Source organism: Tabrizicola sp. T46, assembly GCF_057219895.1.
On record NZ_JBXVVV010000002.1, the window covers coordinates 876,610 to 934,280 of the forward strand.

General features: G+C 65.6%; 42 protein-coding genes (2 of these 42 only partly in view). 23 read left to right on the forward strand and 19 right to left on the reverse strand.

Translation table 11 applies throughout. The features are described 5' to 3' along the window. Together AC2D9V_RS11985 and der are read left to right on the forward strand one after the other, a co-directional pair. Positions 1–941, forward strand: the 3' portion of a protein-coding gene (locus tag AC2D9V_RS11985) for an outer membrane protein assembly factor BamB family protein (RefSeq protein ID WP_484714295.1). 421 nt of this gene lie to the left of the window's left edge; 941 of the gene's 1,362 nt are visible here — the last part of the coding sequence; its start codon lies beyond the left edge, outside the window; it ends in the stop codon at positions 939–941. Positions 942–990: 49 nt separating this feature from the next. Further along, positions 991–2,472, forward strand: a complete 1,482-nt coding sequence (gene der, locus AC2D9V_RS11990) for a ribosome biogenesis GTPase Der (RefSeq protein WP_484714296.1) — start codon at positions 991–993, stop codon at positions 2,470–2,472. Here der and AC2D9V_RS11995 read toward each other — a convergent pair. Together AC2D9V_RS11995 and serS are read right to left on the reverse strand one after the other, a co-directional pair. Next, positions 2,469–3,173 carry a hypothetical protein gene (locus AC2D9V_RS11995; RefSeq protein ID WP_484714297.1) on the reverse strand — a complete coding sequence of 235 codons (705 nt, stop codon included), beginning with the start codon at positions 3,171–3,173 and terminating at the stop codon, positions 2,469–2,471. The two genes, der and AC2D9V_RS11995, sit on opposite strands and share 4 nt — an antisense overlap. A 26-nt stretch (positions 3,174–3,199) precedes the next feature. After that, positions 3,200–4,489 (reverse strand): serine--tRNA ligase, encoded by a 1,290-nt coding sequence (serS, locus tag AC2D9V_RS12000; RefSeq protein WP_484714298.1) that lies wholly within the window; start codon positions 4,487–4,489, stop codon positions 3,200–3,202. A 207-nt stretch (positions 4,490–4,696) separates the two neighbouring features. Here serS and yajC point away from each other — a divergent pair, with 207 nt between their 5' ends. Genes yajC through AC2D9V_RS12020 form a run of 4 tightly spaced genes read left to right on the forward strand, consistent with a single transcriptional unit; the run spans position 4,697 to position 8,048 of the window. After that, positions 4,697–5,029 carry a preprotein translocase subunit YajC gene (gene yajC / locus AC2D9V_RS12005; RefSeq protein ID WP_484714299.1) on the forward strand — a complete coding sequence of 111 codons (333 nt, stop codon included), beginning with the start codon at positions 4,697–4,699 and terminating at the stop codon, positions 5,027–5,029. 9 nt (positions 5,030–5,038) lie between these two features. Then, positions 5,039–6,709 carry a protein translocase subunit SecD gene (gene secD / locus AC2D9V_RS12010; RefSeq protein ID WP_484714300.1) on the forward strand — a complete coding sequence of 557 codons (1,671 nt, stop codon included), beginning with the start codon at positions 5,039–5,041 and terminating at the stop codon, positions 6,707–6,709. An 11-nt stretch (positions 6,710–6,720) separates the two neighbouring features. Beyond that, entirely contained in the window at positions 6,721–7,692 is a 972-nt protein-coding gene (secF, locus tag AC2D9V_RS12015; RefSeq protein ID WP_484714301.1) for a protein translocase subunit SecF, read from the forward strand. Continuing rightward, positions 7,692–8,048 carry an Mth938-like domain-containing protein gene (locus AC2D9V_RS12020; protein WP_484714302.1) on the forward strand — a complete coding sequence of 119 codons (357 nt, stop codon included), beginning with the start codon at positions 7,692–7,694 and terminating at the stop codon, positions 8,046–8,048. The genes secF and AC2D9V_RS12020 overlap by 1 nt, the downstream gene beginning before the upstream one ends. A 73-nt stretch (positions 8,049–8,121) precedes the next feature. Here the strand turns inward: AC2D9V_RS12020 and AC2D9V_RS12025 are convergent, their stop codons facing one another. After that, positions 8,122–9,108, reverse strand: coding sequence for an aldo/keto reductase (locus tag AC2D9V_RS12025; protein ID WP_484714303.1), 987 nt, complete (start codon positions 9,106–9,108; stop codon positions 8,122–8,124). 95 nt (positions 9,109–9,203) lie between these two features. Between AC2D9V_RS12025 and ccmA the strand changes: the two genes are divergently transcribed. From ccmA to AC2D9V_RS12050, 5 genes are read left to right on the forward strand one after another with little or no spacing between them, the layout of a single operon-like run. Then, positions 9,204–9,821, forward strand: coding sequence for a heme ABC exporter ATP-binding protein CcmA (gene ccmA, locus AC2D9V_RS12030; RefSeq protein WP_484714304.1), 618 nt, complete (start codon positions 9,204–9,206; stop codon positions 9,819–9,821). Then, positions 9,818–10,474 (forward strand): heme exporter protein CcmB, encoded by a 657-nt coding sequence (gene ccmB, locus AC2D9V_RS12035; protein WP_484714305.1) that lies wholly within the window; start codon positions 9,818–9,820, stop codon positions 10,472–10,474. Before ccmA ends, ccmB begins: the two co-directional genes overlap by 4 nt. 55 nt (positions 10,475–10,529) lie before the next feature. Then, entirely contained in the window at positions 10,530–11,258 is a 729-nt protein-coding gene (locus tag AC2D9V_RS12040) for a heme ABC transporter permease (protein WP_484714306.1), read from the forward strand. After that, positions 11,258–11,416 (forward strand): heme exporter protein CcmD, encoded by a 159-nt coding sequence (ccmD, locus tag AC2D9V_RS12045; RefSeq protein ID WP_484714307.1) that lies wholly within the window; start codon positions 11,258–11,260, stop codon positions 11,414–11,416. The genes AC2D9V_RS12040 and ccmD overlap by 1 nt, the downstream gene beginning before the upstream one ends. Beyond that, on the forward strand, positions 11,409–11,948 hold the full coding sequence (locus AC2D9V_RS12050) for a DsbE family thiol:disulfide interchange protein (protein ID WP_484714308.1): 540 nt from the start codon (positions 11,409–11,411) through the stop codon (positions 11,946–11,948). Before ccmD ends, AC2D9V_RS12050 begins: the two co-directional genes overlap by 8 nt. A gap of 173 nt (positions 11,949–12,121) precedes the next feature. Here the strand turns inward: AC2D9V_RS12050 and acnA are convergent, their stop codons facing one another. Continuing rightward, positions 12,122–14,809 carry an aconitate hydratase AcnA gene (gene acnA / locus AC2D9V_RS12055; protein WP_484714309.1) on the reverse strand — a complete coding sequence of 896 codons (2,688 nt, stop codon included), beginning with the start codon at positions 14,807–14,809 and terminating at the stop codon, positions 12,122–12,124. A 194-nt stretch (positions 14,810–15,003) separates the two neighbouring features. On the opposite strand from acnA, the gene AC2D9V_RS12060 reads away from it, so the two are divergent. Then, entirely contained in the window at positions 15,004–15,699 is a 696-nt protein-coding gene (locus AC2D9V_RS12060; protein ID WP_484714310.1) for a DUF1223 domain-containing protein, read from the forward strand. Between the two features lie 4 nt (positions 15,700–15,703). On the opposite strand, the gene AC2D9V_RS12065 is transcribed toward AC2D9V_RS12060, so the two are convergent. The 7 genes from AC2D9V_RS12065 to purB form a co-directional block, all read right to left on the reverse strand. Next, the gene (locus tag AC2D9V_RS12065) at positions 15,704–16,585 is read right to left on the reverse strand and encodes a lysophospholipid acyltransferase family protein (RefSeq protein ID WP_484714311.1); all 882 of its coding nucleotides are present in this window, start codon (positions 16,583–16,585) and stop codon (positions 15,704–15,706) included. Between the two features lie 5 nt (positions 16,586–16,590). Next, positions 16,591–17,463 (reverse strand): DMT family transporter, encoded by an 873-nt coding sequence (locus AC2D9V_RS12070; RefSeq protein WP_484714312.1) that lies wholly within the window; start codon positions 17,461–17,463, stop codon positions 16,591–16,593. A gap of 235 nt (positions 17,464–17,698) precedes the next feature. After that, positions 17,699–18,775, reverse strand: coding sequence for a flagellar motor switch protein FliG (locus AC2D9V_RS12075; RefSeq protein WP_484714313.1), 1,077 nt, complete (start codon positions 18,773–18,775; stop codon positions 17,699–17,701). A 71-nt stretch (positions 18,776–18,846) separates the two neighbouring features. Next, positions 18,847–19,014, reverse strand: coding sequence for a hypothetical protein (locus AC2D9V_RS12080; RefSeq protein WP_484714314.1), 168 nt, complete (start codon positions 19,012–19,014; stop codon positions 18,847–18,849). 29 nt (positions 19,015–19,043) lie between these two features. Next, positions 19,044–19,577: a hypothetical protein gene (locus tag AC2D9V_RS12085; RefSeq protein ID WP_484714315.1), complete on the reverse strand. Its 534-nt coding sequence runs from the start codon at positions 19,575–19,577 to the stop codon at positions 19,044–19,046. Between the two features lie 177 nt (positions 19,578–19,754). After that, positions 19,755–20,039 (reverse strand): amphi-Trp domain-containing protein, encoded by a 285-nt coding sequence (locus AC2D9V_RS12090; RefSeq protein ID WP_484714316.1) that lies wholly within the window; start codon positions 20,037–20,039, stop codon positions 19,755–19,757. Positions 20,040–20,155: 116 nt separating this feature from the next. Continuing rightward, entirely contained in the window at positions 20,156–21,466 is a 1,311-nt protein-coding gene (gene purB / locus AC2D9V_RS12095) for an adenylosuccinate lyase (RefSeq protein WP_484714317.1), read from the reverse strand. A 73-nt stretch (positions 21,467–21,539) separates the two neighbouring features. Here purB and AC2D9V_RS12100 point away from each other — a divergent pair, with 73 nt between their 5' ends. Continuing rightward, entirely contained in the window at positions 21,540–21,881 is a 342-nt protein-coding gene (locus AC2D9V_RS12100; RefSeq protein WP_484714318.1) for a hypothetical protein, read from the forward strand. A 118-nt stretch (positions 21,882–21,999) separates the two neighbouring features. Further along, complete coding sequence (locus tag AC2D9V_RS12105; protein ID WP_484714319.1) at positions 22,000–22,917, forward strand: endonuclease/exonuclease/phosphatase family protein; 918 nt, start codon at positions 22,000–22,002, stop codon at positions 22,915–22,917. Positions 22,918–22,927: 10 nt separating this feature from the next. Here the strand turns inward: AC2D9V_RS12105 and dddP are convergent, their stop codons facing one another. Next, positions 22,928–24,265 (reverse strand): dimethylsulfonioproprionate lyase DddP, encoded by a 1,338-nt coding sequence (dddP, locus tag AC2D9V_RS12110; protein WP_484714320.1) that lies wholly within the window; start codon positions 24,263–24,265, stop codon positions 22,928–22,930. Between the two features lie 125 nt (positions 24,266–24,390). Here dddP and AC2D9V_RS12115 point away from each other — a divergent pair, with 125 nt between their 5' ends. After that, complete coding sequence (locus AC2D9V_RS12115; RefSeq protein ID WP_484714321.1) at positions 24,391–25,200, forward strand: heme-dependent oxidative N-demethylase family protein; 810 nt, start codon at positions 24,391–24,393, stop codon at positions 25,198–25,200. A gap of 8 nt (positions 25,201–25,208) precedes the next feature. Next, entirely contained in the window at positions 25,209–26,084 is an 876-nt protein-coding gene (locus AC2D9V_RS12120; protein ID WP_484714322.1) for an alpha/beta fold hydrolase, read from the forward strand. A gap of 2 nt (positions 26,085–26,086) precedes the next feature. On the opposite strand, the gene AC2D9V_RS12125 is transcribed toward AC2D9V_RS12120, so the two are convergent. The 3 genes from AC2D9V_RS12125 to AC2D9V_RS12135 form a co-directional block, all read right to left on the reverse strand. Further along, positions 26,087–26,827: a hypothetical protein gene (locus tag AC2D9V_RS12125; RefSeq protein ID WP_484714323.1), complete on the reverse strand. Its 741-nt coding sequence runs from the start codon at positions 26,825–26,827 to the stop codon at positions 26,087–26,089. Between the two features lie 116 nt (positions 26,828–26,943). Beyond that, positions 26,944–28,353 carry a type I glutamate--ammonia ligase gene (glnA, locus tag AC2D9V_RS12130; protein WP_484714324.1) on the reverse strand — a complete coding sequence of 470 codons (1,410 nt, stop codon included), beginning with the start codon at positions 28,351–28,353 and terminating at the stop codon, positions 26,944–26,946. A gap of 94 nt (positions 28,354–28,447) precedes the next feature. Further along, positions 28,448–28,786 (reverse strand): P-II family nitrogen regulator, encoded by a 339-nt coding sequence (locus tag AC2D9V_RS12135; protein WP_484714325.1) that lies wholly within the window; start codon positions 28,784–28,786, stop codon positions 28,448–28,450. Between the two features lie 167 nt (positions 28,787–28,953). Between AC2D9V_RS12135 and AC2D9V_RS12140 the strand changes: the two genes are divergently transcribed. Then, positions 28,954–30,561: an NAD(P)H-hydrate dehydratase gene (locus AC2D9V_RS12140; RefSeq protein ID WP_484714326.1), complete on the forward strand. Its 1,608-nt coding sequence runs from the start codon at positions 28,954–28,956 to the stop codon at positions 30,559–30,561. Positions 30,562–30,772: 211 nt separating this feature from the next. Here the strand turns inward: AC2D9V_RS12140 and AC2D9V_RS12145 are convergent, their stop codons facing one another. The 4 genes from AC2D9V_RS12145 to AC2D9V_RS12160 all read right to left on the reverse strand — a co-directional run bounded on the left by AC2D9V_RS12145 (position 30,773) and on the right by AC2D9V_RS12160 (position 36,780). Further along, complete coding sequence (locus AC2D9V_RS12145) at positions 30,773–31,882, reverse strand: serine/threonine-protein kinase (protein ID WP_484714327.1); 1,110 nt, start codon at positions 31,880–31,882, stop codon at positions 30,773–30,775. Positions 31,883–32,350: 468 nt separating this feature from the next. Continuing rightward, complete coding sequence (locus AC2D9V_RS12150) at positions 32,351–33,916, reverse strand: CRTAC1 family protein (protein WP_484714328.1); 1,566 nt, start codon at positions 33,914–33,916, stop codon at positions 32,351–32,353. After that, entirely contained in the window at positions 33,913–35,220 is a 1,308-nt protein-coding gene (locus AC2D9V_RS12155; protein WP_484714329.1) for a vanadium-dependent haloperoxidase, read from the reverse strand. Before AC2D9V_RS12155 ends, AC2D9V_RS12150 begins: the two co-directional genes overlap by 4 nt. A gap of 150 nt (positions 35,221–35,370) precedes the next feature. After that, positions 35,371–36,780 (reverse strand): NAD(P)/FAD-dependent oxidoreductase, encoded by a 1,410-nt coding sequence (locus AC2D9V_RS12160; protein WP_484714330.1) that lies wholly within the window; start codon positions 36,778–36,780, stop codon positions 35,371–35,373. 92 nt (positions 36,781–36,872) lie between these two features. On the opposite strand from AC2D9V_RS12160, the gene AC2D9V_RS12165 reads away from it, so the two are divergent. From AC2D9V_RS12165 to AC2D9V_RS12190, 6 genes are all read left to right on the forward strand, one after another. Then, positions 36,873–38,450 carry a N,N-dimethylformamidase beta subunit family domain-containing protein gene (locus AC2D9V_RS12165; protein ID WP_484714331.1) on the forward strand — a complete coding sequence of 526 codons (1,578 nt, stop codon included), beginning with the start codon at positions 36,873–36,875 and terminating at the stop codon, positions 38,448–38,450. Positions 38,451–38,533: 83 nt separating this feature from the next. Then, on the forward strand, positions 38,534–38,764 hold the full coding sequence (locus AC2D9V_RS12170; protein WP_484714332.1) for a hypothetical protein: 231 nt from the start codon (positions 38,534–38,536) through the stop codon (positions 38,762–38,764). Next, positions 38,722–39,231, forward strand: coding sequence for an invasion associated locus B family protein (locus AC2D9V_RS12175; RefSeq protein WP_484714333.1), 510 nt, complete (start codon positions 38,722–38,724; stop codon positions 39,229–39,231). The genes AC2D9V_RS12170 and AC2D9V_RS12175 overlap by 43 nt, the downstream gene beginning before the upstream one ends. Further along, positions 39,228–40,733: a ShlB/FhaC/HecB family hemolysin secretion/activation protein gene (locus AC2D9V_RS12180; RefSeq protein ID WP_484714334.1), complete on the forward strand. Its 1,506-nt coding sequence runs from the start codon at positions 39,228–39,230 to the stop codon at positions 40,731–40,733. The genes AC2D9V_RS12175 and AC2D9V_RS12180 overlap by 4 nt, the downstream gene beginning before the upstream one ends. Positions 40,734–40,753: 20 nt before the next feature. Beyond that, positions 40,754–41,320 (forward strand): invasion associated locus B family protein, encoded by a 567-nt coding sequence (locus AC2D9V_RS12185; RefSeq protein WP_484714335.1) that lies wholly within the window; start codon positions 40,754–40,756, stop codon positions 41,318–41,320. An 82-nt stretch (positions 41,321–41,402) separates the two neighbouring features. Then, on the forward strand, positions 41,403–57,671 hold the 5' portion of the coding sequence (locus AC2D9V_RS12190; RefSeq protein ID WP_484714336.1) for a leukotoxin LktA family filamentous adhesin. The gene runs 1,836 nt beyond the window's last position; the window shows 16,269 of its 18,105 coding nt (coding positions 1–16,269); the start codon lies at positions 41,403–41,405; the stop codon falls past the right edge of the window.

Sequence of the window (57,671 nt, forward strand, 5' to 3'; positions counted from 1 at the left end):
CTGCCGGCGCACCGCTTTGGGCGACGGACCTCACCGCCGACTTTGACCGCGGCGGCGGCCAGTCCAGCGGCGGCCTTGCAGTCGGCGGCGACCGGCTTTTCGCCACCACCGGCTATGGCGAACTGGTCGCACTGGACGTCTCAAGCGGTGCGGTCCTCTGGCGGCAGGAGCTTGACACGCTTGCCGGCGGCGCGCCTGCGACCGACGGCACCACAGTCTATGTCACGGGTCGCGACGGCTCAGCCTGGGCGCTTTCGGCCAAGGATGGCAAGGTCATCTGGCGGGTCGTGGGCACCGCCGGGACCACGGGCTACGTCGGCGCTGCCGCCCCGACGATTGGCGACCGCGTCGTGATCTTCCCCTCCAGCGGGGGCGAGCTTCTGGCAGTCCTAAAGATCGGCAACGGCACAACGGTGTGGCGCAGCTCGCTTGCCGGGCGCCGCCTTGGGCGGGCCTATGCCTTTTCCCCCGACATCACCGGGGATGCGGTGATCAGCGGCTCCACCCTCTTTGCCGGAACTGCGGCGGGGCGGACCGTCGCGCTTGACGCCTCTTCAGGCGAAGAGATCTGGTCAGCCAGCGAAGGTGCGCTGGGGCCGGTTGCCGTCGCCGGCGGGTCGATCTTCCTTATCAGCGACGAAGCCAATCTCGTGCGCCTGAACGCTTCGACCGGCGAGGTGATCTGGTCTGTGCCGATGCCCTATTTCGTCGATGAAAAGGTCAAGCGGCGGAAGGCGATCTTTGCCCATTATGGGCCTGTCGTCGCCGGTGGCAGGGTGATGGTCGTCTCGTCTGACGGCCTCTTGCGTGCCTTTGACCCGCAAGACGGCAGCCTGACCCACACCGCCGAAATCCCCGGCGGGGCCGCCACGCAACCGGCCATTGCTGGCGGAACACTGTTCGTCGTCGGCACCGAAGGCCAACTTCACGCTTTCCGCTGAGGCCAAGCCCGTGTATGGCAGGCGCTTCGCACCTCGCCGGACCTGAACCATGAGCTTTACCCTCGCCATCGTGGGCCGCCCGAATGTGGGCAAGTCGACCCTCTTCAACCGCCTCGTCGGGCGGAAGCTTGCGCTTGTCGATGACCAGCCCGGGGTGACCCGCGACCTGCGCGAAGGCGACGCAAAGCTCTTCGACCTCCGGTTCACCGTGATCGACACCGCCGGCCTGGAAGAGGTTACGGACGACAGCCTGCAGGGCCGGATGCGCCGCCTGACCGAACGCGCGGTCGAAATGGCGGACGCCTGCCTTTTCGTGATCGACGGCCGGGTCGGCGTGACCCCCACGGACGAAGTCTTCGCCGACATCCTGCGCAAGAAGAACGCCCGCGTTTTCCTTGCCGTGAACAAGGCTGAGGGCAAGGCCGGTGATGCCGGCGCGCTGGAAGCATACTCTCTTGGCCTGGGCGAGCCGATCCGCATCTCGGCCGAACATGGCGAGGGGATGGACGACCTTTACCGCGAGCTCAAACCCCTTGAGGGCGAGTTTGCCGAGCGCGAGGCCGAGAACGCCCCCGAGGTCGACCTCGATCTTTCCGAGGAAGACGCCGAACTTGACGCGGACGAAACCGCGCATCACCCCACGGTGAAAAAGCCCCTGCAGATCGCGGTCATCGGGCGGCCCAACGCCGGAAAGTCGACGCTGATCAACAAGATCCTCGGTTATGACCGCCTGCTGACGGGACCCGAGGCCGGGATCACCCGCGACGCCATCTCGGTCCGCGCCGACTGGCAGGGCACGCCGATCCGCATCTTCGACACCGCCGGGATGCGGAAACGCGCCCGCGTGACGGAAAAGCTGGAAAAGCTTTCCGTCTCCGACGGCATCCGGGCCGTGCGCTTTGCCGAGGTGGTGGTCGTCCTTCTTGACGTCGAAATCCCCTTTGAAACCCAGGACCTCCGCATCGCCGACTTTGCCGAGACGGAAGGCCGTGCCGTCGTGGTCGCCGTGAACAAGTGGGACCTCGAGGAAGGCAAGCAGGAAAAGCTCGCCGAGCTGAAAGAGATGTTCGACCGCCTGCTTCCCCAGCTGCGCGGCGCGCCCTTGGTCACCGTCAGCGCCAAGACGGGCCGCGGCCTCGACCGTCTGCATGACGCGATCCGCCGCGCGCATGACGTCTGGAATCGCCGCGTGCCGACCGCCCGGCTGAACACCTGGCTTGGTGCGATGACTGAGGCGCACCCCCCGCCGGCCCCCGGCGGCCACCGGATCAAGCTGCGCTACATGACGCAGGCCAAGACCCGGCCCCCGGGATTTGTCATCAAATGCTCGCGCCCCGATGAACTGCCGGAAAGCTACAAACGCTATCTGATCAACGGCTTGCGTGACCATTTCGACATGCCGGGCACGCCGATCCGCCTGTTCCTGCGGTCTCAGGGGAATGAAAACCCGTGGAAGGAACGCAAGTTCAACACGCCCAGCCGTTTGCGGAAGCACATGGATGGCAAGGCCGGGCAAAGCCCGAAGCGTTAGGCCTGTCGCGCGGCCCACATGGTTACGGCCATCACGGCAATCCCCGACCCGGCCATCACCGCCACGGTCAGGTTCCCGCCAGCATTGGCCACGATCACCCCGGCCAGCGCCCAGATCACCGTCAGCCCGTAAACCGGCATTGCCGGGCGGCGCATCTGCACGGTCACCGCGATCGCCAGCACCAGGGCCAGCATCGCGGCGGCAGAGCCTGTGTCGCTCAGCCAGCCGTAGCCCGCGATCAGAACCCCGGTCGACACGGCGGAGGCCGCTGACAGCCAGCCCGCGAAGATCGCTATCGGGCCGGACAGCATCCATCGGTCGGTCGCTGGATCGGCGAGCAGGAAGGCCAGGATCGCCGCCCCGGCCATGATCCAGATCGTGACCGTCCCCCAGATCGCACTCTGCCCCGCGATCCAAAGCCACACCGCCCCCACCGCGACTGCAATCGTCAGCGGCAGGCGAGTCTTCTGCCACGCCGCATCCGCGGGCCGTTTCCAGAACCCGAAGACGGCATGGGCGATCAGCCAAAGGTAGATCACGCTCCAGATCGCGAAGGAATAGCCCGCGGGCTGGATCGAGGGGCGGACGATATAGACCGGGAACATCGCCGGGTCATAGCCGGTGAAGGGCGGCGTGACGAAAGGCGCCACGCCGAAGGCCAGCGTGGCAACCAGAAGGATCAGGGCGCTTGCGTTCTGCATGACTGTCTTACGCGCGCCGACGCCGATCAGACCAGTTGCCCGTCCACCGCGATCCGCGTCTTGCCGCCCAGATAGGGCGCCAGAACCGCCGGCAGCGCCACCGAACCGTCCGCCTCCTGCCCGTTCTCCAGGACCGCAATCAGGCAGCGCCCGACAGCCAGACCGGATCCGTTAAGCGTCGCCACGAACTCGGGCTTCCCACCGGCCGGGCGATAACGCGCGTTCATCCGCCGCGCCTGGAACTGACCGCAGGTCGAGACCGAGCTGATCTCGCGATAGGTGTTCTGCCCGGGCAGCCAGACCTCAAGGTCATGCGTCTTCTGCGCGCCGAATCCCATGTCGCCGGTGCAAAGAACGATGGTGCGATAGGGCAGGCCAAGCCGCTCCAGCACGGCTTCGGCGCATTTCGTCATCCGCTCATGTTCCGCCAGCGCCGTCTCGGGCGTGCAGATCGTCACCATCTCGACCTTCTCGAACTGGTGCTGGCGCAGCATGCCGGTCGTGTCCTTGCCCGCCGACCCGGCCTCGGACCGGAAGCAATGGGTATGCGCCGTCAGGCGAATGGGCAGCGTGCCCTCGTCGAGGATGTCGCCCGCGACCGAGTTGGTCAGCGTCACTTCAGAGGTCGGGATCAGCCACCAGCCGTTCGTGGTCTGATAGCTGTCCTCGGCGAATTTCGGCAGCTGGTTGGTGCCGTACATCGCGTCTTCCTTGACGAGGACGGGGGTCCAGGTCTCGGCCAGACCGTGCTCGGTCGTGTGCATGTCCAGCATGAACTGCGCCAGCGCGCGGTGAACGCGGGCAACCGCGCCGCGCAGGACGACAAAGCGGCTGCCGGAAAGCTTGGCGGCGGTCGGAAAGTCCAACCCATCCTTCGCCGCCGGAATATCGAAATGTTCCAATGGCTTGAAATCCATCGCCCGGGGTGCGCCCCAGCGCCGGATTTCCACATTCGCGGTCTCGTCCGGACCTTCGGGCACTTCGTCGAGCGGCAGGTTCGGGATCCGCATCAGCGCATCCTTCAGCCGCGCATCCTCGGCCGCCGCCTCTTCGGTCAGCCGCGCCCCTTCGGCCTTCTTCTCGGCCACCAGCGCCCGCAGTCGCTCGAATTCCGCATGATCGCCGCGCGCCTTGGCGGCCCCCACCTCTTTCGAGGCGGCATTCTGCGCCGCTGCCGCCGTCTCGGCCGCAAGAATCCTTGCCCGCCGCGCCTCGTCGATCGCCAGAAGTTCGGCCGACATGCCCGCCAGCCCGCGCCGTGACATGGCCGCATCGAAAGCGGCCGGGTTTTCGCGGATGAAACGGATGTCGTGCATGGTCTTGCGCCTCTGCTGAGATACGCCGGCGCTTATGCCCCATATCGCCGAAGGGTGAAAGGTCCCGGCGATCGTCCAAACCGCTTCGCTCCCTCTGGCAATGCGGCGCGAAAGGGCTTACATCACCGCGCAATCGACCGGGGCGGCGCTGCTGTCCCATGCCCGCCCTGACCCGCCGGCCTGCCCGGCACGCCCGAAAGGATGCCCATGTTCTTCAGCCCCGCCTTCGCCCAGGCCGCCGGTGCCACGCCCTCTGCCGGTGCCGCCTTCGCCCAGTTCCTGCCGATCATCCTGATCTTCGTGATCTTCTACTTCCTGCTCATCCGTCCTCAGCAGAAGAAGATGAAGGAACACCGCGCGATGGTCGACGCCCTGCGCCGCGGTGACCAGGTGGTGACCTCTGGCGGGATCGTCGGCAAGGTCTCGAAGGTCCAGGAAGACAACATGGTCGAGGTCGAGATCGCCGAGGGCGTGAAGGTCAAGGTGATCAAGCACACGATCACCCAGGTCCTGAACAAGACCGAACCGGCCGCAAGCTAAGGCCCTGACATGCAACCGATGGCGCTGTGGAAGCGCACGCTTATCCTTCTGATCTGCGCCTGGGGCATCATCGGGGCGATCCCGAACCTTTTCTACGGCAATGTGGAGCGGCACAATGACGCCGCCGCCGCGATCGAGGCCGCGAATGGCGTCATGACGCCCGAGCAGGAGGCGGACCTTGCCCTCTGGCCGTCCTTCCTGCCCTCGGCGCTGATGAACCTAGGCCTCGACCTTCGGGGCGGGGCGCATCTTCTGGCCGAAGTCCAGGTCGATGATGTCTACAAGACCCGCATCGACGCGCTCTGGCCCGAGGTGCGCGACGCGCTGCGCGAGATCCGCGATCAGGTCGGCAACGTGCGCGAAATGCCCTCGGGCGACCCCGCGGTGCTGCGCGTCTCGATCACCAACCCCGAGGCGATGCCGGCCGCGCTCGAGGCCGTAAGCGCGCTGAATGACAGCGTCGTCAGCCTGACCGGGGTCGGGGAAAGCACGCTCGACATCACTTCGCAGGGCAACGAGATCACGATCCAGCTCTCCGAGGCTGAAAAGCAGGCGACCGACGGCCGCACCATGCAGCAGTCGCTGGAAATCATCCGCCGCCGGATCGACGAGGTCGGGACCCGCGAGCCCACGATCCAGCGCCAGGGCGCGGACCGCATCCTGATCCAGGTGCCCGGCATCGGCTCGGCTGCGGAACTGAAATCGCTCATCGGCACCACGGCGCAGCTGACCTTCAATGCCGTCGTCAGCCGCACCACCGATGCCGGCGCTCAACCGGGCCCGCGGCAGGTCATCCTGCCCTCGATGGACGAAAGCGGCGTCTACTACATCGTCGAACAGACCCCGGTCGTCTCGGGCGAGGAGCTTGTAGATGCCCAGCCCTCCTTCGACCAGAACGGCCAGCCTGCGGTCAGCTTCCGTTTCGATACCACCGGTGCGCGCAAGTTCGGCGATTACACCGCCGCCAACATCGGCGCACCCTTCGCGATCGTTCTCGACAACGAGGTGATCTCCGCCCCGGTGATCCAAAGCCATATTCCAGGCGGCTCGGGCATCATCACCGGCACCTTCACGGTCGAGGAATCGACCGAGCTTGCAGTCCTCCTTCGCGCGGGCGCCCTTCCGGCCGAGATGACCTTCCTCGAGGAACGCACCGTCGGCCCCGAACTCGGCGCCGACTCGATTGCGGCTGGCCGCATCGCCGCCCTTGTCGCAGGAGTGGCGGTGATGATCTACATGGTGGCGAGTTACGGCCTTTTCGGGGTTTTCGCCAATATCGCCCTTGCGATCAACGTGGCCCTGATCTTCGCGGCGCTCTCCGCCGTTGGCGGCACCCTGACCCTACCCGGCATCGCCGGGATCGTGCTGACCATCGGCATGGCCGTCGACGCGAACGTGCTTGTCTTCGAACGCATCCGTGAGGAATTGCGATCACAGAAGAACCCCGCCCGCGCCATCGAGCTTGGCTACGAACGCGCGCTCAGTGCCATCATCGACGCGAACATCACCACCTTCATCACCGCCGTGGTCCTGTTCCTTGTCGGCGCAGGCCCGGTGCGCGGCTTTGCCATCACGCTTGGCATCGGCATCATCACCTCGGTCTTCACGGCGATCTATGTGACGCGCGTGATCGTCGAAATCTGGTATCGCCGGCGCCGGCCGGCCACCGTCACGGTGTAGGGGGAAAGATCATGGCTTGGCGTTTCCGACTTGCCCCCGAAAAGACCAACATCGACTTCTTCAAGTTCCAGTGGCTGACCTTCGGCGGCTCGATGATGCTGACGGTCCTGTCCATCGTCCTCTGGGCGGTGATGGGCCTGAACTTCGGCATCGACTTCCGCGGCGGCACCACGATCCGCACCGAGGCGACCCAACCGGTCGACGTCGCCGCCTACCGCGAGGCGCTCTCGGGCATGGAACTCGGTGACGTTGCGATCACCCAGGTCTTCGACCCCTCGTTCCGCGAGGACCAGCATGTCGCGCAGGTCCGCATCGCACCCCTTGACGGGGTCGAGGCGGTGACACCCGAAACCATCGCCGAGGTCGAGGCGCGGCTGCAAGTGGTCGATCCCTCGATCACCTTTCCTTCGGTGGAATCGGTCGGCCCCAAGGTGTCGGGCGAGCTGATCTGGAAGGCGATCACCGCGATGGTCGCGGCCAGCCTCTGCATCGGCATCTACATCTGGATGCGGTTCGAATGGCAATTCGCCGTTGGCGGCATCGTGGCGCTGATCCATGACATCTTCATCGTCATCGGGGTCTTTGCCCTGTTCCAGCTCAAGTTCGACCTGACGATCATCGCCGCCCTCCTGACGGTGCTTGGTTATTCGATCAACGACACGGTGGTCGTCTTCGACCGGCTCAGGGAAAACCTGCAGAAATACAAGACGATGCCCCTTCGTGACGTGATGAACCTCTCGGTCAACGAAACCCTCAGCCGCACGCTCATGACCTCGGTCACCACGCTGGTCGCGCTGGGGGCCATGCTGATCTTCGGCGGCGACGTGATCCGCGGCTTTGCCTTCGCGATCTTCGTCGGCGTGGTGCTGGGCACCTATTCCTCGATCTTCGTGGCCAAGAACCTGGTGCTGTTCATCGGGCTTGACCGTTCGGACAAACCGAAGAAGGCCAGCAAGAACGAATTCGCCGACGTGGACGCCTGATGCGCCTGACCGAGGTCACCTATGGCGCGGCCAAGGCGATCGAGGGCTACGGGCCGGGCTTCTTCCGCGTGGCGGGCCACGTCCTGCGCGGCCCCTGCCTGATCACCCCCTGGGACGCCGGCCCCTGGGGCGGGTATGGCGATACGGGCGGGCCGCTTAGCCTTGTCGGTCAGATCGACGTCCTCTTCGTCGGCACCGGGTCCAGCATCGCCCATGTCCCGCCAGCCTTCCGCGAAGCACTGGAAGGGCAGGGGATCGGGGTCGAGGTCATGGCCTCGCCCACCGCCGCCCGCACCTACAACGTGCTTCTGGGCGAAGGGCGCAGGGTCGCCGTAGCGCTGCTGCCGGTGGCCTAGCACTCCGGAGTTTTCAAGAACTCCGGACCGGAGCCTTCAAAGGCTCCGATGCGATTTCTTCGAAGAAATCACTCTACCACGACCCGTGCACATGCGCCTTGATCCGGCGCGCATAGACCTCTCGTGCCGCCTCCATCACCGCCGGGGACAGGGGCGCCAGCCCAGCCGCCACCGCATTCGCCCGCGCCTGCGCCGGCGATTTCGCCCCGGGGATCACCACCGTCACCGCGTCTTCCATCAGGATCCAGCGCAAGGCAAAGGCCGCCATCGTCACCCCGGCCGGCACCAGCGCGCGCAGCTCTTCTACCGCCTCCAGCGCCACGTCGAATGGAACGCCCGAGAAGGTCTCACCCTTGTCGAAGGCCTCGCCGTTGCGGTTGAAGCTGCGGTGGTCATCCGCCGCGAACTGGCTCTCCTTCGTCATCTTGCCGGTCAGAAGACCCGAGGCCAGCGGCACCCGCGCGATGACCGCGACATTCGCGGCCCTGGCTTCGGGGAAGAACACCTCTGCCGGTTTCATCCGGAACATGTTGTAGATGATCTGCACCGACACCACGCCCGGTTGCCGGATCGCGGCGCGGGCTTCCTCTACCGTCTCCACCGAAACGCCATAGTCGGCGATCTTGCCCTTGGCCTTGATCGCCTCCAGCGCGGCAAAGACCGACGGGTCCGAGAATACCGGCGTCGGCGGACAGTGAAGCTGCACAAGGTCCAGCCGCTCCACCCCAAGGTTCACCAGTGACCGGTCGATGAAGGCTTCAAGGTTAACGGCATTGTAACCTTCCGCTACGTGCGGGCTCAGCCGCCGCCCGGCCTTGGTCGCAACGTAAGGCCGATCGCCGCCACGTTCGGCCAGCACCTCGCGGATGATCCGCTCGGACCGTCCGTCGCCATAGACATCGGCCGTGTCGATGAAGGTCATCCCCTCATCCAGCGCGGCGTGCAGCGTTGCCTTGGCGTCCTCCAGGGTGACCTCGCCCCAGGTGCCGCCGATGGCCCAGGCGCCGAAGCCCAGCCGTGTGGTCATGCGGCCGGTCCGGCCGAAGGGAATGCTCTGCATGGGTGTCTCCTCGTTCGCGGCCTTAGATAGGGCGGCGCGCCCGCATTGACCATTCCCCTTTTCGGCCTGCGGCGCATGCGCTAGGGCTTTCGGCGATGATCTTGCGCGCAGCCAATCTGTCCGTCGCCCGCGGCGGGGTGACCGTCCTCTCCGGCCTCGACCTTGCGGTCGGGGCGGGTCAGGCGCTGGTCCTGCGCGGGCCGAACGGATCGGGCAAGACCACGCTTCTCCGCACGCTCGCGGGGCTGCAACCCGCCGTCGCGGGCACGCTTGAGCTCAACCCCGACGCGGTCGCCTATGCCGCCCATGCCGACGGCCTGAAATCGACCCTCACGGTGGCCGAGAACCTTACCTTCTGGGCGCAGGTCTACGGCGGCCCCGCCATCGGCCATGCCATTGCAGCGATGGACCTTGCCGCGCTGATCCACCGCCGCGCGGGCGAGCTTTCCGCGGGCCAGAAGCGCCGCCTCGGCCTGGCGCGGCTTCTCGTCACCGGGCGCCCGCTCTGGCTCCTGGATGAACCGACCGTCAGCCTCGACATCGCCTCGGTCGCGCTTTTCGCCGGCGTCGTCCGTAGCCACCTGGCCAGCGGCGGGGCCGCGATCATCGCCACCCATGTCGACCTTGGCCTCCCCGAGGCGAAGGTGCTGGACCTCGACCCCTACCGCACCCGCACGCTGGCCAGCGACGGCTTCGACGAGGCCTTCCTGTGAGGGCGCTCCTCCTCCGCGACCTGCGCCTTGCCTTCCGCTCGGGCGGCGGCTTCGGGCTGGGGCTGGCCTTCTTCCTGATCCTCGCCGTCCTCGTCCCCCTTGGCGTCGGGGCCGAAGGCGGCACTCTCGGCCGCATCGCGCCCGGCATCCTCTGGGTCGGCGCACTCCTCGCCTGCCTCCTCTCGCTCGACCGCATCTTCGCGCTCGACCATGAGGACGGCTCGCTCGACCTTCTGGCCACCTCTCCCCTACCGCTGGAAGGGGTGGTCGCCATCAAGGCCCTGGCGCACTGGCTGGTCACCGGCCTGCCGCTGACCCTCCTCGCACCCGGCCTTGGCGTCCTTCTGAACCTTGCGCCCGGTGCCTATGGCTGGCTGGTCCTAAGCCTCCTCCTTGGCACGCCCACGCTTTCCATTGTCGGGGCCTTCGGGGCGGCGCTGACCGTGGGCCTCCGCCGTGGCGGGCTTCTCCTCAGCCTCCTCGTCCTGCCGCTTTACGTCCCCACCCTGATCTTCGGGGCCGAGGTGGTGCGTCGGGGCGCCGAAGGCATGGCCCTTGGCACCCCCCTTGCCCTCCTCGCCGCGATCAGCCTTGGGGCGGCCGCGCTCCTCCCCTTCGCGGCGGCGGCAGCACTCCGCGTCAATTTGCGCTAGGGTTTCGCGTGATGGTGAGTTGAGGACGCGCACAGGAAAGGATAGTCAGCGGCCCATGTCGATCTGGGAATACGCCAACCCGAAGAAGTTCATGCAGACCTCGGCCTGGGCGCTGCCCTGGGTGATCGGGCTGACCGTGGCCTGCCTTCTGGTCGGGCTGGCCTGGGGCTTCTTCTTCACGCCCGACGATTTCCGCCAGGGCTCGACGGTCAAGATCATCTACCTCCACGTCCCCGCCGCGATGATGGCGATCAACGCCTGGGTGATGATGCTGGTGACCTCGCTGATCTGGATCATCCGCCGCCACCATGTCTCGGCGCTGGCCGCCAAGGCCGCCGCCCCCGTGGGGCTGACCTTCACGCTGATCGCCCTTGTCACCGGGGCACTCTGGGGCCAGCCGATGTGGGGCACCTGGTGGGCCTGGGACCCGCGGCTGACCTCGTTTCTGATCCTGACGCTCTTCTACTTCGGCTACATCGCGCTTTGGGAGGCGATCGAGGATCCCGACACCGCCGCCGACCTGACCTCGATCCTCTGCCTTGTCGGATCGGTCTTCGCGCTTCTGTCCCGCTATGCGGTGAATTTCTGGAACCAGGGGCTGCATCAAGGGGCCTCGCTTTCCCTCGACAAGGAAGAGAACATCTCGGACGTCTTCTGGCTGCCGCTTCTGGTCTGCATCGCGGGCTTCGTCCTTCTCTTCGTCACCCTCGTCCTGATGCGGACACGGACGGAGATTCGCGCCCGCCGGCTGAAGGCGCTTCTGGCGCGGGAGCGGGTGGCGTGATGCCGGATCTTGGGGAATACGCGGGCTTTGTCCTCTGGTCCTATGCGGTCAGCTTCCTGCTGATCCTGGGGCTTCTGGTCCTCTCGTTCTGGCAGCGGGGCCGGGTCAAGCGGGCGCTGGAAGAGGTCGAGGCGCGGCAGGAGAAGACGGATGGCTAAGTGGCTCATGGTGCTGCCCCCGGTCCTTTTCGCGGGGCTGGCGGGGATGTTCTATTTCGGCATGTACCGCGAGGGGGCGGGGGAGCTGCCTTCGGTCTTCGTGGGCAAGGCTGCCCCGGTCCTGCCGGCCACGGGCCTGCCGGGCATTCCGACCCTCACCGACGCCGACCTTCGGACCGGCGAGGTCACCGTGGTGAACTTCTGGGCCACCTGGTGCCCGCCTTGCCGGGCCGAGCATCCTGTGCTTCTGGAAATGGCCGCGAACGGGGTGCGGGTCGCGGGGGTCAACATCATGGATGACGACGCGAAGGCGGTCGCCTACCTTGCCGAGGAAGGCAATCCCTTCATTGGCGTCGCGACCGATCCGAACGGGCGGAACCGGGTGGAATGGGGCGTGACGGCACCGCCCGAGACCTTCATCGTTGGCGGGGACGGGAGCGTCCTTTTCCGCTTCGTCGGGCCCCTGATCGGGACTGACTATGAAACCCGGTTCATCCCGGAACTGGAAAAGGCGCTGGCCGGCCAGAGCTGACCACAGTGGTCAAGTCACGAAAGTCACGCGATTTCAGACGCTTGTCCGTGGACGTTAGGATTCTGGTAACTTGTTGACCACGGGATCATCGGCGGCGCAGGGTCTCTGCGCCGCCCGATTCTTCTGCGAAAAATCGGTGACCTGATCCTTCGCAGAAGGATCGTATCCGCCGCTTACGAGGCCGCGAGGTTCCGCAGCACGTAGTGCAGCACGCCGCCGTTCTCGACATACTCGATCTCGATCGCGGTATCGATCCGGCACTTGATCTGGATCGTCTTCTCGCGGCCGTCGGCATAGCGGATGTGGCAGGGCACAAGGCTGAGCGGCTTCAGGTCGCCGTCGAGCCCCTCGATCGAGATCACCTCGTCGCCCTTGAGGCCAAGGGTCTTGCGGGTCTCGCCGGGCAGGAATTCGAAGGGGATGACGCCCATGCCGACGAGGTTCGACCGGTGGATGCGTTCGAAGGACTCGGCGATCACCGCCTTGACGCCCAGAAGGGCCGTGCCCTTGGCCGCCCAGTCGCGGCTGGAGCCGGCACCGTATTCGATGCCGCCGATCACGACCAGCGGTGTCCCCTGCGCCTGCCAGGCCATCGAGGCCTCGAAGATGCTCGTCTGCTGACCGTCCGGCCCCTTGGAAAAGCCGCCCTCCACCCCATCCAACATCTCGTTCTTGATGCGGATGTTGGCGAAAGTGCCGCGCATCATCACCTCGTGGTTGCCGCGCCGGGCGCCGTAGCTGTTGAACTCCGACACCGGCACGCCGCGCTCGGTCAGGTATTTCCCAGCCGGAGTCGTGGCCTTGAACGACCCTGCGGGGCTGATGTGGTCGGTCGTGATCATGTCGCCGAGTAGGGCGAGGATCCGCGCGCCAGTCACGTTCCTGATGACGCCCGGGGTCTTCGACATGCCCTGGAAATAGGGTGGGTTCTGGATGTAGGTCGAGGTGGGCGGCCAGTCATAGGTCTCGCTGTCTGTGACCTCGACACCCTGCCACTTCGCGTCGCCCTTGAAGACATCGGCATACTTCTTCTGGAAGGCGGCGCGGGTGACGGTGGCGTGCACGAGGTCCGCGATTTCCTTGTTCGTGGGCCAGATGTCTTTCAGGTAGACGGGCTTGCCGTCTTTCGACGTGCAGAGGGGCTCGGAGGTGAGGTCGATGTTCATGTCACCGGCCAGCGCATAGGCCACGACCAGGGGCGGCGAGGCGAGATAGTTGGCGCGGACGTCCGGGCTGATGCGGCCCTCGAAGTTGCGGTTGCCCGACAGGACGGCGGCGGCGACAAGATCACCTTCCGCGATTGCCGCCGAAATCTCGGGCTGCAGGGGGCCGGAGTTGCCGATGCAGGTGGTGCAGCCATAGCCGACAAGGTTGAAGCCCACGGCGTCAAGGTCTTCCTGCAACCCGGCGGCGTTCAGGTATTCGCTGACGACCTGCGATCCCGGCGCAAGCGAGGTCTTCACCCAGGGCTTGCGGTTCAGCCCCAGCGCGCGCGCCTTCCGCGCCACCAATCCCGCGCCGATCATGACGTAGGGGTTCGAGGTGTTGGTGCAGGAGGTGATGGAAGCGATCACCACCTTGCCCGAGGACATGGCGTAATCCTCGCCCTTCACCGGCACCGAGGTGCCCATCGGGCGCTTGAAGCTCGCGTCCATCTCCTTGGCGAAGCTCGATTTTGCATCCGTCAGCGGCAGGAAGTCCTGCGGGCGTTTCGGGCCCGAGATGGCCGGCACGATGGTCGACATGTCGAGGTGAAGGGTCGAGGTGTAGACCGGATCGTAGGCCTCATCCCGCCACATGCCGTTGGCCTTGGCATAGGCCTCCACCAGCGCGATCCGCGATTCCTCGCGGCCGGTCATGTGGAGGTAGCGGAGCGTTTCGGCGTCAATCGGGAAGAAGCCGCAGGTCGCACCATACTCCGGGGCCATGTTGGCGATCGTGGCGCGGTCGGCCAGCGGCAGGCGGTCGAGGCCGTCGCCGTAGAATTCGACGAACTTGTTCACCACGCCGTGCTTGCGCAGCATCTGCACGACCTTGAGGACAAGGTCGGTCGCGGTGGTGCCTTCCTTCATCTCGCCGGTCAGCTTGAAGCCGACGACTTCGGGAATCAGCATCGACACGGGCTGGCCCAGCATCGCCGCCTCGGCCTCGATCCCGCCGACGCCCCAGCCAAGGACGGCAAGGCCGTTGACCATGGTGGTGTGGCTGTCGGTGCCGACGAGGGTGTCAGGATAGGCCACGACCGCGCCGTTCTGGTCGGTGTCGGTCCAGACGGTCTGGGCGAGGTATTCGAGGTTCACCTGGTGGCAGATGCCGGTGCCGGGCGGCACGACGCGGAAGTTGCGGAAGGCCTTCTGGCCCCATTTCAGGAACACATAGCGTTCCATGTTCCGTTCATATTCGCGGTCGACGTTCAGCTGGAAGGCGCGGGGGTGGCCGAATTCGTCGATCATCACCGAATGGTCGATGACAAGGTCGACCGGGTTCAAGGGGTTGATCTTCTGCGCGTCGCCGCCCAGGCCCTTGATCCCGTCGCGCATCGCGGCAAGGTCGACCACGGCGGGAACGCCGGTGAAGTCCTGCATCAGGACGCGCGCCGGGCGATAGGCGATCTCGCGGGCGCTTTTCCCGCCCTGTTTGCCCCAGTCGGAAAAGGCGCGGATGTCGTCGACCGTCACCGTCTTGCCATCCTCGAACCGCAGCATGTTCTCCAGCACCACCTTCAGGCTGGCCGGAAGCTTCGAGAATTCGCCCAGACCCGCCGCTTCGGCAGCCGGAATCGAGTAGTAGCTGACGGTCTGGCCCCCCGCGGTCAGGGTCTTGCGGGTACGGGCTTGGTCATGTCCAACGGTGACGGTCATCGGGTGGCTCCTGAAGAAGGCGGCTGCTGGCGCGCATTGTATGCAATTGTATGCCGAATATCCAGCCCCATATCCTGTCCGATCCTCCGGTTTTTTTGACAGTTCATGTCACGGCTCTCGCAAAACCTTGATTGGCGGCTGGGGAATGGGCTCCCTATAACACGGAAGACGTTCAAGGGATCAGGAAACGGATCATGCGACACTTCGTCAGCGCCGCTTGCGGCCTCTGGCTGGCGGCAGCTGCTCCGGCACTGGCCGAGGACATTGTCGTCATCGAGCTTTACACTTCGCAGGGCTGTTCCTCCTGCCCGCCGGCGGATGAATTCGTCGCGATGCTGGCCGCGAACCCGCGGGTCCTGCCGCTGGCGCTTCATGTCGACTACTGGGACTACATCGGCTGGGCCGACCGCTTCGCGCACCCGAAGTTCTCGGAACGCCAGCGCGATTATGCCCGCGCGGTCGGCAGCCGGACGATCTATACCCCGCAACTGATCATCGGCGGCCAGGACCGGATCGAGGGGTTTGCCCCAGAGGAGACCGCTGCGCAGCTGCAAAAGCACCTGTCGGTCGTGCCCTCGGTCGACCTCAGCATCGAACGAATGGGCGATACGCTGGTCATCCGGGCCAGGGCGGACCGGCCCTTCGAGGCCCCGGCGCGGGTGCAGCTGGTGCGCTACAAGCCCGAGGAAACCGTGACGATCGAGCGCGGCGAGAATGCCGGGAAGACGATCACCTACCACAACATCGTGACCTCGTGGGAGGCGCTGGGCGCTTGGTCGGGGCAGGAGCCGATGGAGATTACCGTGCCCTATCCCGGGACCGAGCCCGGTGCGGTGCTTGTTCAGTCCGAAGGGCCGGCCGCGATTCTTGCCGCGGCGCGGATAGACTGAAGTCCTAACGCGGCGGCACCTTCCAGCGCCGGTGGATCCAGAACCACTGGTCCAGATGCTGGCGCACCAGCGCCTCGAGGCTGTCGTTCAGCGCCTGGGTCATCTCTTCCGGCGTGCCGGCCGGAATCGGCGGCTCGACGATGATGTCGAAGGACAGGCCGTCCGCCTTCCGCACCGCATAGGTCGGCACCAGGAGGGCATCGTACTTAAGTGCAAGTTCTGCGGCGGACAGCGCGGTCAGCGCCGGGCGGTCGAAGAAGGTCAGCTCCTCGCCGTGGCCCATGTGCTGGTCGACCAGCATCCCCAGCATCCCGCCCGACCGCAAATGGCGCACCATGTCCGCAAGCCCCGCCCGTCCGCGCGGGAAAAGCGGCGTGCCGATGCCCGAGATCGCCTTGACGTAGTGTTCGTTGAAATACCGGTTCGCCATCGGCATGTAGAGCGCCCCCACCCGGTAGCCCCGGGCGATGAGGGCGGCGCGGCTGGCGTCGTAATTGCCGAAATGGCCGGTCACCAGGATCACCGGGCGCCTCAAGCGATGCGCCTCTTCCAGTGCGGCGACGCCGCCGCCGGTCAGGGGCTGCGCCACGGCGCGGGCGATGAACTCGGGGCCGGAATAGATCTCGATCACCGTCCGTCCGACGTTGTCGGGCACCGCGCGGGCGATGCGGTCGACCTCATCCGCGGGCAGACCGGGCAGGACCAGCGCCAGGTTCTGCCGCACCCGCCGGCGATAGCCTGCGACCGGCGCGATCACCCGCGACATGACCCAGCCGCACAGCGGCACCCGCCACCGGTAGGGCAGGCACAGAAGCAGCCAGATCAGGCCGCGTAGCAGGCGGTCTTGCAGCCAGTGACGCAAGACGAAGGGCGGCGTGTCGGCCATGACTCTCAGCTCGGGCGGCTCGCCCTAGTTTCGCGGTGCCAGACATAAAGTCCCGCGCCCACGATCACAAGCGCACCGATCACGGTCCAGCGGTCAGGCCACTGGTCGAAAAGCAGGATGCCCCAGCCGGTGGCGAAGACGATCCCGAGATAGGCGAAGGGCGCCACGACCGAGGCTTCGGTGATCGAGAAACTGCGGATGATGCAAAGCTGCGCCCCGGTGCCGAGGCAGGCGATCAGCCCGAAAAGCCAGAGGTCCGCCGTTGCCACCGGCTGCCAGACGAAGGGCAGGGCCGCCCCCGCGACGATGGTCCCGAACAGCGCGGCATAGACCATCGAGGCCCAGACGCTTTCCTGAGCACCGATCTTGCGCGTCAGAAGCGCCGAGGTCGCGTAGGAAAGGGCGCAGAGCAGCGGCAAGAGCGCCCACCAGGTGAAGACCCCGGCCCCGGGCCGGATCACGATCAGGGCCCCGATGAGTGCCACGATGACGCCCGCCAGCCGCCGTGGCCCCAGCCTTTCGCCCAGGAAAAGTGCTGCGCCAAGCGTGATGAGCACAGGATTGATGTCGGCAATGGCGGTCGCCTCGGCCAGGCCGATATGCGAAAGCGACAGGAAGAAGAAGGTCGTCGCCCCGAACTGCGAGGCGGAGCGCCAGAAATGCAGCACCGGGAAGCGGGTCCGCAGGACCGGGCCGAGGTGATGGCGCAGGAGGATGAGGACGATCACGAGCTGCCCGGCAAAGCGCACCCAGATCACCTGCGGCGCAGGGTATCGCTGGATCAGCCCCTTCGCGGTGGCATCCATCGCGGTGAAGAGAAGGATCGCCGCGATCATCAGAAGGATGCCGCGCGTGGGGGAGTGGGCCGGGGTATGCATCGCGCCGGGAAGCTAGAGGGACCGGGGCAGGGCGGCAAGGGGCGGCGGCGTCCCCACGATCCTTCGACGAAGGATCGCAGACGATCTTTCTGCGAAAGATCGATCCGTCCTGTCAGGGCCAGCCGATTGCCCCGCACAGAATGGACGCATCCATCAGTCGGGCAGGCCTGCCGCCCGGGTCCCGGTTTTCGCAGAAAACCGGTGCGTCGCAGCGGTCCGGCGCTGACCGGGCGCCTCACTCCTCCTCGGGCTGGATCAGCGTCACCTCCCCGCTGGCCTCCAGTGTCCGGATCGCGGTGATGATCGCGGCCATCGCCTCTTCGCCGTCCTTTTCCTTCACCTTGCCGCGCGTCGCCATCTCTTCCCGCAAGCCCTGCGCCAGCCGCTGCGAGATGTTGGCCAGAAGGAACTCTGCCGCTTCCTCAAGCCCCGGCTTGCCCTGCGCGGCCGTCAGCGCCGTGACCAGCACCGGTTGTTCGACCAGCCGGGTGATCTTCGGCGCGTCGCGCGGGGCGAGACGCGCCGGGATATGGACGAAGGTGAAGATCGCGCGCCGCACCTCGGCGGCAAAGCCCGCATCCTCCGCCTCAAGCCCCTGCAGCACGTCCTCGCGCGTTGTCGCGGGCGAGACGTTCAGGATCGCCCCCACCCGTTCGACCGGACCTGCGTCGAAGGCGCGGGGCGGCTGGTTGTCGAGATCGGCGAGGAGGGCCGCCCCGATCCGCCGCACGGTTTCGGGATCGACATTGCCGGTCTGCGACACCGCATAGGCCAGCCGCCGCGCCCGGTCGCCGGGCAGCCGGCCCAGGATCTCGGCGGCCTTGGCCACCGGCAGTTTCGACAGCATCACTGCGCCTACCTCGGCCGCCTCGTCCTGCAGGATCGGCATCAGCCGGTCGACGGGCAGGGCGATGATCCGCTCCCACGGGTCGATCTTCGAGGAGGTGGAGGCCATGCGGCGCAGGCGCGAGGCGGCCGATTGCGAGATATGCCCGTCCATCATCGTCAGCGCCCCCTCGATCCCGCCGGGAAAGGAAAGGCCGACCGATTCAAGCTCGGCCATGAACTCGGCCACCACCTCGTCGAGCGTGGTCCGGTCGATCAGCCTCATCTGCCCCATCTGCTCGGCCAGGGCGGCCTGCATGTGTTCAGGGAGCGATGCGAGGGGAAGGGTGGTGCCTTCGGTCAGAAGATAGCGGACGATCACCGCAGCCTTCTGCCGGGGGGTCAGAACCCGCCGCACCGGGCCTATGGAGGTGACGGCGCGACGGTCAGGGAAAAGCCGCGCAAGCGGCACGATGTCTTTGGTCATGCGAAGCCTCAGCCGATTCCCCGACAGAAGCTTCGCGGTTCCGGGTTAACGCGGCCTTAGCCGCGCCCGCCTCAGCTCGACGGGTTTTCGACGCAGGCGCCCTTCGCCGCATCCCAGGTCGAGCCCGGCATGCAGGACGAGGCGGTTTCCGCCTTCACCTTGTCGCCGCTGCAGCCGGAATAGGCCATTGCCGGCATCACCGAGAGGGCAAGCGCGGAGAGGGTCAGTGCGATCTTCATGGGTGTCCTCCTTCTTTGGGTTACAGGGTTCAGTAGGTCGTCGTGACGCCGGTGGTGATGGCGTCGGAAAGGGCGCGTTCGGCCCAGGTGCCGCCACCGCCATTCATGCGGATCGCGGCAAGCTGAAGCTGTGCCAGCTCCATCTCGTTCATCTGTACCAGAAGCTGACCGTAGTAGCTGCGGGCAAGGATATTGGTCGTATCGAGCGCGATGGCGCGCTCATAGGCGGCGATGCCTTCCTCGACCCGGCCGGTCTGGCGCAGAAGGAAGCCCTGATAGGTCAGGACACGGGGCGTCTCACCCTCGGTCATCGTGGCAAGGATCGCCAGCGCCTCGTCGGGCCGCCCGGCATAGGCCAGTTCGCGCACCGCGCCATAGCGCTGGTCGTCGTTCAGGCTGCTGCTGTCCGCCTTGATGCAGGTCTTGGTCTTGTCATCCCAGACCTCGCCCTTGGCACATTCGGTGCTGGTCTCGGTCGGCTTCGGCGGCTCGCTGTCGTCGCTGCTGACCGCAAGCGCAAGCTGCGGGGTCAGGGCAAGGGCGGCGGCAAGGATCATGCGCATCGGACGACCTTTCGGCAATTTCACGAAAGGTAGCACAGTCGCCGCGCATTCAAGCGGCAATTGTTGCGGCAGGCCGCCGCAGCCGGATCACGCTTCCGTCAGATGCCCGAACTTTGTGCCCCCGCCCGACCTGCCCGGCCTGCCGGGAGCGGCGGGGGCGTCCGGATCGGCGCGGGATCAGGCAGGGACGGCCTCGGCCCTGTCATCTTCCGGCTCGTCATCCTCATCACCCTCGTCGTCCTCGTCGGTCATCGTCCAGGTGATCTGGAACTCCAGTTCCACTTCGCCGTCTTCCCGTTCATGGGCCACCGAGAACTGCGCGCCTTGCGGAATCGTGACGTCCTCGCCATCGACATGGATGGTGAAGGCCTCACCTTTCTCCAGCGCATCGGCAAGGCGGCGCAGTTCGGCGACGAAACCGGCAACCTCGTGGGGAACTTCAACGTCGCGATCTTCGGTCATGGGTCACTCCTTCCATGCATGAGAGGGAGCCTCAGGACAGCCGACAAGCACGACGCCCCGGTGACGCTTGGGTGTCGTTCGGATGTTATCCGCGCGACAGCACCCGCGCTGTGCGCTCAGGACGCAGTGCCGAAAACGCGGGCGAAGATCGTGTCGACGTGCTTGGTGTGATAGCCAAGGTCGAATTTCTCTTCGATCTCGGTGGGCGAAAGGGCCGCGGTAACCTCCGGGTCGGCCAGAAGCTCGGTCTTGAAGTCGGCGCCCTTCTCCCAGACCTTCATCGCGTTCCGTTGGACAAGGCGGTAGGCGTCCTCGCGGCTGACACCGGCTTGGGTCAGGGCAAGAAGCACGCGCTGGCTCATCACCAAGCCTTTGAACTTGTGCAGGTTCTTCAGCATGTTCTCGGGGTAGATCACCAGCTTCTCGACCACGCCCGCCAGCCGGTGCAGCGCGAAGTCCAGCGTGATCGTGGAATCCGGCCCGATCATCCGTTCGACGCTGGAATGACTGATGTCGCGTTCATGCCAAAGTGCCACGTTTTCCAGCGCCGGGACCACGGCCATGCGGACAAGGCGCGCAAGTCCGGTCAGGTTCTCGGTCAGCACGGGGTTGCGCTTGTGCGGCATGGCGGAACTGCCCTTTTGCCCCGGCGAGAAGAACTCTTCCGCTTCCAGCACCTCGGTCCGCTGCATGTGGCGGATCTCGATCGCGATGTTCTCAATGCTCGAGGCGATGACCCCCAGCGTGGCAAAGTACATCGCGTGTCGGTCGCGCGGGATGACCTGGGTCGAGATCGGCTCGGGGCGAAGGCCCAGCATTTTGCAGACATGCGCTTCGACGAGGGGGTCGATATTGGCAAAGGTGCCGACCGCGCCCGAGATCGCCCCTGTCGCCACTTCGGCGCGGGCGTTGACCAGCCGTTCGCGGTTGCGCTGCATTTCGGCGAAGAACCGGGCAAAGGTCAGGCCCATTGTCGTCGGCTCGGCATGGATACCGTGGCTGCGGCCGATGCGGAGGGTATCCTTGTGCTCGTAGGCGCGGGCCTTCAGGGCGGCAAGCACCCGGTCCAGCCCCTTGAGGAGGAGGTCCGAGGCGCGGACCAGCTGGATGTTCAGCGTCGTGTCAAGGACGTCCGAACTGGTCATCCCCTGATGGACGAACCGCGCCTCTTCGGCTCCGATATGCTCGGCGAGGTGCGTGAGGAAGGCGATCACGTCATGCTTGGTGACCGCCTCGATCTCGTCGATCCGGGCCACGTTGAATTCGACGTCCTTCGCCCGCCACACCGCCTCGGCATTTTCCTTCGGGATGATGCCCAAAGCGGCCTGTGCGTCGCAGGCATGGGCCTCGATCTCGAACCAGATCCGGAACCGGGTTTCGGGGGACCAGATCGCCACCATCTCGGGGCGGGAATAGCGCGGGATCATGGGCGGCCTCAGGCTGGACGGACACGGCACGCAGCGCTTACGCTGCAGAGGGATGGCGCGCAAGGAGGCTTCGATGCGGATCAGGGTGGCGCTTCTGGCCATCTGGGCCGGACTTGGCGTGGCACCCTCGCTGGCCGAGGGTTGGGAACGCCTTGACGGCCCCGCGATCGCGGCCGCCCTTGCCGCCCGCGTCCTTGGCTATCCCGACGGCACGCTCCAGGACTTCTTCGCCGATGGCCGCACGCTTTACGGCGAAAGCTTCGGCCGGTGGGAGGTGCGCGAGGACCGCTACTGTTCCCTCTGGCCGCCCTCCGACCGCTGGACCTGCTTTGACGTCGACCGCCAGCGTATCGACATCCGCTTCACCGCCGATGACGGGACTGTCACCATCGGGCGCTACGTCGACCTGCAATAGGGCTGTCCGGCAGGGCTGGCGCTGTACGGATACCTCATTTATGCCGCAGTGATTGGATTGAAGGTCCCGGAAGGGAACGTGTCGCGCCAGTCAGGCAAGGGCGCAAAGGGAGCAGGCCGTGGCGTCGATTGACGACGAGGACGACGAAGACATCAGCGTGGCGCCGTTTCTGGTGGGAACCGGGCTGACGCTGGCGATCCTTGCGGTTCTGGGCGGGTTCCTCGGCTGGCTGCACCCGATCGGCGATTCGCTGGCGGTCGGGCGCCCGCTTGCCGTTGGCGCGGTGCTTGTCCTGGCGATTGCCGCCTCGATGCTGGGCCTCAGGGTCGCGGCCTTTTGGTCGATCCTGTTCGCCTTTATCGCGGGTGGGCCGGTGTTTTTCGCGACCCTACTGCCGGGGCCGTCGGGAAGCCTGACGCTTTACCAGAAAAACATGCGCTTCGATAACGCCGAGCTTGCCGCGCTTGAGGCTGACATCCGCCAGACGGATGCCGTGGCCCTGACCCTGCAGGAGGTCTCGGTTTCGAACCGCGCCCTTCTTGCCGCCCTTGCTGACCGTTTTCCCCACCAGCAGGTCTGCGGCGACGAACCCGTTGGTGCGGTGGCGGTCGCCACCAGCCTGACGCCCGTGCCGGAGGCGGTCGTCTGCGCCCCTGGACTTGCGGCGATGCAGGCGATCCTGCCCACCACCCAAGGCGAAACCCCGGTCTGGATTGTGTCGGTCCACCTGCACTGGCCCTGGCCCCACAGTCAGCAGGATCAGGTCGCCGGACTCCTTCCGGCGCTGGCTGGTCTGGAAGGGCCGGTTGCCATGGCGGGCGACTTCAACATGGTGCGCTGGGGCCATTCGGTGCGCCAGATGGCCGCCGCCGCACGGGTGGTCCCGGCTGGCCCGTCGAACGGCACGTTCCTCGGCTTCGCCCCGGTGCTGACCCTTCCCATCGACCATGCCTTCGCAACGGTCGGCGGTCGGATCGACCTGCGCCCCGCCCATGGGTCGGATCACCTTGGTCTTCTGGCCCGCCTCGCCCCCTGAGGGGTGCGCCTTACCCCATCAGCCGCGGATCGAAGGGATAGCGCGTCAGCGTCTCGCAGCCGGTGTCGGTGATCAGCACCTGATCCTCCAGCTTGATCGAGAAATCCCCGCCCTCGGGGCTGACCAGCGCCTCGACACACAGCACCATCCCCGGCTCTAGCGCCGCGTCGAAGGCCCCCGGAGTCCAGCCGTCGGGGTAATTCACATAAGGCCATTCGTCGCAAAGCCCGACGCCATGCATCTTGCAGCTGTACTTCTGCGCCCAGTATTCCGGCGCCAGCTGGTGGCCGCCCATCACCAGTTCCTCGATCGTCACGCCCGGTTTCAGCCGCGCCTTGTGGTCGGCGATATGGTCAAGCGCATGGTGGAACGCCGAAACCATCGCGTTCGAGGGGCGCGCGTCGCCGACCCACCAGGTCCGGCTGATGTCGATGCAGAACCCGTAGGCGCCGATCAGGTCGGTATCGAAGGCCACGATCTCGTTCGGCTGCACCAGCCGCGGCCCGCATTCCTGAAACCACGGGTTCGTCCGGGGGCCGGAGGCGAGAAGCCGCGTCTCGATCCATTCGCCCCCCCGCCGGATGTTGGCGGCGTGAAGCTCGGCCCAGATCGCATCCTCGCTGACCGTCCCTGAAGGCACGTTCTCGCGGGTAAAGGCCTCCATCTCGGCAATTCCCGCCTCGCAGGCATGGTGGGCGCAGCGCATCGCCAGGATCTCATCCGGGGTCTTCACCGCGCGGACGCGTTCCGTCACCTCCTCGCCTTCCTCGACGGTGAACCCGATTGCCTCCAGCGCGCGGAGGCCATGGACCATGATCTTGTCCACCGCCAGTCGCCGGTTCGTCCCGGCATGTTCGCGCATCACCTCATCGACCTGCCGCGCGAAGCCTTCCGCCGCCTCGCGCCCCCGGTCGCCGGTGGAATTGTAGAAGAACGTCGCACCCGACCGCAGCTCCTTCACCAAGGGGTTAAAGGTCACGAGGAAGGGTGAGTTCTTGTATTCCCACATCACCATGTGCCCATCGGCGCAGAGAAGGCAGGCCCGGAACGGGTTGTGGGTGTTCCAAAGCTGCATGTTGGTGGTGTCGGTCGCATAGCGGATGTTCAGGGGGTCGAACATCAGGAGGCCGCCGTAATCCCGCGCGATCAGCCCGGCCACCAGCTTCTGCCAGCGCGCCTCGCGCATCCGGGCGAGGTTTGGAAGCTCAAGTCCCGCCGCCTCCCATTCGCGGAAGGCAAGCTGCGTCGGCCCGATCTCGACCCGGTCATTGTCATTGGGCGTGCCGTCCCCCAGTCGGTCCGGGCGCGTGGGGTCGATCTTCCGGCGGTCGCGGTGGAAGGTGTTCATGACTGGCCTCCGTATTGGGCGGAAAGCTTGCCCGGACCGCAGAGGACCGCTCAACCATCGCCGACCCGCGCCATGTCGCAAACGTGTTGGTTGCAGCCGCAGAGGATCGATGGTCAAAGATCGCCATGCTGACCCCGACGCAAGACGCCCTTCAGTCCGGACCGATCCTGCAGGACCGCCTGCCGCACCTTCCGTGGGTCGACCCGCGCACCCGCCGCCTGCCCGGTATCCTGCCGGTCGAGGGTGACGACTGGCTTCGTACGGATGAAGCCTACGCCCAGCAGATGGCGCTGCGCGACCGGCTGATCGCCGAGAGGCCCGGCGTGGTGCACGCCCTTCTGCCCGAAGGCGTCCCCGCCGCGGAAGAGCTTTACGCCCTGGTTCTCAATCGCCTGCGCCGGATGCCAGGCTTTGTGGTGGCCGACGGTGAAGTTACCCGGCCCGACAATGTCACTGTGCCGCTCGACCCCTCGGCACCCCTGCTGACGCTGGGCCGGCTGGTGCAGGAAGACCTCTGCCTCATGGAAAAGGCGGGCGAGGAATACGCCCTCACCGGCGGCATCCTCTGCTTTCCGGCAAGCTGGACGCTGGCGCAGAAGCTTGGCCGCAGCCTCACGGGCATCCACGACCCCGTCCCGATCTATGACGCCGACATCGGCAAGCGCGTCGCCCGGCTTTTCGATGCGATCCGGCCGGAACAGCCGCTCTGGCGGATGAACTACCTGACCTATGACGATTTCGTGCTGCACCAGCCGCGCCGCGAAGGGGAACGGCGGCCAAGGCCGACCGACCATGTCTTCATCCGCTGCGAACGCCAATGCCTGATCCGGCTGCCCGTCACGAAAGCGGTGGTCTTCACCATCCATACCTATGTGGTGGACGCAAAGGCCGTGACAGCCGAAGAACTTTCCGCCCTGCGCGACGCAGTGCATTAGGAGACCCCATGCCAGGACTGATCCGCAGAACCCTTCTTGTCGGTGGCCTGGCTGCCGCCGCTGGTGCCGTCGCCTACTGGCGTCTTGGCCGGCAGACGGGCACCGAAATCGCCTATGGCACGGGGCCGCGGCAGGTGATGGACCTGACCCTTCCCGCAGGGTCCGGCCCCGCACCCGTCCTGATGATGATCCATGGCGGCGCGTTCAAGATGGGCGACAAGTCCGACCTTGCGATCTGGCCCGAACTCCTCGCCGCAGGCATCGCCGTCGTCCGCCCGAACTACCGGCTCAGCGGCACCGACCGCTGGCCCGCGCAGGGCGACGACATCCTTGCCGCCATCGTCCACCTTCAGCGCGAAGGGGCGGCGCTGGGCCTTGACCCCTCGCGGATCGTCCTTCTGGGCCATTCCGCCGGGGCCTTCCTTGCCGTCTCGACCGCGCTCAGCCTCGTCGAGATCGGCCTGCCCCCGCGGGGGGTCGTCAGCTTCTACGGGCCGATGGATTTTTCGACGATGGACGAGGATCTTGCCGCTCTCGGCCGCAAGCCGGTCATGGGCGCGACCGACGCCGCCGACAGTCCGGAAAGCCAGCTTCTCGGCTTTACCGTCGGCGATGACCGCGCTGCCGCCCGCGCGATGGGTCCGGTCGGGCGGCTGGACCGCCTGAAGGAACCCCTGCCGCCGATCCTGATCCGCCACGGCGACGCCGACCCGATGGTCGCCGACCTCCAGGCCCGCCGCCTGCGCGACGCCTGGGCAGCGGCTGACCCGGATGCACCGATCGACTATGCGCTCGTCCCGGGCGCCGGCCACGGCGGCGATGCGTTCGAGGCCGACCCCGTCCGCAGCGAGGTCATCGCCTTCGTGACCCGCGCCCTCGCCTGACCTCAGCCGTCCAGCCCGACGCGCCGCAGATCGACGTTCCGCGCACGCCACAGCCAAAGCGACCGCAGGGCGCCGTAGGGCAGGGCCAGGATCACCGTCCCCCAGCCAAGAAGGTAGCCAGAGACCTGGATTGCCGTCGTCGCCACCGAACCGGGCGGCGCAGGCGGCAGGGCAGGGTCGGGTGCCCTGCGGTTGTCCGCCGCCGGCTTCCCCTCCAGATCGCCACGGATGACGGCGAGGGGATCAGGTTCCACCTTCGGCTCGGCCAGAACGACCGGGGGCGCATCCGCCCCGAAGGCTGACGGCGCGGGGTCAGCCGGCAGCTCATCCGCCGGCGGGACAAGTGCCTCGTCCGGCCAGAGATGCGCCTCGATCTCGGCCACCAGCGCATTGCCCCGCGTGACATCCATGTCGGCCACCGCGCTGGCATGGGCGAAGACGGCCCCCGCATTCTTGATCCAGGCCGCGACGCGCAGATGCGACGGCACGAAACGCTCCACCCGGCCAAGCTTCCCCTCCGGGATGCGTCCGGTCCCGCCCGCCACGCTGACCGCCCCCCGCCGTAGCGCCCGCGCGGCCCGGGCGTTCAGCGGTGCCACGCCCTCACGCGAAAGGTGCAGGGTCGCCCGGCGCAGGCCACGCATGGAGAACGGCGGGCGCTGTTCCCCCTCGGCCCAGATCTTCGGGCGGTCGGAGGGCGGCGCGGCACGCTGGGGTGTTCGGCGCAGCGGTTGGTTTGCCATGAAGGTCCTCCTGCGCGTTGCAACCTGAAGGGTAGACCAGCCGCCCCGGCCCCGCAACGCCCTTGCCGGAACGAAAAGGGGCGCCCGGAGGCGCCCCTGTCCCGCTGCCGATGCTGTCAGCAGCTGTAGTACAGCTGGTACTCGACCGGGTGCGGCGTGTGTTCGTAGGCGTAGACCTCTTCCCACTTCAGCGCGATATAGGCCTCGAGCTGGTCCTTCGAGAACACGTCCCCGGCAAGGAGGAAGTCCATGTCCTTCTCCAGCTCTTCCAGAGCTTCCCGCAGCGAACCGCAGACAGTCGGGATTTCCGCCAGTTCTTCCGGCGGCAGGTCGTAAAGGTCCTTGTCCGAGGCCGGACCCGGATCGATCTTGTTCTTGATCCCGTCAAGGCCGGCCATCAGAAGGGCCGAGAATGCGAGGTACGGGTTCGCCGACGGGTCAGGGAAGCGGGCCTCGACGCGCTTGGCCTTCGGGCTTTCGGTCCACGGAATACGGACGCAGCCCGACCGGTTGCGGGCCGAATAGGCGCGCAGCACCGGCGCTTCAAAGCCCGGGATCAGGCGCTTGTAGCTGTTGGTGCCGGGGTTCGTCAGCGCGTTAAGCGCTTTCGCGTGCTTCAGGATGCCGCCGATGAACCACAGGGCCTCCTGGCTCAGGTCCGCATACTTGTCGCCCGCGAAGAGCGGCTTGCCACCCTTCCAGATCGACATGTTGACATGCATGCCCGACCCGTTGTCGCCCTTCATCGGCTTCGGCATGAAAGTCACGGTCTTGCCGTAGGCGTGGGCCACGTTGTGGATCACGTACTTGTACTTCTGGATGTTGTCGGCCTGCTCGACAAGCCCGCCAAAGATCATCCCGAGTTCATGCTGGCAGGTCGCCACTTCGTGGTGGTGCTTGTCGACCCGCATCCCCATCCGCTTCATGGTGCTCAGCATCTCGCCGCGGATGTCCTGCGCCTCGTCGATCGGGTTCACCGGGAAGTAGCCGCCCTTGTGGCCCGCGCGGTGGCCGTAGTTGCCGCCCTCGGTCACGGTGTCGGTGTTCCAGGCGGCGGCTTCGGCGTCGATCTCGTAGGCCACCTTGCGGGGGGTCACCGAGTAGCGGACGTCGTCGAAGATGAAGAATTCGGCTTCCGGTCCGAAATAGGCCGCGTCACCGATCCCGCTCGACTTGAGGTAGGCTTCCGCTTTCAGCGCGGTCTGGCGCGGGCAGCGGCTATAGGCTTCGCCGGTGTCCGGCTCGACCACGTTGCAATGCACCGCCATGGTCTTTTCGGCGTAGAACGGGTCGATGTAGACCGACCCCGCATCCGGGATCAGCTTCATGTCGGACTGGTCGATCGACTTCCAGCCCGCGATCGACGAGCCGTCGAACATGAAGCCTTCCTCGAAGAAATCCTCATCCACGAGGTCAGCCACCAGCGTCACGTGCTGGAGCTTCCCCTTGGGGTCGGTGAAGCGGATGTCGACGTATTCGACTTCCTCGTCCTTGATCAGTTTCAGAGCATTCTTGACTGCGCTCATCATTCTGCCTTTCGGTTTGGTTTCGGTTAGGGCCGTGAAGCCCGGTTTCGGGACAAGCCTAAGAATTTTCAATGAAAATTCTCAGGCCTGCACGTCAGACGGCATCGTCACCGGTTTCGCCGGTACGGATGCGGATGGCTTGTTCGACGGGGGTGACGAAGATCTTGCCGTCGCCGATCTTGTCGGTGCGGGCCGCGGCGACGATGGCCGCGACCGCCTGGTCGACCATGTCGTCGGTCAGCACGACCTCGATCTTCACCTTGGGAAGGAAGTCCACGACATACTCGGCACCACGGTACAGCTCGGTATGGCCCTTCTGACGCCCGAAGCCCTTGACCTCGGTCACCGAAAGGCCCTGGATCCCGGCTTCCTGAAGCGCTTCCTTCACCTCATCCAGCTTGAACGGCTTGATGATCGCTTCGACTTTCTTCATGGGCCGACTCCCCCCGGGTTCCGTCTTTGCCCGTCTGACCACTTCCTAGGCGGGGGGACAATGTGACAAGGTCTTGATACCTGTAGCCTGGCGGGGAATCCGGGATGTGTGCCTGAAAATTGTGCAAAGCGCCAAAAAGGCGGGCAGTTTGTGAAGCTGAGGCGAAGATGACCGAACTCCTGACCGCCGCCGAGATGCGGGCCATCGAACAGGCGGCGATTGCCTCGGGCGAAGTTACGGGCCTTGAACTGATGGAGCGTGCCGGGCGGGGCGTGGTCGAGGCGATCTTCGAGGAATGGCCGGAGCTGCGCGCCACCTCGCACCGGGCGGTGGTCCTCTGCGGGCCGGGCAACAACGGCGGCGACGGGTTCGTCGTCGCGCGGCTGCTGAAGGAATGGGGCTGGGAGGTAGCGGTCTTCCTCCTCGGCGACCCGGCAAGCCTGCCGGCGGATGCGCGGGCGAACCATGACCGTTGGCGGGACATGGGAACCGTCCAGCCGCTGGCCGATCTCGACTGGCCGATCCTCCGTGCAGCGACCGTTTGCGTCGATGCCGTCTTCGGCACCGGCCTTTCCCGCCCCGTGCCGCCGGCGGTCTGGGGCAGCCTCGTCATGGCGCAGGAAGCCGGGGCGCGGCTTGTCGCGGTGGATATCCTTAGCGGGGTTTGCGCCGACTCCGGCCGCATCCTTTCCGACAGCGGCTACACCGACTTTCCTGCTGCGCTGACCGTGACGTTCGAGCGGGCGAAGACCGGCCATTTCCTTGCTGACGGTGCCGTTCTCTCGGGCCGCCTGCAGGTGGTGCCCATCGGGCTTGACCGGCAGATGGACGCGCTTCTGGCCGGTCCGCAGTCGGACCAGGTTGCCGATGCGACCCGGCCTTCCCTGTCCCTCCTTGAGAAAGCGCAAGGCCACAAGTACTCCCACGGCCACGCCCTTATCCTCTCCGGCCCCACAGGGCGCGGCGGCGCGGCGCGGCTTTCGGCGCGGGGCGCGCTCCGGATCGGGGCGGGGCTCGTGACGCTTGGCTGTCCGCCCGACGCGATCCACGAGAACGCCGCGCGGCTGGATGCGGTGATGCTGCGGGGGGTGGCGGATGGGCTGGCGCTGGAGGAGGCGCTGGCGGATGGGCGGATCAACGCGCTCTGCGTCGGGCCGGGGTTGGGGCTTGATGCCCGGGGGCGGGAGGTGGCGGCGGTGGCGTTGAAGTGCCGGTCTGAAGCCCGGCCTACATCGGCACCCGTAGGCCGGGCTTCAGACCGGCGAAACCCACCCAAACTCGTCCTCGACGCCGACGCCCTCACCCTCCTCTCGCAAGACCCCGACCTCTTCGCCGCCCTGCATGAGGGATGTGTTCTGACCCCTCACGCCGGGGAATTCGCCCGCCTCTTCCCCGACATCGCCGAAAAATTCAGCCAGCCCGCTACCAAAGGCCCCGCCTATTCCAAGGTCGACGCCACGCGCGAGGCGGCGAAGCGGGCGGGCTGCACTGTCCTCTTCAAAGGTCCCGACACCGTGATCGCCAACCCTTCGGGTCGCGCGGCCATCAACTCCGCCCATTACGACCGGGCGGCGCCGTGGCTTGCCACCGCTGGATCGGGCGACGTTCTGGCGGGGTTCATCACCGGACTTCTGGCCCGGGGCTTCCCCCCCTTCGACGCCGCCTGCACCGGGGCATGGCTGCACGTCGAATGCGCGCGCTCCTTCGGCCCTGGCCTGATCGCCGAGGACCTGCCCGAAGAGCTGCCAAAGGTCTTCCGCGCGCTCGGGCTTTAGGGCGCGGTCGGGGCGGGTCGCGGGTCTTGGTTAACGCGCTGCAAACCCCGCGCGCGTGGAGACGGAAGGAAGACAAAGGCAAGACAGGAAAAAGACCGGGCCGCCGCTCCCTAACCTTCTGATTTAAACCGCCGCACGCAGCGTTGCACTGTCCGCCCGGTTACGCCGGCGTCACCCCGTCTTTTCCCCGGTGATGACGGGGCCGTCGCAGTCAGGACAGAAGGGTCCACAGGGTGGCGATGCCGACAAAGGCCAGAACCAGCCCGGCCCCGATAAGGTATCCCATGTTGGCCGAAAGGAACCCGGACACCCCGTGGCCCCGCCCGGTCATGGCAGAGGCCGTACCGGCCTGCTCGGCGGCAGCCTTGCGTTCACCTTCCTCGATCAGGTCGAGCCAGTCCGTGGCGGACTGGATCCGGTCGCGCGGCATGACCCGCGTCGCCTGGTCGATCGCTTCAAGAAAGCCGGGCGGATAGCCGGCAAACCGGCCTGCCAGGGGTTCGTAGGGGTCGGGCGAGCCTTCGGCGACCATTGCCAGCCGGCGCTGACTTTCGGGCGGAACCTTCCCGGTAATGACATGAAAGAAGGTTGCCCCCAGGGCATAAAGGTCACTCGACAGCCATTGCTCGGCGCCCGTCAGATAGAACTCTTGCGGCGAGTAGCCGTCCTTGACGACCCGCCGCCCGGTCAGCACGCGGGTTGCCCGCACCATCTGTTCAGAGGCGGCACCGAAATCGATCAGGATCGGATTGCCGGACTGGTCGATGAGGATGTTGTCGGGCGAGATGTCGCGATGCAGGATGCCGCTTTCGTGGATGAATTCCACCGCGCTGAGCATCTTCTTGAGAAGGATAACGACTTCCGCGGGCGTAAAGGCCCGATCGGTCGAATCGAGGATGTCGTGCAGGTCCTTCCCGTTGATGAAATCGATCGCCATGTAGGCGGTGCCGTTGTCCTCGAAAACCTGATGGACCCCGACGATGTTCGGGTGGACAAGGTCAGCCAGACGGCGGGCTTCCTGCACGAATCCCTGCACGAAGCTTTGCAGGTCCCCGATGTGCTTGCGTGACCGCGCGCGGACATTTGTTCCCGACCGGCGGCTGAGCGCGCTTGGAAAGCATTCCTTGATGACGACCGTCCGGCCAAGGTTGTCCTTTGCAAGATAGGTGATCCCGAAGCCGCCGGAATTCAGGAACCCCTGGATGATGTACTGCCCGTCCAGAAGAGTGGTGCCCGGCTTCAGATCATCGGCAAATGCCTCTCCGTCGACCTCGAAAGGCTCGTCAACCTGGCTTGGATCGATCCGCGTTGGCCCTTGCATTGCCCGTCGTCCATTCTTCCTCGGTACGGGAAGGTATCACATTGCATCACCGATACTCATCACCAGGGTACCCCGGATGCAGAGGACCAAAACTCCGGTTTGCATTTCAACGTCTTGGCGGCCTGTGTGAAAGAGGCAAATGTCGTGCGAGGACGCGCGGTTGCGCAGCGGGGGTTGCAGCCGACTGGCCGTCCTCGCGCGGATTGCTGTCGGGTTTTTCATTCAAAATGTTGGAAATCAAGCGTTTCGTCCCGATTCTCGGCTGGGGCTTCGACGTCGCCACCGCTGCCTGTCCGGCGAGAGGACTGTGGCAATATGGCCAGAAAACCTGCGCGTGTCGGGGTATCCGGAGAGCCACCCGGAGCATGCATTTCGGGCATTCCGGCAGCCAAGCCCGGTCCGAACGCAACCGTAGCGCGACAGGCCATAACCGGCTTACCCCGCACGCGACCGATTCGCTAATGGCGATCAGCCGGGTGTCCAGGCTTCGGGCGTCGCGTCCCGCCGCAGAATCTGAAAGCTTCTGGCGGGCAGCGACGTCCACTCACCCGCCTGTCCGTCTGGCCAGATGATCCGCAGCTCGGCCGTTTCAGACCCGCCCAGCCCGAAGTGCAGCCACCCGGCCGAGCCCGAGACATGCCCGCCACCGGATGCGATCTCGTGCCGCTCGACCGTCTCGCCGCGACGGATCTCGATGATCGAGCCGATGGCATCGCGGTTCGGCCCGTCCTGCTGCAGGCGGAGCTGAATCCAGTTGCCGGCCGAAGCCTCGGTCTGGCGCCAGACCTCGGCGGGGGTCCAGCGGTTCACGACGACAAGGTCAAGCAGACCGTCGAGGTTCAGGTCGACAACCTGCGCGCCCCGGGCGATTCCCATGCTGGCCACGCCCGCGCGGTCGCCTGCCTCGACAAAGGTGCCATCCTCTTGTCCCAGAAGCAGGTTGTTCGGATCCTTCTCGGCGAAGTCCGGCATCTTCGCGACGTTGCCCTTGGCCACGAAAAGGTCGAGCAGACTGTCGTTGTTCACGTCCACAAACTGCGCGTGCCAGCCCGTCGACGGCCGAAGGTCGCCCCCGGTGTAGGGCCGGTGCGCGGTGATCCCGGTCTTGAAGGCAAGGTCGGCATAGTCGGGCTTGCCCGTGGCGGGGTCCTTCAGGATCTGGAACTTCTGGTCGGCCATTGAGGTCAGGTAGTAGTCCTGATAGCCATCGCGCGTGATGTCGGCGGCGGCGATGCCCATCCCCCAGATCCGCAGGCGTTTCCAGCCGTCATCCTTCTCGGTGTAAAGCCTTGGAGGCTGGCCCGGATCGATGTGCCACATCTGCTCCTGCCCGCCCTTGTAGTATTCGCGGTCGTTCGACACCCGCAGCGCCCACTGGCCCGAGTTGTTCCAGTCGGTGAACAGCATCGAAAGTGCACAGAAGGACGGGGTCAGCGGGATCGGCGGAGCGAAGCCGTCCGCGTCGGGCCGGTGCAGCCAGTTGTCGGTGCAGGACCCCCAGGGGAAGGCCTCTTCCTTGCGGTCGACATAGTTGCCGATGGCCAGCGTGGGCCAGGTCTGCCCTTTCTCCCAGATCGCGGCAAAGGCGGTCGACCAGGCGTCACCGCCATCGAAGCCCCAGGCGGCGGTGGCATCCTCGAAGGCACAGTCACCAAGGCCGCGCAGGATCCGGTTCTCGCCCACCCGAAGGACGACAAGGTCCATCACGCCGTCGCTGTCGATGTCGAGCGGATAGGCACCGGCCACGGCGTCAAGACGGATCGCGTCGGTCTGCTGAAAGACCAAAGCGCCGCCGACTTCGCTTTGGTTCAGATAAAGCGCAGAGGGGCCGGCCCCACCCGACAGGAAGACCTCGGGCTTGAGGTCCCCCGAACAGTCGAAGGTCGCGACGCCACCGCCGACCATGTACTCCCAGTCGCCCTCGAAGACGGTCGCGAAGCCGGCGGTTGCGGTTTCATCGGTAAAGGTCGGGATGACCGGTTCGGCAAGAACGGGGGTGGCGGCGGTGGCCGCAAGCAGGAAAGCACGCATCATGCCTCGGTCCGCAGGGCGGCGGCGTAGGCACCGACTGCACGGCCCTGTTCCAGGCCCTTTTCATTGCCGAAGCGGAAGTGGATGCCGCCGTAAAGCCGTGACATCGCCGCCTCTGCCGCTGCCGCCGCGAAAGAGGGGAAGCTGCGAACGCCCCAGCCTTCGTCGACATGGGTGGTATCGTCAAAGGCGAAGTTGTCGCCGAAGACCGCCGTCAGCACGGTCGAGGCCGCACCCGACTGGGTCGAGTGGCCCGAGGTGTATTCCGGGAAGGGCGGAGTGATGAGAAGGGGCTCCCACGCCTTGTCGATATGGCGCTTGATGTAGGTGACCGGGCGCAGAAGGTTGTAGCGGTACTTGGTGTCCCAGCACGAGATGAAGGCATCGGCCTGCGCCGCCCCCAGCTTGGCCAGGGCGGAGGCGACTGTTTCTGCTGGCAGGGCGTCGCGTTCGGCGATCTGCAGGACGATGGCGATCCAGTGGCCGGGGGGTGTGAAGGTCAGCATCGGGTCATCCGACCAGAAGCGCGCGATCAGCTTCTGTTCGTCGGTCAGGCTGCGGCTGACTTCGTAGACCTCAAGCGCGGAGGCGTGGAACTCCGATCCCGGCTCTTCGCTGTAGTCGGGGTGCGGTCCGGGGTCGGCCGCATCGGTGGCGGGCAGGGCGAAGGTCCGGCAACCGGCCCATTGCGGCAGAAGCGGGGCCTGCTGCAGGCGGATCAGGTTCGTCGGCACCCAGTCCTGCGGTCGGGGACCGGGGGTGTAGTCCATCGGAAAGCCCATGTTCTCGATCACCGCGCAACCGTCTGCCCGGGACCAGGCAAGGATGTGCTCGGCGATGGCCTTGCCATGCGCGACGCTGCGGTCAACCTCGGCGGCGTCGACCCCTGCGCTGGCCGTTTCGCCCATCCTGCGGCCCATCGCCTCCATCGCGCGCTGGCCGGTCGGGCCGGTGTTGAAGAAAAGCTCTGCGATCACGGCCTGAAGGGCGGCATGCAGGACGCATGGGGCATCAAGCACGCCGTCTGGGGCCTGGGGCAGGGGGGCAAGGTCGCGGACCTGCCCGGCCAGCGAGCGCAATGCCGGGTTGCCCGAGGCCAGCGCCTCATGTGCGGTGATGCCAATGTAACCGAAGGCGCGGGCGGCGACCGGGGGGGTGTAGGTCGCGGTGTGGCGCACCAGTTCCAGCATCAGCTTGTGCCACATCAGCAGCACCTCGCGGGACACATCGGCCCGGTCGGCGGCAAAGACCGGTCGGGCCAGGGCCAGCAGCGGCAATGCAAGAACGGTGCGGCGGTGCAGGGCCATCAGTATCCTCCCCCAAGGGCGTCCCGCAGGCCTTATCACCAGCCGCGTGTGACCTGGCAAGTCACGATTTCAAAGGGCTTGGCCTCCTCGTGCGACTTCGTCTCCTCGTCGGAGCGCGCGAGAAATCACCACGTGATCGCCAGGCGGTCGCTAATGCCGCCCGGTCAGCCAGTTCCCCAGATCGGCCAGCTTCGATGGGCCTGCCCCCGGGCGATCCTCGCGCCGGTCGGCGGCGTTCAGAAGCGCATACATGCCGGTCACGCCCAGCCATCGGAAGGGCTCTGGCTCCCAGTCCTTCACGCGGCGATTGACCCAAGGCAGATGCACGAGGTCCGTGTCGCGGCCAAGTGCAAGGTCGGCCAGCGTCCGTCCCGCGAGGTTCGATGTCGAGACCCCCACGCCGACATACCCCCCCGCCCAGCCAAGCCCCGTGGCCGGGTCAAGCCCGACCGTCGCGCACCAGTCGCGCGGCACGCCCAGGACGCCGCACCAGGCGTGGTCGATCTTCGCGCTGCGCGTGTCCGGGAAATGCCGGTGCAGGATTGCCGTCAGCCGCCGGATCGTCTCATCGTCGGGCGCGCCGTTGGTGTCGAGGTTCGAGCCATAGCGGTAAGGCACCCCCCGCGCGCCGACCGTGATCCGCCCCTCACGCGTGCGCTGGCAATAGCAATAGGCATTGGCGAAATCGCCAAGGATCTCATGGCCCTGCCAGCCAATCCGTGCCCATACCTCGGCCGGCAGCGGTTCGGTCGCGATCTGGGCCGAGTTCAGGGGCAGCCATTCGCGCGTCCGTCCCGGCAGTCCGGCGGTGAAGCCTTCGGTGCAGCGCAGGATCACGGGTGCCCGCACCGTGCCACGGTCCGTCGTGACAAGGCCCTTCTCATAAGCGGTGACGGTCGTCCCTTCGACGATCCGCACGCCCGCGCGTTCCACTGCCGCCGCAAGGCCGCGGACCAGCTTGGCCGGCTGCACGCGGGCGACGTTGGTCACCACCATTGCCCCGAGCGCGCCGGGGATGCGGATGCGTTCGGCCAGATCAGCGGCGGACATCTCGAAAACCCGGTCTTCCTCGCCCCAGTGCCGGCGGTGCGCTACCTCGTCCCGCATCCGGCCAAGCTGCGCGGGCTTCGTCGCCACCATCAACTCGTCGGTGCGCAGGATGTCGGCGTCGATCCCTTCGGCCTCGGTGACCCGGATCACCTCGTCCACCGTGCCGTTCATCGCCTCGACCATCGCGCGGACCCCGTGTTCCGACGAGGTTTCCAGATACCGCCGGTGGTTCCAGGCAAAGCCGCCGGTCAGCCAGCCGCCGTTCCGGCCACTGGCACCGAAGCCCGCGAATTCCTTCTCGATCACCAGGACGTCCAGGGCAGGGTTGGCCTGCTTCAGGTACCAGGCCGTCCAGAGGCCCGTATATCCCGCCCCGATGATCGCCACATCTGCCGTGCGGTCCCCGGCCAAGGGCGCGCGCGGAAAGGGCAGGCCGATGTCGCCATACCAGAACGAAACCTCGCCAACTCGCATCCGATCCCCCCGCTTCAGCGCGGGCAAGAGAGGCATGGAGCCGACGGCATTTCAAGGGCGAAGCTGCCCCGACGCTTGCGTTCCGTCCCGCCGTTTCCGATGCTGGACGGCAAAAGGAGTGCCCGAGCGTGCAAGGCTTCTTCGTCCCAGGCCCCTATGACGACGGCGACCCCGTCACCGGACATTACTATGAGACGGCCTCGCCCGACCCTGACCGGGCACAGGTCTGGGGCTACCCGGATTTCCTCTCCTACCGCCCGGGCGAGACCCTGCGCCTGCACGGCATGGGCAAGACCGGCCGCGCCCGGCTGGTGATCGCCCGCGACGGGCTGCAGCCCGAGACGGTGGTCGAGGCCGAGATCGACATCACCTTCGCCCCGACGCCTGCAGATTGCTCCGTTACCGGCTGCGGCTGGCCCGTGGTCCATGAGACGCCGATCCCCGACACCTGGGCAAGCGGCGTCTACACCATCACGCTTTCGGTTCCCGGCCACAGCTCGCAGTCGCTCTTCGTCCTGCGCCCGGCCGTGCCACAGGCAAGGATCGCCTTCATCCTCGCCACCGGCACCTGGTGCGCCTACAACGACTGGGGCGGGTCGAACCATTACCAGGGCCTCTGCGGCCCGTCGGGCGGCGATTTCGCGGCCGAGGTCAGCCTCCTGCGCCCCTGGGCCACGGGCTTTGTCCGTTGGCCCGACGACGCACCGCGCATTCCCCACGCCTCGCCCTTGCTCAGCCGACCGGCCTATCCGCACATGGACTATGCCCGCGCGAACGGCATTTCCAAGAAATACGCCTCATCGGGCTGGGCAGCCTTTGAACGCCCCTTCGCGCTCTGGTGCGAGGCGCAGGGCATCGCGCTCGACTACGTCACCCAGCACGACCTGCACGCCGAACCCGGCCTACTGGACGCCTACCCCCGCGCCCTGATCGTCGGGCATGACGAATACTGGACGAAGGAGATGCGCGACCATCTGGAGGGCTGGATCGACCGGGGCGGCCAGCTGGCTCGCTTTGCCGGCAACTTCTTCTGGCAGACGCGCCTGTCTGATGACCGCCGCACCCAGATCTGCCACAAGTACCGGGCTGACGCCGAGGACCCGCTGGCCGCAACGCCCCTTATCAGCAGCTACTGGGACCATTCCCGCGTCGGCCGCCCGGCGGTCGCGACACTTGGCCTGACCGGCACCATGGGCGTCTATGCCGGGTGGAGCCGCTGCGCCGCGCATGGGTCCGGCGGCTTCACCGTCTACCGCCCCGATCACTGGACGCTCAGGGAAACCGGGCTCGGCTATGGCGACGTCCTTGGCGCCGCGTCGAAGATCTTCGGCTACGAGGTTGACGGGATCGACTACGAGATCCGGAAGGGCCTGCCCTATCCCGCGCCTGACGCGGGGCTGGAAGGCGAGCTGACCATTGTCTGCCTTTCGCCCGCGACCACCCTTTCGCACCACACCGGCCCGCATGACGTGGATCACTTCATCGGCCACCTCGATGCCGAGGAAGTCGCCCAGGTTGTTTATGGCGCAGTCACGCCCGAGACTCTGGGTCTCGCCAGCCGCGGCAACGGTTGCATCGCCGAATACCGGCGGGGCAAGGGGGCGGTGCTGAACGCCGGGTCCTGCGAATGGGTTGCAGGACTGATCGCCCGGGAGAGGCCGGTCGAGACGGTCACGCGGAACATTATGCTGGGCGATTGGGGGTGATCCCGCCGCCCCGAAGGGCGAAGGCTTTACAACCGTGGAAGGTCGCCCAGGCGTTGCCCCGAGTCAGTTCTGCGCCACGATCCTTGGAAGATGATCGTCAAGAGAATTGCGATGGAAATCCCTGCCCGGAAGGGTTGTTGCCAAGCAGGCAACACCCGAAAAAAGAAAGCGACATTAAGGTCATTGACGAAGCGTTAAGCATGGTCTTCAGTGAATGCATTGGGGCTGACTCATGGAATGGGCGGAAGACAATTTGGGCCGGCTATCTTGCATGGCTGCTGGTTTCGTGCGGCACCGATTCGCTCTTTGCCTGACTGTCTACATTACAACTCTTGCGTGTGCGACCCCAGGCAGAGCCCAGACAGAGGTCGGCAAACACGGGGATTGGCAGACTTCGTGCCAGCCGTCCGCTTCGGACTGCGTGATTTCACAAAGCGTCATGGCTGCAGACCGAAGCTGGCTTGCCACCGTCCTGCTGCGCCCCCTTCAGGACGGAAACTCTGCACGCGTTCAGCTTCTTGTGCCGGCGGGCGTTCATCTGGCTTCGGGCCTTTATGTCGAGGCGGCGAATGACGAAAGTCTGGCTGCCGAATGGCTGGTCTGTACAGCCGAAGCGTGTCGCGCTGAACTGAAGCTTGAACCCGAGGGCATGACCGCATGGAAGCGCGGAAGGTCGGCGGAAATCCGGTATCGGTCAAGAATTGATGGACCGGTGGTCGCCTTTGACATGTCCCTTATGGGTCTGACTGCCGCACTCGAAGAAGCAAGGGGCACACCATGAACCGCTTCATGGTAGCGCTATGCCTGCTGCTTGGCTTCGCCGGTTCCGTCCAGGCTCAGACATTCACCTTGCGTGGTGTGGAATTCTCTGACTCGGTCTACCTGACGGACGAACAATTGCAGGCGGCGGTTGCCCCCTATCTCAACCGGCCGATAACCTTTCCGGATGTTCAGCAGATGCTGGCTGACATTGACCGGCTGTACGTGCTTGCCGGCATCGTGACCGCGCGTGCCGTCCTTCTGCCGCAGGAGGTGCCTGACGGTATCCTGCGGCTTGACCTCGTGGAAGCCGAGATAGGCGAACTCACGGTCGAATCCATGGGGGGCACCAGCGAGGATTTCATTCGCCGGAACCTGGCCATCGCCGAGGGGACACAGCCCGACTACGAAGCGATCGAGCGGGATCTGAGGATCTTCGAGATCTCGCATGATTTCGTGCCCCGGATCACCTTCGGTCCCGGTCCGACCACCGGGACCGTCTCGGCCGTCATTTCCGGCGAACCGCCCGAGCGGTTCACCTGGACCGGATCGCTTGATAACTTCGGAACCGAAGAAACCGGTTTGTTCCGGGGGACGCTGGCGGGCCGCTGGGCGAACCTGTCGGGCGTCCGTGACACCTTGTCGTTCCAGCTTCAGGCATCGGAAGGCAGCTATTCGGGCGGACTTGGGTATTCGCGTCCGGTCGGCTGGCAAGGCGGGCGGGCCTATGCGACCTTGAGTTACACCAATTCGGAAGTCATCCGCGCCGACTTTGCCGCCCTGGACATCGTGTCAGACACATTTCAGGGGTCGCTTGGCTACCGGGTGCCCTTCCGCGTTGAGCCGGACAGCTTCTTTGTATTCGATGTGGCGCTGACGGCCGAGAGTTCTGACTCCGATCTCGGCGACTTGCCGTTTCAGTCGACGGACTTGATCGAGATCGTCCCGCAGGTTTCCTGGACGAAGCAATGGCCGCAGCAGAGCCTTTCGGTCACCGGGGGCTTCAGGTTCGGGGATGCCGACACTCTGGGTGTGTCGCTGACCGAAGGCGAGTACTATCTGGCCTTTGCCACCGCGAACTATGCACGGCGTCTTGGCGAAAGGCTCGGGCTAGAGGTGACGGCGGCCGGGCAGTATGCCTATAACCAGAACCTTCCGGTTCCACGCCTGCTGAGTGCGGGTGGCGTCACCACCGTGCGCGGCTATCCGAACAACGTTCGCAGCGGCGACAGCGGGCTTATCCTGCGGACACAGCTGACCGGCCTTGACCCCTGGAGCCTTGGCGAAAGGGTTGATGTCACCCCCCTTGCTTTTGCCGATGGCGCGTTGGTCGTGCCGTTCAGGATCGACGGTGGCATCAATTCCGACCAGGACATCCTGCTTTCGGTCGGCGCGGGCCTGCGGTTCGATGTCGGCGACACGGCAAGCGGGCTGCTGCTGGTCGGCGTGCCGCTGCGCGAGACCCTTGGCTTTACCGATACCAATTCCGGCGTGCTTTACGCCGGGTTTGACTACCGTTTCTGATGAGAATGAGGAGAAGCGACGTGAAGAGACTTTTCGGCCTGACCCTTGCGGCAGCGTTGATCGCCCAGATGGCGCTGGCACAGGAAGCCGAAGCTCCCGCCGAGGAAGCTGCCGAGGCTACCGCAGAGACAACCGCGACGACCGAGATCGCCAACAACACGGCCTTTGGTGACTGGGTCGTGCAATGCGAAGCCATTTCGGTGTCGCGGAACATCTGCCGGATCGTTCAGGAACTTACCCTGGTGGACAGCAACGATCTGGTCGTGCGGTTCATCGCGCTTCCGGCCGCCGAGGGATCGGCAATCCTGCTCGCCCAGGTGCCGATTGGCGTCTACCTGCCCGGTGGCGCGGTTTACCGGCTGGCAGACCGCGAGGAAGAGCCGCAGCGCGAGATGATCTGGCAGCGCTGCTTGGGAGAGCTTTGCGAGGCGGCTCTGCAGATCGAGGCTGCGGAAATGGCCAGCTTCACGGAGGCCGGCGGCATTCTTTTCGGCTACCGTCCGGACATCGAGGCCGAACCCGTGATCGTGCGCGCGGACATGACCAGGTTTGCCGAAGCGATCGAGGCGATCCGCGCAGCGAATTGACCAACTGCGGCGCCAGGCTGACCGGCGCCGCAGCATCGATGCCCCGCCAGAACGGTGGGGATGGAGGACCGAGGGACTGACGATGGCGAAGCACTCTGGCGGCAAGAAGGAACGGATGCACCGTGTTTCGACGCGCATCATCGCCTATACGTCCAGCTTCGCTGTCGCGCTCGCCCCGTCGGTTCCGCTTTACGCCGATGTCATTGCCAGCGGAGATACCGCGACCACGGTCGCGACCACGGGCGCGGTGACGAACGTCACGACCAGCACTGTCGTCAACAACATCGCCTACAACTCGTTCAGCGAGTTCAATGTGGGCGTGAGCGAGACGGTCAACCTCTACCAGCCGAACGTTGCTCAGGCGCTGGTGAACGTGGTCAACGACATCAGCGGCAATCCGACCACGATCAACGGCACCCTGAATGCGCGCCTTGGCACGCCGGGCAGTTTCACCAGCAGCGGCACCAATGTGTTCATCGTCGACCACAATGGCTTTGTCGTGGGTGCGACGGGGATCATCAACGCAAACCGGCTGACGCTTTCCACCGCAACCCAGGCCTTTGGCCAGGCTCTGATTGACGAGGCCGCTTCCGGAACCTTCGCCGCACAGCTTTTCGCCGGAGAAGAGCCTCTTTCCGGAGCAAGCATCGAAACCTACGGCGTAATCAATGCAAGCAGGCTGGACCTGCGCGCAGGTGCGCGGCTGGTTCTGGATGGGCGGATCGACGTGATCGATTCCTCGACCGGTGCGTCGGGCGTGGTGTCGGTCGTGAATACCGACGACATCGCCGAGGCCCGCGGGGTCAGCACCGAAGGCGGCGTGCTGCGCTTTACCGCCGGGACCAGCGCCGAGGTTTCGGGCGACATCACGGCGCGCCGCAACGGGGCCGGCGGGGTCGTGACCGGATCGACCGAAGGCGACATGAGCCTGAGCGGCAATGTCAACGTCCGCGGCGGTTCGGCTGGCGATGCGGCCGGTTCGGTTCTGCTCTTCGCGGAAGGTTCCGCCGTCATGGAACCCGGGCTCAGGATCGACGCAAGCTCGGTCGCGGGGAATGGCGGCTTCATCTTCATCGAAGCGAATTACGAAGACCCGACCTTCGACCCGACCACGGCTACCGTGACACTCGCGACGCCGTCGATCCGCGCGCGGGGTGACCTTCTGACCTCGGGCGGCGCGGCCGCCGATGCCGGTGTCACCTGGCTGTCGGGCGAGACGGTCGAGGTTGCCGGCAACCTGTCCACCGGTGGCGGCAACCTGATGATCCAGGGCGACGAAGGCGTCGTCGTCCGGTCGAACGTGAGGCTTGACAGCCGGAACGTTGCACCCAGCGGAGCGGCAGGTGACGTGATCGTCTCGGCGCCGGCCATCGTGATGGAGAACGGCTCTTCGATCATCGCGACCGGCAGCGCTTCGGCAAACAACGGCGGCCTGGTCGCGCTGATTGCGCGCGACATCACCGAGGAATCGCGCTGGAACATCAATGTCGAGAACAACAAGGCGCTGATCCGGCTGGAGAATGCAACGATCCGCGCCGGTGCCGTCGTGCTGAATGCCTTCGCCCAGACGGGCAATGTGCTGGGTGAACTCGACGTCGCGGTCAGCGAAGCGGAATATGACGCCTTCGAGGCGCAGCAGGCAGGCTACGAAGAACAGCTGATCGACTTCCTCGAAACCGTCGAGGACACCGTCGTCAATGTCTTCGAGCAGGGTGTCGCGGCGCTGCAGGGGATCATTCCGGTTCAGGTCCAGGTCATGTCCGCTGATGCGCGGATCACGATCAATGACAGCGAGATCACGGCAGATGGCAACTGGAAGGGCAAGTCGCTGACGGTGGACAGCGACTTTGGCGGCGACGCAGAAGTGCGCGGCCTCTTCAGCGCTGCCGGTCTGCTGGAAGGGCGGCTTGCCCTTCTGGGAGAAACCGCTCCAAGCATCCTGGTAGCACTGCCGACGATCTTCGATCCGTCGCAGGACGCAATCTTCATTCACGCCCACTCCCAGACCGATGTGACCATCGCGCCCAAGGCGTTCGGTCTTGGTGTGGGCGTTTCGGTCACGAACACCGACAGCCGGGTGACGATCACCGATTCCGATCTGAACAGCCGTGGCCTTGGGACAAACGCGGCCCGGGATATCGCGGTGCGCAGCACGGCGACCGAGAACCTCAACGTCGCGATCGCTGCGTCGCCGATTGCCGGCGTGTCTGTCGGCGTTGTCGTCGCCGTTCATGCCCTGCGCAACCAACTGGTCATTGACGGCGGCAATATCACCTCGGCACGGGCGCTGGACGCGGGCGCTTTCAGCTCCCGGTCGCATTCGCTCAGTGCCGCCGCGAATGGCGGCAAGGACGGCAAGGGCGCGGTGGCCCTGAACATCGAGGTCGGCAATGCCATCACCGAGGCAGCCCTTGGCGGCACGATCCGCACCCAGGGTGAACTGAACCTTGCGGCCGAGACACTTTACTTCGGCAAGGACCACACGACCTCGGCGACCCTTGGCCTGGCCGATCCGCTCAAAACCGCGGTCAACAAGCTTGGGCCGGTCGCCGCGGTCAAGGGCAAGGTCGAAGAGGTTACCCGCAAGATCAAGGAACGGATCTCGGGCAAGAAGAAGGACGACGCGCCCTCGAAGCCGGGCTTTGCCTTCGGCCTTGCCTTCGACCTGCAGCTGGACCGTGACGACACCTATGCCACGCTGGGGGGCCGGTATCGCGATCTTGGCAACGGCAATGCCCTGGTCAGCCTTGGCGCAACCTCGGTGCAGACGGCGCGACTGGGCGCCGTGAACGTGACCTCGACCCTGCGCTTTGCCAGCACCGCGGAAGGGGGTTCCGAACTCTCGCGTTCGGTCGATGCATCGATGGGCTTCCTTGACCGCATCGCCGAAGCCGAGCTCAAGCGTCTGAACGATGCGCGTGCCCTCGCCGGACAGGATCCGATCACAAAGGAAGAGCTTTTCGGCCAGTTCGGCAATGCCGTCTTCCTGAACGGCTCGGTCATGCTGATGAGCGGCGAGACCGTGGCCGAGATCGGCGCGAATGCCGAAATCACGGTCGCTACCGCAGTGAATGTCAACGCGACGACGCTTTATCCCGAGTTCGACCGCTTTACCGATGTCCGCGACGAGTTCATCGAATTCGCCGAGGACGTGGCCGAATTCCAGCTGATCGAAGGTGAGATCGGCGACGACGCCACGGTCAATGCGCCGCCAGCGCTGCCGGATATCGTGGCACTTGCCGACCTTGGCAACTACCTGACGACCTACACGGGCGCCTATGCGGACCAGAACCAGCTTGATGCGCCGCCGGCAGGTCAGCCGACGCAGCCGTCGCAGAACCTTGCCGTGGCAGTGTCGGTCAACGTGTTCAACACGGATAACGTGACCCGAGCGGCCATCCGTGACGGCGCGCGGATCGACCTGTCGGATGCTGCAGACGATCTGGCAGGCGATGTCGGCGTGACGGCCGAACAGCGTGGGCTCTTCACCCACATGCAGAACTTCCCGACCGATCTCAGGACGATCACCGACCCGATCGGCTCGGACGACAACGTGACGAACCGGATCGGTGGTGCGGTCACCCTGGCCCGGACGGTCAGCCGTGTCGAAGCCCTGATCGAGGGTGAAGCGGAAATCACCGCTGACACACTGGACCTCGACGCGCACAATCGGGCGATCGTCTTCAACCTCGTCTACGCCGGCGGTGCTGCGGCGAACGTTGCGATCAATGCCGCCATCGCCGCTCAGGCGGTCGAGAACGTCACCATCGCGCGCCTGTCGGACCGGGCAAAGATCACGACCGGTGACCTGACCCTGACCGCACTGGACGACAGTTTCATCATGGGTCTTGCCGGGGCCTTTGCGGGATCGGACGGCTCGGTCAGTGTCGGCGCTTCGGGCGTTGTGAACTTTGCCAAGCGGCAGGTCTATGCCGGCATCGGTCCGGCCGAGCGTGGGGCAGCCCTTGGCGGCACGGCAGGCGAGGTCCGGATCACCGCCCGGGCCCTGACGATACGTGCGACGAATGACGCCATCACCGTCGCAACCTCGGTTGCCGGATCGCGTGTCAGCGGCAAGCCCGTCGACACCAGCCCGACACCGCCGGCCAACGAAGAGAACGACGAGGACATGATCATTCCGTCCTGGCTTTTCGCCGAGGACGAGAACGAGGCGCTGAGTGCCCAGAACCAGGTGGACGCAGCACCCGCCGGCAAGGACGACACGCAAAGCAAGACCGGCTGGAGCGTCGCAGGGGCGGCCACGGTCAACCTGATGCTGCAGAACGAGACTGTGACCGAGATCGCCTCGAACGCGCGGATCGACGTGACGGGCAATCTTGGCATGACGGCCACCAACACCTCGTTCGGCATTGCCGGTGCCGGGGCCGTCTCGGTCGGCCTCGGATCGACACAGAAGAACAACGCACTGGCCGGCGCCTTTGCGGTGACGGTGGACGAACGGGATGTCCTTACGCTGGTGCGCGGCGCAAGCATTTCGGCGCTGAGCGCGACCCTTCGGGCCGATGACGACTCGGTTGTTGTCGGCGTGGCGGTGGGCGGCGCGGGTTCGTCCAACGGCAAGGTGACGCTGGCTGGGTCGGTCGCGGTGAACGTGCTGACCGGCGAGACGCGTACGGATGTTTCGGGCGCGACGCTGGTGACAACCGACGATCTTGCGCTTCACGCAACCGACGAGTCGCTGACCGTGGGCGTCGGCGGTGCGGTCTCGATCAACATGACGCAAAGTGAAGGTGCCGGTGTCGGCATCGGGATCGCCGTCAATGTGGTGGACCGTGGCGCCTCGACACGTGTTTCCGGCGCGACGCTCATGGATGCGCGCCACCTGACCTTGGGCGCGCTGAGCAGCGCCCAGATCTACGGCTTCGGCATTTCGGCGGGTGCAGGCAAGACGGGTATTGCCGGCAGCATCGCAGTGAACACGATCACCGGGGGTGCCCGGGTGCTGATTGGCGCTGCCTCCGGCCCGCGCACCACGATCAAGGCTGACAGACTGACCGTCACCTCGGACGAGGACAATCAGATCTGGTCGCTTGCCGGTGCGCTGACCTTCGGGAACAAGACAGCAGTCGGTGGTGCGCTGACCGCCAACGTGATTGTCGTCACGTCGGGGGCCGAGGTGGTGAACACCGACGTCATGGCCCGGGATGTGCCGGCCGGAGCGCCGTCCGGGACACCGGCGCCGGTTCTGGGCGCAGTGACCATCTCGGCGGAAAGCACCAGCCTGATCGGCACCATCGCTGTGGCCGGGGCTGTCTCGGCCGAAGGCACCGGCGTGGGCGTGGGGCTCTCGGGCAACACCATCACGGCCAACCTGACCGCATCGGCGGCTGGAAGCACCATTGCCGATGCAGGGAGTGTGACTCTGCGTGCCACCAATGACCGGACCATCCGCAGCCTGGGTGGTGGGGTCGCCGGTTCGGGCCGCGGCGCGGGCGGCTTTGCTGCGACGCTTAACCTTTTGATCGCAAACAATACGCTTGTGAATCTTGACGGGGCCGATATCTCGACGCGCACGGGCGATATCACCGCCACCGCCGAGGCAACCGGCGTGATCGAAACCCTCGCAGTGGCGGTCTCGGCCTCGCAGAATACCTCGATCGGCGGGGCCGCGACTGTCAACGTCAGCACCGGCCTGACGCGCGTCAGCGCCAATGCCGCACGGCTTGCAGCCGGCGAAGACCTGCTGCTCTCGGCAACCGATGAACTGACGATCCGCAGCCTTGCCGGCGGCGTCGCGCTGTCGGTCGGCGGCACCGGTGTCGGCGCAGCAATCGCCGCCAATGTGATCGCCAATGACACGCTGGTCGCTGCGAACAACGCCGACCTGTCTTCGGGTAGCGGCGGGCTGTCACTCCTGGCGACGAATGATGCGCTGATTGAATCCCTGGCGCTCGGACTTGCCGTCTCGGGTGGCAGTACCGCTGTCTCCGGCTCGATTGCCATCGGCTACATCGGTAACGAAACCCGGGTCACCGCGGCTGGCACGAGCCTTGTTGCCGGCACCGAGGCGGTTGCTCCGGTTGGAGGCCAGCCGGCTGTTCCGGCCAATCGTCAGGACATCACGCTGGCTGCCGACAAGTCGAGCACCATCCGCATCCTTTCCGGCGCGGCGGCCGGGTCCGGGAGCACGGCCGTCGGTGCCGCGATCACCATTGCCGTGATCCAGGACACCGTGACTGCGGACCTTGTGGCCAACGCACGGGTCTTTGGCGGGGCGCTGAACGTCACGGCCACGAATGATGCGACGATCGACGCAATTGCCGTTGCGGGAGGCTTTTCTGGCACAAACGCCGTTGCAGGTTCGTTTGTCTACACCCAGATCGGCAAGCCGCCGGCTGCCGGACCAAGTGTCCCGGTCACCTCTACGCCAGCCGCCTCGGAACCGGGCGCAGGCGAAACGGACGACCCGATCGGCGATGGCGTCGACACTGTCGAGGACGAACGCGACTCGGCCCTTGCCGCACTTGGCACCCGGGGCGGCTATGACACGGCGCTCGACCTTTCCGCAACGGACGATATCACCCGCGCGCGGCTTGCTCTGTCTGCATCGGACGTCGACGTTGCCGGTATCGAGATCGAGGCGAATGAGACCTCGACCATCCAGTCCTTCGCCGGAACGCTTGCCGCCAGCGGCAACGTCGGCGTGGGCGTCGGAATCGGCGTCAATCTTCTTTTTGGCCGGACCGAGGCCGAGCTCGTCATCCCGGAAGGCGTCACAGCCCGGACCAATGGCGCCGATGTACGCGTTGCCGCCAATCAGACCGGGACGATCAGCACCCTCGGCGTGGCGCTTGGTGGCGCAGGGACCGTCGGCGGGGCGGGCTCCATCCTCGTCAATGTTTTCGAGCGGACCGTGCTGGCCCGGGCCATCGGAGCGGATACGAACGGAACTGGCGGTGTCGTCGGGGCGACACTTCTGACAGGCGGTGGGGACCTGACGGTCGGCGTCACCCAGACCGGCCGGATTGAAGCTCTGGCCGGCGTCGTTGCGGTCGGCGGCGTGGCCGGTGTCGGTGGGGCCTTCGGGGTTTCAGTTCTTTCGGACACTGCCGAAGCGTCAGTCGCGGAAGTTCAGGTGAATACTGCCCTGGCTGTCGCGACCAATCCGGCGCGTCCCCTGGTGGGTGCGGGCAACGTCGCAGTCCTGGCAACCGGTGACATCGAGCTTGACTCGATCGTCGCTGCCGCGTCCGGCGGTGGAAAGGGTGCTTTCGGAGGCAGTGTCGCGATCAACATCGCCGAAGGCAGCATGACCGCTGCGGTCCGCCGGTCGACGCTTTACGCCAATGATCTCAGGGTCGATGCCGCGGTCGACAACACGCTCAGCGCGAACGCCGGTGCGCTGGCGATTGGCGGTTTTGCCTCGGTCGGTATGGGCATCACGACTAACGTCTCCCGGATGACGGTTCTGGCCGATGTGGACGCGACGACCGTCCGCGCGCAGGGCAATGTGGTCATCGAGGCCGATGCCCGGACGGCGATGTCCGGTATAGCGGTCGGTGGTGCCGGGACCGTGGGCGTTGCGGTGGTAGGAACCGGTGTCGGAAACAGTGCGAGGAACACGGTCTCGGCCCTGATCCGCAACACCGGAGCGGAAACGGAGTTCGGCGGTTCGGATATCGTGACGCGCGGCAGTGCCATCGTGCGCGCCTCCGGGACGAACGTCGTTACACTGTCAGGAAGCGAAGACGACCTCGAACAGGGCGCGTCCAGCGGATCCGCGCTGAACCTGAACTTCTCGGTCGGGTCTGCGGGGATCGGGGTTGCGGTTTCGGTGAACGAGACGGCCAACGTCGTGACCGCGGGCATCGAGGACCAGTCCCGCCTGTCCGCGCTGGGTGACACGGCATTGACGGATGTCCGTCTCGGGACCTTCCGTGGGGCCGGGTTCGATGCGTTTGCCGACACGACGATCGACGTCGTGACGGTCAACGCTGCTGCGGGTTTGGTGGCCGCCGTCTCGGGTCTTCTGACCTTCAACATCGTGTCCGATGAAGCAAGGGTGCGGATCGGCGGCGATGGTTCGGACAAGGGAGCGCAAGTCAATACCGAAGTGCAGGGCACGGTTTCGGATGCCGATCTTGCGCGGCTTGGCGGAACCGTAACCGCAAACGCGGCACAGGACACCATCCTGCGCGCGAATGTGCGCAACGACATCGACGCCTTTACCGTTGGCGTGGCGGTCGGTGGCGGTGTCTCTGTCGGGGCGGCTTCGGGCAACAACCTGATCGACAGCACGGCTGAGGTCGAGCTTGGCTTTGCAAGTGTGGCTGCGGCGCGGGACATCCGGGCAAATGCCGGCGCAGATACCACCCTGGAAAGCTGGGTGCTGGGTATCGGCGGCGGCTGGGTCGGCGTGGCCGGCAGCGTCGATCTGAACATCATCGAGACGACGGCCAGGGTCGCCGTGCGCGGGTCCCAGATTGATGCCGGACGCGATCTCGGCCTGGGAACAACAGCCACGAACGATGTCTTCAACGTGGCTGCGGGTGCTGCAGTCGGGACTGTCGGGGTTGCAGGCGGTTTCGTTGTGAACGTCCTCGACTCGACCTCCGAAATCGTGGTCGCAGAAACGGCGGATCCAACAGCTTCCGCCGGCGATCCGTCGACCGTCATCAGCCTGCTTGCGGCGCAGCGCAACCTGACCCTGCAGGCCGACACGACCAACACGACCGAAGCCTATGCGGCCAGCGCCGCCGGGGGGCTTGTAGGGGTTGCTCTTGCGGCGAATGTCAACCTGGTGAAGTCGACGACGAAGGTCGATGTCGGCACCAACAGCTCGCTGCGTGCCGGTACCTTGGCCAGCGGTGTCCCGCTGGGCAACCTGACGCTTCGCGCCAACGAGACCACCACCATCCGCGGACTGGCCGGCAGCATCGGAGCCGGGGCCGTAGGGGCGGGTGCCTCGCTCGACTATGTGAACTTCGCGGCGAACACCTCGGTCAGGATCGGAGCGGACACGCGGCTTCGCGCGACGGGCGCCCTGACCGCCGAGGCGATTGCACGGCGCGATGTCGGTTCAACTGTCGGTGTGGCCGGGATCGGTATCGGCGGGCTTTCCGCCGCGCTATCCGTGATCGAGATGGGTGGCCATTCCGCCGATGGCAGGTCGGACCGCGACAGCAACCTTGGCCGCGTGCAGTCCAGCCTGAACCAGGATCAGGATACGGGTTCCGCCTCCGATGAAGGGCGCGCTTCGGACATTGCCGCCTATGCGGGCGGCTCGGACGTCCGCACCCGCCTGGTCGCGGCGCGGCAGGGCATCAACGTGACCGGTTCGCCAGCCATTGATGACATCGGCGTCTCCGTCGGCGACCGTGCCGCGCTGGAAGCGTCCGGCAACCTTACACTGTCCAGCCTTGCCGAACTGCGGGTCGTGCAGAATGTCGGCAGCCTCGCCGGCGGATTTGTCGGCATCTCCGCTGCGGTCGGCGTGGTGACAGTCGAGACAGACAGCGCCGTGCGTCTGGGGAGCAATGTGAGCATCCGCAGCGATCGGGCAACCAACCTCTCTGCCCGTGTTGCCGGCCTTGAGGGCGGACTTGCCGTGAACAGCCGGGTTGCGTCGATGGCCGGGTCGATCACCTTCAGTGCATCGGCGGGAGTTTCTTCGGTTTCGGCCAACGCGGGCGCCCGCATCGAAACCGGAACCGGAACGATCTTCGCCGGGTCGCTTGGCCAACGGTCACAGTCCGTGACCATGCTGGCAGAACGAACCGACAGGGTGCAGGCCGAGGTCTACAACCTTTCCGCAAGTCTGACCGGCGGTGTCGGGGTTGCAAGCGCTCGCGTCGGGAACCAGGGCAGTACCGTCATCAGCATCGGCGGTGCGTCCGGCAGCCGGATTGCTGCGACTAACGTGTCCCTGACTGCCCGCGATGCAAGTCTGGTAAGGGCCACGTCCCAAGGGGCATCGGGTGGGCTCTTCTTCGGTGGCAATGGTGCCGAAGCGGTTGCCGTGAATCGTGGTGAACAGCGGATCACGCTGACCAATCTTTCCGTCGATGCATCCAGCTTTGCGCTTTCCAACCGGAGCAGCGCACGTGCCGATGCACAGGCAAGAGGTGTTTCCATTGCCGGCGGACGGGCGATCGGGGCCTCGGTCGCCACCGCCCGTGTTGCTTCGACCGTGGCAACGACGCTTGCCGGCGGCACGATCACGGCGAATGTGGTCAACCTTACGACCGGGATCGACGCCACACTTGGCACGAATGCCCGTGCCGAGGCGAACTCGTCTTCCGGCGGGATTCTGTCCGGAAACGGATCCGAGGCGAATGCCTGGCTTGACTACTCCGTGTCGACCACCCTGCGCGGCGAAATCCTTGCAGGCACCAGCCTGACGATCCTCAGCGACGCTGCGGCGGCCAGCAGCCGCGCCATCGCCAATGGACAATCTTTCGGTCTTGCTACCATCGGTCTTGTCATGGCCCGGACCGGCCAGTCGACCGGCAGCACCGCCTCGGTGGTCACGACCGTTGAAAGCGGCATGCTCCTGGCGCGCGGGACGGTCACGATCACGACCAGCAACGCGCCCGACATGGCGGTTGACCTGTCCTCAGGCACGGGCGGTCTGATTCAGGGATCGGGCGCAGAAGCTTTCGTCACCGGGCGCACGCTGACCGAGACCAGGATCGGTACCGTCGGCGAGACGACGGTTATGTCGGAAACCGGCTCTGTCGTGATTTCTGCGGCCCAGACGGCTACCGTCGACAGTGTGCTCGACAACCGCGCGGGTGCTCTCATCGGCGCTTCGGGAGCAAACGCACGGACCACGGTCCTGTCGACCGTCACTACGGAAATCGGAGGCCAGGCCAATCTGGCCGCCCGAAACTTCGATATCTCTGCCGGCAACCGCCTCATCCGTCCGTATCGCGCCTACAACATCAAGTCGGCTTCCGGCGGGGCAATCGACGTCCCCGCCATGATTTCGCGGGTCACGGTCGATGCGACCACCGATCTTCGTATCGCGAACGGGGCCGAGATCATTCAGACCGGCGATGCCTTCAACCCGGGCTTCTTCAACATCGGGATCACCACCGACATGGCGCTGTCGGATCGGCTGTTCCTTGACGCCGGCGGCGCGGTTGCCGTTCCGATCGGGGATTCGAATGTCCGCGTGAACTCGAACAACGCGACCGTCACAATCGGTGCGGCGACACTGCTGTCCTTGGGCGAATTGTCGATCTACAACGGCGGCAATGCGGATCTGCGGTCCGAGGTCGACAGCACGTCCTACGGGCTGGCAGGGGCCGCGACCTCGCTCACGCGCGCAACCTACAACGCTGCCAATGTGATCCGGCTGACGTCCGGGGCGGCGCTTGAGTCGCTGGACGACATCCGGCTCATGGCTGGCTACGTCAAGGATTCGGTCCAGTCCGTGAAGATCCGGGCCGAAGCGCGCGCCTTCAACAAGACCGCGTTCCCGATCAACATCGACCCGGTCGCCGACGCGACGGCCAACACGGTTTCACTTGTCGACATCGGGCAGGGATCCAATGTCGTCGCAGTGCGCGACGTCTATCTTCTCTCGGTCGCCGGTCAGCGCGATGTCCTTGGATATGGCCGCGGCAAGGACCTGTACCGTCAGGCCGCCGCCGAGATTGCCAATGCCCTTGGTGACCTTGTGGGCGCGGATGACGTCAGCCTGGACATCGAAACCGGCACCAGTACGGACCTTTCGAACGACGGTATCCTTGTGAACGGCAAGGTGCGGGCAGGATCGCGCAACAAGCAGGTGCTGATCCTTGGGCTTGATGCATTTGGCAACTACCGGGTCCTCAACAGCCAGACCCGTCAGGCGGCAAACCCGACCCTCTTCTACGACGACGAATGGGCGGAGGACATCACCTGGACCATCACCCGCAACGTTGCACCGTCCGTTGACCTGCAGAACCGCATCAACGAGCTGAACGGCTATCTCAACAATCCATCGTTGACCAATTCCTCGGCTGATATCTTCGACTCGGCAACTGGCCTCCGGATCGGAAGCACCGACCCTGCCCGTCAGGCCTGGATTTCCGAGATTGCCACCCTTCAGCAGCGCCAGTCCGGGGTCGCTGGCCTTCTTGTGGACTGGATCGAACTTGGCCCGATCCTGGCCGTCGAAGGCAACATCATCCTTGAAGCAGACTATGTCCAGGGAACCACGACGGGCGAGTTGAACGCACCCGGCGATGCCCTGATCAAGGTTTGGGTGGAAAGCGGCGCCTGGCTTGAAACCGACGACATGACGATCCCGACGGCCGAGGGCGGCCGGATCACCATGAACGGGGTCCTGGTCAACAACACGAACGACGTCCGGATCCAGTCCAACAGCCGCCCGGGCCCCTATGCCTTCAACATGATCTCGGGCCAGAACGACGGCGAGCCGAAAATCGAGGTGGTGACCTTCACGCCTGACACCGACGCGCGGGGCGACGGCACGATCGTTCTTGGCGGCAACCTGCTCAACCTGCGCGGCGAAGCCTTCGTGAATTCGAACGCCGGCTCCGTCGACATCCGTGGGGATGTTTCGGCGCGCACCATCCGGGTGACGGCCAACAATGACGTATTCATCGGCTACCAGCCTGGTGTGCGCAACATCGGCGGCTCACCGGAAGGGCAGTATCGAAACTACTTCGCTGCCCGACAGGACGAACTGCGGTTCAACCCCTTCTATACGCGCGCAGTATCCAGCCTTGGTGCGGCCTTCACCGGTCCGGTCCTTGTGCCGACCAACTTCGTCGTGCTTCCGACCGAGGGCGCGCTGAAGGCGGGCCGGAACGTTTACATCACCTCGGACGTGCTGAACATCAACGGCTTGATCCAGGCCGGGACCGGCACCTTCGACGTGACCATCCTGGCGGGGATCGAGGCGGAACTGGATGCCCTCCGGCTGCAGAATGGCCGCTCGGGTCGCGTTCTCATCCACGACACCGCCTTCCCTGCAAGCGAGCGTGTTGCACGCAGTGCCAACATCACGACCAACACGAACGTGAAGGTCTACTACAACTTCGATACGGACCAGATCGAGCTGGACGACATGTTCGTTCGCGGCGGCACGGTCATGATCACCGGCAATATCATTTCGACCGGAAACGGCCGGATCGAAGCGCTGGACGGGTTCGGTCGGGTGAACATCAACAGCGCGGCCACGACCGATCTTGTCATCCGCCGCATCGACCTTGGTGGGGAAACCGATGCAACTCGCGGCCTTGCCGGTCTTGTCCGCATCACCGACACCTCTCGCCAAGTGGCTGGTCGGGGCTTCCTGATCACGGATTTCGTCCGCAAGGGCAACGTGCTTGAAGTCTACAACAACACGGGCGCCATCGGGAACGTGGCCTACAACGTGAAAGTCGGTGAGGATGCGGACGGGAACGATGTTCTTGTTACTCTGATCCGTCCCGGCGATCTTGTGTCGACCTCGACGGCGGACGGCGGACGGTCCTCGACCTACACCCCCACGCAAAATCGCGACCTGATCTATGTTACCGCCGAACGCACCACCACGACGTGGACCAACCGCCGCGAGGTGCTGGTCATCATCGGGATCAGGGGCACCCGTTCCGAAGAGAAGGTGAATGTCAACGTCAATACGAGGAACGTGACCGAAGCCTTGGGCCGCGCTCCCTATGTCGGCGACTCGCTTCCAGGCGGCGACTATGCTTACGCCGTGCGCAGCAACTACTTCGTCCAGGAGTCGGGTCCGACGGAAGAAGAGCGCAAGACCCATGACTCGGTCAGGTGGTGGAAGCTTGGCTCCGGCTGGCAGCACTTTGAACGGAACTTCCGGGAAATCCGCGTCACACGGTACGAACATCGCCTTAAGGCCGATTATCCGATCTCGATCTACTTCAACGGATCGGATCAGGCCCAGATGAACGTGACCAGTGCCGGCAACGTGATCTTCTCGCGTTCGGTCATCAACGAACTCGGCACGACCAATGTCACATCGACCGGCGGCTCGATCCTGACCAGCTCTGCCAACGTGATCCTGAATACCTCTGATACGGTCCTGTCGGCGGTGAACGGGTCAATCCGCGGGATTGATGGCGCATTCCAGATGAACCAGACCGCGAACGGGACCCTGCAGTTGCTTGCAGGCGACCGGATCGACGTGCGCGAGCAGAACGGCAACATGAACATCATTTCGGCCGAGACGCTGCGGCGTCCGGCTGGGGTTTCGACTGCCCAGGTCGGCTCGATCACTCTGACCGCGCAGGGCAGCATTCTGCAGATCGGGCCAGGCAGCATCGTACGGGGTTCGGACATCAACCTGACCGCGCAGGACGGCGGCCTTGGCACATCCGAAGCGCAGCCGTTCCGCATCGACACCCAGGGCGGCAACCTGACGGCAACGGCCCGCAACAGCATCTTCATCGAAGAGACGACCGGCGATCTTGGCGTGCGCGAAGTGGTCTCATCGACAGGCGACGTCGCACTGATTGCGCGGAACGGCGCGATCCTCGACCGTAACAACAACGAGACGCGCGATATCCGCACGCTTACAGAGCTCCAGCGTCTCTGGGGCGACGAGATCGGCCTGTACGGGGCCGATGCAATTGCCCGCCGGACCGATGAGCTTCTGGCAAACATCGGATCGGAACGGACCGCGCTCTATCACGCCTACTGGGCGCAGCGCGGCACCGGTCCCAGCGCAGACTACGTTCTTGACCCCGCACTGGAAGCTTCGCTCCGCCAGTCGGTCACGCTCGAGAACGGCACTGTGATCCCCGGCTGGGACGATGCGCGCATCGCCGCCTATGTGGCAGAACGCCAGGCCCTGTTTGCTGCCTGGAATGCCACCGAAACGGTCTACGATCCCGAGCGGCGGATCACCGTCACCGCGGCTGATGTGGACCCGGCTTACCTTGACACGATTGCCTGGAGCGAGGAATCGCTGCAGCGCTCTGTCAGGTCCAGCCTTGTCCGGGTGACCGAGACCGGCGATACCAACATCCGTGTCGAAGACCCGAACGTGCGTGCGGCCGGGAACATCACGCTGATTGCGGGCACATCGATCGGCGAACTGATCCCGGATTACGTCATCTCAGGTGGGTCCGCTCTCAGCGATGCCGACCTCGAAGTCCTGTTCACGGCTGAAAAGCAGGACATCGTGATCGACGAGGCGAGCAATGAAATCCGCGTGCGCCGTAACGAGAACTTCGACTTTGCCTTCGAGGCCGTCGACCTTGCCAGCGGAAACTCGCTGGGTTCGCTGCGGGCGATTGCCGGCACACAGGAAGTGTTCATGGCGGCCGAGACGCCGGCCACCATCAACCGCGTGCAAAGCTCCGGTCGGGTCGACCTGCGCATCTCGGGCAACATGGCGGACAACGCCGGCGCCGGAAGCCAAGCCGTACGGGGCCAGATCATCATCCTCGAAGCGGGCAATGACGGTGGCATCGGTGCGCTGGACCGGCCGCTTTCGGTCGACGTCATCGAGGGCGGCTCGCTGACCGCTCGCGCCGGGGTCGGGGTCCACGTTCGCGCGCCGGTCTCGAACCTGCCTCTGCGCGAGGTCTTCTCGCGCGGGCCGGTATCGCTGATCGCCTCGGGTGCAATCACCGATGTGCTTGTCGCCGACGTTCCGCGCATCATCACCGGCGGCGACCTGCTTCTGGACGGCGGTTCCATCGGTACTGCCGCCCAGCTTCTGGGCTTCCGGATGGACGATACGGTCGGCTCCACCGCCCGGCTGATTACCCGCACAGGTGATGCCCACATCAAGTCCTTCTCCGACCTGCCACTGGAAAGCGCGCGGTTCTCCGGCGGTGGCCGGATCGTGATGGAAACGGGCACCCTGCTGCGGCTTCTGGCGCAGAACACCGTCACCTTCGGAACCGGGGCCACGCTGCGGCTGGAACTGCCTGACGGGATCGACACCAGCCTGTCCACTGGCACCGATTTTGCCGGCGGAACTCTGGAGGTGCGGACGAACGCAACGTTCGGCACGTCGGACCACCCGGTGATCACAGACCTCGCGGTGCTGGACTATGCCGCGATGGACCGTGACGCAGAAGATCGGGACACCTCGCTCTGGCTGCGGGACATCGGCAGCCTGCGGCTGGAAAACGCGCTGATGAACGCGAACACCGCTTCGGTCACCAATGTCTTCGCAGCGGTTGATCTGTCGGTCGGCCTTGCCGAGTCGGTGGCACTCACCCAGCTCGAGGCCGGGCGCGACCTGACCGATGGCCGGATCATCGCCGAGCGGGCCGAGCTCATCTCCGGCCGCGGCATGGGCGGCGTCGCGAGGGTCGACCTGACGGTCGCCGAGTTCCAGGCTGAAACCCTAGTCAACGGCGATGCCCGGCTGCTCCTGCGCGACCGCGACGTCGACGTGGAC

Coding starts and splice junctions, on each gene's coding strand:
- AC2D9V_RS12150 (WP_484714328.1), bottom strand. CDS start 33,916: ATGATGCGTGCTTTCCTGCTTGCGGCCACCGCCGCCACCCCCGTTCTT.
- glnA (WP_484714324.1), bottom strand. CDS start 28,353: ATGAGCGCAGTCAAGAATGCTCTGAAACTGATCAAGGACGAGGAAGTC.
- AC2D9V_RS12140 (WP_484714326.1), top strand. CDS start 28,954: ATGACCGAACTCCTGACCGCCGCCGAGATGCGGGCCATCGAACAGGCG.
- ccmA (WP_484714304.1), top strand. CDS start 9,204: ATGATCTTGCGCGCAGCCAATCTGTCCGTCGCCCGCGGCGGGGTGACC.
- secF (WP_484714301.1), top strand. CDS start 6,721: ATGGCTTGGCGTTTCCGACTTGCCCCCGAAAAGACCAACATCGACTTC.
- acnA (WP_484714309.1), bottom strand. CDS start 14,809: ATGACCGTCACCGTTGGACATGACCAAGCCCGTACCCGCAAGACCCTG.
- AC2D9V_RS12020 (WP_484714302.1), top strand. CDS start 7,692: ATGCGCCTGACCGAGGTCACCTATGGCGCGGCCAAGGCGATCGAGGGC.
- AC2D9V_RS12160 (WP_484714330.1), bottom strand. CDS start 36,780: ATGCCTCTCTTGCCCGCGCTGAAGCGGGGGGATCGGATGCGAGTTGGC.
- AC2D9V_RS11995 (WP_484714297.1), bottom strand. CDS start 3,173: ATGCAGAACGCAAGCGCCCTGATCCTTCTGGTTGCCACGCTGGCCTTC.
- AC2D9V_RS12175 (WP_484714333.1), top strand. CDS start 38,722: ATGGCTGCTGGTTTCGTGCGGCACCGATTCGCTCTTTGCCTGACTGTC.
- serS (WP_484714298.1), bottom strand. CDS start 4,489: ATGCACGACATCCGTTTCATCCGCGAAAACCCGGCCGCTTTCGATGCG.
- AC2D9V_RS12040 (WP_484714306.1), top strand. CDS start 10,530: ATGTCGATCTGGGAATACGCCAACCCGAAGAAGTTCATGCAGACCTCG.
- AC2D9V_RS12075 (WP_484714313.1), bottom strand. CDS start 18,775: ATGACCAAAGACATCGTGCCGCTTGCGCGGCTTTTCCCTGACCGTCGC.
- secD (WP_484714300.1), top strand. CDS start 5,039: ATGCAACCGATGGCGCTGTGGAAGCGCACGCTTATCCTTCTGATCTGC.
- AC2D9V_RS12080 (WP_484714314.1), bottom strand. CDS start 19,014: ATGAAGATCGCACTGACCCTCTCCGCGCTTGCCCTCTCGGTGATGCCG.
- AC2D9V_RS12100 (WP_484714318.1), top strand. CDS start 21,540: ATGCGGATCAGGGTGGCGCTTCTGGCCATCTGGGCCGGACTTGGCGTG.
- AC2D9V_RS12155 (WP_484714329.1), bottom strand. CDS start 35,220: ATGGCCCTGCACCGCCGCACCGTTCTTGCATTGCCGCTGCTGGCCCTG.
- AC2D9V_RS12065 (WP_484714311.1), bottom strand. CDS start 16,585: ATGGCCGACACGCCGCCCTTCGTCTTGCGTCACTGGCTGCAAGACCGC.
- yajC (WP_484714299.1), top strand. CDS start 4,697: ATGTTCTTCAGCCCCGCCTTCGCCCAGGCCGCCGGTGCCACGCCCTCT.
- AC2D9V_RS12070 (WP_484714312.1), bottom strand. CDS start 17,463: ATGCATACCCCGGCCCACTCCCCCACGCGCGGCATCCTTCTGATGATC.
- ccmD (WP_484714307.1), top strand. CDS start 11,258: ATGCCGGATCTTGGGGAATACGCGGGCTTTGTCCTCTGGTCCTATGCG.
- AC2D9V_RS12115 (WP_484714321.1), top strand. CDS start 24,391: ATGCTGACCCCGACGCAAGACGCCCTTCAGTCCGGACCGATCCTGCAG.
- AC2D9V_RS12025 (WP_484714303.1), bottom strand. CDS start 9,108: ATGCAGAGCATTCCCTTCGGCCGGACCGGCCGCATGACCACACGGCTG.
- AC2D9V_RS12085 (WP_484714315.1), bottom strand. CDS start 19,577: ATGCGCATGATCCTTGCCGCCGCCCTTGCCCTGACCCCGCAGCTTGCG.
- AC2D9V_RS12050 (WP_484714308.1), top strand. CDS start 11,409: ATGGCTAAGTGGCTCATGGTGCTGCCCCCGGTCCTTTTCGCGGGGCTG.
- der (WP_484714296.1), top strand. CDS start 991: ATGAGCTTTACCCTCGCCATCGTGGGCCGCCCGAATGTGGGCAAGTCG.
- AC2D9V_RS12145 (WP_484714327.1), bottom strand. CDS start 31,882: ATGCAAGGGCCAACGCGGATCGATCCAAGCCAGGTTGACGAGCCTTTC.
- AC2D9V_RS12135 (WP_484714325.1), bottom strand. CDS start 28,786: ATGAAGAAAGTCGAAGCGATCATCAAGCCGTTCAAGCTGGATGAGGTG.
- dddP (WP_484714320.1), bottom strand. CDS start 24,265: ATGAACACCTTCCACCGCGACCGCCGGAAGATCGACCCCACGCGCCCG.
- AC2D9V_RS12090 (WP_484714316.1), bottom strand. CDS start 20,039: ATGACCGAAGATCGCGACGTTGAAGTTCCCCACGAGGTTGCCGGTTTC.
- AC2D9V_RS12180 (WP_484714334.1), top strand. CDS start 39,228: ATGAACCGCTTCATGGTAGCGCTATGCCTGCTGCTTGGCTTCGCCGGT.
- purB (WP_484714317.1), bottom strand. CDS start 21,466: ATGATCCCGCGCTATTCCCGCCCCGAGATGGTGGCGATCTGGTCCCCC.
- AC2D9V_RS12125 (WP_484714323.1), bottom strand. CDS start 26,827: ATGGCAAACCAACCGCTGCGCCGAACACCCCAGCGTGCCGCGCCGCCC.
- AC2D9V_RS12120 (WP_484714322.1), top strand. CDS start 25,209: ATGCCAGGACTGATCCGCAGAACCCTTCTTGTCGGTGGCCTGGCTGCC.
- AC2D9V_RS12060 (WP_484714310.1), top strand. CDS start 15,004: ATGCGACACTTCGTCAGCGCCGCTTGCGGCCTCTGGCTGGCGGCAGCT.